Here is a 57,671-nt window from a genome sequence, read left to right on the forward strand (position 1 = left end):
GCAATTAACTTAATGAACCGCCAAGTACCGAACGGTATGCTTGGTGGTGTGAGAGGACGGTAGATAAAATAATTATCTACCTCCTACTCGATAAATATAACAGTAACTCTTTAGTAGGAAAAGATACAGGTGTGTCGAAATAAGTTTTAAGTAGCAAATCTAAATACATATATAGATGAGGATGAAGTAAATGAAAAAGTTAAATAGAAATCTTAGCTTATTATTAGTCTTAATGTCATTTATGGTTTTTGCAGGATGTGGTGCAGTGGAAGAGGAAAAAACGAAAGAAAACGGGTTGAATGATGGTGAGCAAGTGGAACAAGTGGAGGTTATTGAAGAGGAGGAGGCTATAGAAAAAAGCCTCACAGAAGAAGAGATGCAAGAACTAGGTGTCAATGAGTTGGGGCAGGTTATGGTTTTAATGTACCATGTTATTGGTGATGAAGAGGGTACTTGGGCTCGAACAAGAGACAATTTTCGCAATGATTTACAACGGCTTTACGACTCCGGGTATAGAACCGTATCTATGACGGATTTTCTCACTGGTAATATCTCGGTTCCAGCTGGAACTACGCCTATAATTTTTACTTTTGACGATGGAACGCCCGGTCACTTTACTTTTATTGAGGAGGATGGAGAGCTGATTGTTGATCCGGATTCTGCTGTGGGCATTATGTTAGATTTTTCTGCAGAAAATCCTGACTTTGGCCACAACGCTACCTTCTATCTTAATTTCAATCCGCCTCCGTTTGGCCAGAGAGAGCACTGGGAGGAGAAATTGCGCTTTCTTGATGAAAAGGGCATGGAGATAGGAAACCATAGCTATAGTCACGAGTACCTCAATAGAGTGGATGATGAAGAAGTTCAGCGTCAGTTGGGGAAAGTGGTGAAAATAGTAACAGAAGTATTGCCGGGTTATGAAATAAATAGCCTTGCGTTACCTTTTGGGCTCAGTGCAGAAAATAGTGAGTTAGAAATGCAGGGAAGCTATAAGGGAATTGAGTATAATCACTTAGGGGTATTGAGGGTTGGTGCTAATCCTAGTAACCCTTTGGGACATGAAAATTTTAATCCAGCTAGAATTCCTAGAGTTAGAGCTTGTGAAGATGAGTTAAACAAATGGTTGAATCACTTCGAACAAAACCCTCATTTGCGATATGTAAGTGATGGAGACAGTAATACTATAGCTATTCCAGTTCATATGAAGGAACACATTGACGAAGAAAATTTGGACCATGGAGAACTAGTAGTTTACGAGGGAAATTAGTTTAGAAAGCCGAAAGGCTTTCTTTTTTTTACATTATAGAAGGAATACTAATTACTATTAGCGAATATATGTGCAACGACCAATGTTGTGCGAGGGGGAAAATTCATGGTAGAGGAAAAGAAAATTAGTTGGTGGAACAAACAAGGGCTTACTTTTAAGTTTATTGGTTCTTTTGTAGTAATACTAGCTTTCTGTATCGGTATCGGGTTAACGCTATTGGTAGATAGACAGAGTGAACAGCCCTACAATCAAGAGATAAGCAGGATGAGAACGATAACACAGAAGATGGATATTACTAGAGATTATTTCAATGACATGCAAGATGCTTTTTCTAGCTTGGGAGAGAGCAGATATGATACTGTAACAACTGTACCCATGGTGGCTGCAGTAATAACAGGGCAGGAGTATGGACAACGTGCCCATGATGGCATGGTTGTAAGAACTCCTACAGATCAGCCAAGAAACCCCAACAATCAAGCTGATCAGTGGGAACTAAAAATGCTAAAGTACTTTAGGGAGAATCCAGAAGAAACTGAGATTACAGAGCGCTATGTAATGGAAGGAGAAAATGTTCTCCGCTTTGCTGCGCCGGTAAAGGTAACGCAAGACTGTATGGAATGTCACGGTTTTCCCGTGGGGGAAAGTGACCCTTATGGTTATGCGAAAGAGGGCTATACGGAAGGAGATATTCGGGCGCTATACAGCCTATATCTACCCACAGCATCCTTGGAAGCTCAAAACAGAGAAAACGCAATGCTGTTATATTCCTTAGGGATAATAATGGGCTTATTAATTTTAGTAGCTACATATGCCTTAATCAAGCGGTTAGTGGCAAAGCCAGTAGATGAGATGACATCCAGCTTAAGTGAGATGAATAAAGGGTCTGGTGACTTAACTAAGAGGATTGACGTTAGTTCTCAGGATGAGGTAGGTCAACTGGGCAATCAATTTAACACTTTTGTGGAGCAGTTAGCTGGAATGATACGCCAAGTTGATAAGACATCAAAAAATGTGGCTGAGGTTAGCAGTCAGGTTGCAGAAGCATCATATCAGACGGGGCAAGCTACTGAGCAAGTGGCTATAAATATTGAGCAATTGGCAGATAACTCAGCTCAGCAAGCACAGGGAATTAGTGCGAGTAGTGAAGAGGTTCAAGGGCTTGCTCAAGCATCAGAACAGGTATCTGACAATGCAGTTACAGCAGCACAACTGTCGAAAGATACAGCTAAAGAGGCGGGAAGAGGCCAAGACTACTTGCAAAACGCAGTTGGACGAATGAGGAGTCTAAATGATACCGTGGATAATGCGGCTGACTTGGTAAATACCTTAGGTCAGCGGGGTCAGGAAATAGGGCAAATTGTGGAGATGATTCAAAATATAGCAGATCAGACTAACTTATTGGCGTTAAATGCTGCCATCGAAGCTGCTAGAGCTGGAGAGCAGGGCAAAGGCTTTGCTGTAGTGGCCGATGAGGTTAGGAAGCTTGCCGAGGAGTCTAGCAAAGCAACTGGTCAAATTACAGAGATGATTATCCAAATTCAAGAAGAGACAACCTCAGCAGTTAAAGCAATGAATGCAGGAACAGAAGAAGTAGATCAAGGGGTAGAAATTATTGGAGAAGCTAACCAAGCTCTAGAAGGGATTGTCAAAGCTGCGCAACAAACTGATGCAGAAATTCAATCCATCAGCGCTGCGGCAAAACAATTGGCAGAGGGAAGTGACAGGGTAGCGCGAACTATGGAGGAGATTAGTGTATCTGCTCAAGAGGTAAGCTCTAGGTCTGAGGGAGTTAGTGCTGCTGCAGAGGAGCAGACAGCTGCTGTTGAAGAAATAAGTGCAAGTGCTCAGAGTTTAGCAAGCTCTGCTGACGAGTTAAAGGAACTAGTAAATAGGTTTAAAATATAAAACTATGAAGCCCAGCATATTGTATTTGCTGGGCTTAGCTTTTAAAAAGCTAATGGAGGTAACTAAAGTGAGGATAAAGAGAGTTGAAAGGATAGCAATACTAAGTTTTCTGTTGATTTGCATAGTTGTTTTTACAATGGGCTGCGGTAGCTCTTATGAGGAGATAATATTGGATGAAAAGAATAGCGATGTTATCCATGATGATGAACAGCTGCAAGAAGAAATAGAAGAGGAAAACTATAAGCGGATACTAATTGCCGCAGTGGGAGATATTATGGGACATATGCCCCAGGTATATGCTAGTAAAGATTGGGAAACGGGTGAATATGACTTTAAGGATAATTATAAGGAAGTTAAACCAATTTTTGAACAGGCAGATTTGACAATAGGCAACTTGGAGACCACACTGGCTGGGTCAGATAGAGGTTATACCGGTTTCCCTATGTTTAATACTCCTAGTGTATTGGCCAGAGATCTAGCCTGGGCGGGATTTGATATATTGTCCACTGCTAATAATCACTCCTTAGACCGAGGTGCCAGTGGGTTAGAGCGTACACTGAATAAACTGGATAAGTACGAACTGATTGGTGTAGGAACTCACAGGAGTCAAAAAGAAAGGGAGCAAATAACAGTGGTTGATGTCCAAGGAATAGATATTGCTCTGTTGGCCTACACTTATGGAACTAATGGAATTCCAATTCCTACAGGAAGAGAATATCTAGTGAATCTGATTGACGAAGAGGTAATAAAAAGAGATATTGAAAAAGCTAAAGAAAGATCTGATGTTGTAGTTGTATGTATGCACTGGGGTGATGAGTACCAGAGATTGCCCAATGCCAATCAAAAATACTTGGCTGAGAAGCTTGTTAAGTGGGGTGCTGATGTTATTTTAGGCAGTCATCCTCACGTAATCCAACCCTATGAGTATATAAGGATCGAAAACCAGGAAGAAGTGCGAGAAGGTGTTGTAATATACTCAATGGGTAACTTTATATCCAATCAAAGGCGAGAATACAGGGATACAGGTATAATATTTCAAGTAGAACTAATAAAAGATCTGAACAATGGAAATGTGAGCATTGGCAAGGTTGACTGGGTAACAACCTGGGTGCGTAAGTTTTATGAAAATAATAAATGGAATTACCGCATTCTACCTGTAGAAGAATATGTATTAAAAATAAAAGAGGGAAAAGAACTTCCCTTTACAGAAGAAGAAAGAAATAAAATAATTAAAGCGTGGAAAGATACTAATAAGCATTTGTTAAATTAAGCGTAAGGAGTGAGCTGAGTGGACAAACCTCATATAATGAAAAAGGCAGATTTTATTGGAGAATGGCCTGTGGTTAAGGAAGGTGCCAATGGAATTGTAGTGACAAAAGCAGGAACAAATTATGACGTAGGTATTGAGGTGGATGAAGATACTGTAGTAAAAGTGGACTCCGCCGATGAAAGGGAAATAGACCAAACTATAGAAGAATTAATACCTAAGGTAGAGGCCTACAAGGAAAGATTTAAAGATTGCTTTATGGACTAAAATAGAGGGAGCTAAGATGCTTCCTCATTTTCTTAAGATTAATTTGGAGGATAATGCAGGAAAACAAGTAAAATTACCGAAATAAGATTGGGTTAAGCAAGTTAAATTTTGATAAAAATACTATATAAGGAGTTGTGTTAGCAATGGATACAAAAAATTTGAATCAGTATATTGACCATACACTTTTAAAGCCCAATGTAAAAAAGGAGCAGATTATACAACTGTGTAACGAGGCAAAAGAACATGGTTTTGCAGCAGTATGTGTAAACCCCATGTACATAAGCTTGGTTAAAGAACAACTTGAGGGTACTCAAGTTAAGGTTTGCACAGTAGTTGGGTTTCCTTTTGGAATGAGCACTAATAATACTAAAGCATTAGAGACAAGAAATGCTGTTATGCTGGGTGCAGAAGAGATAGATATGGTTATCAATATTAGTGCCCTTAAAGATGGCGAAGACGAATACGTAGCAAAGGAAATAAAAGAGGTTGTAGATGCCGCCGAAGGAAATACAGTTAAGGTTATTATTGAAACATGCTACCTTACAGATGAAGAGAAAAGGTTTGCATGTCGACTTGCTGCAGACGCAGGTGCACACTTTGTAAAGACTTCAACGGGCTTTGGGCCTAGCGGTGCCACAGTAGAAGATGTGAAGCTAATGAAAGAAGAAGTGGGAGATAAGTTAGGTGTAAAAGCCTCAGGTGGTATTAGAGATAGAGAGACAGCAATTAAAATGATAGAAGCAGGTGCCACAAGAATTGGGACTAGCAATGGCGTGGAGATTGTATGACAATAACAACTTATAGAGAGTTACTAGAGAGGGCTATAGAAGCAAAGAAAAATGCTTATGCTCCTTATTCTAAATTTCCTGTAGGTGCAGCACTTTTAACAACGGATAACTCAATCTTTACTGGGTGCAATGTGGAAAATGCCTCTTATGGGCTGACAAATTGTGCTGAGCGCACTGCGGTGTATACAGCAGTGGCTGCAGGATACAGTAACTTTAAAGCAATTGCTATTGTCACTAATCTAGAGGAGCTAGCTACTCCCTGTGGAGCGTGTAGACAAGTGCTAATTGAGTTTGGTTCTGAGATAGATATTATAGTGGGGAATGAAAAAGGCGAATACCAGGTTTACACTAGTGGAGAGTTGTTACCATCTTGCTTTAGTGGAGAACAGTTGGGTAACCTTTAAGAATAAAGGAGAGTGCTTATGGAGCGCTTAGCAGCAGTTATTATAGAAGAAATTAAAGAACAGGGTCCTATTACCTTTAAACAATTTATGGAAAGGGCTCTTTACTATCCCCAGTTGGGCTACTATAATACTGCAGCAGCGAAAATAGGTAAGGATGGAGACTTTTATACCAGTTCTGATGTAAGTAGCCTGTTTGGTGAAATGTTGGCAGATCAGTTTGCGGAAATGTGGCACAAGCTAGATAAACCGAATGACTTTTATCTAATTGAATGTGGTGCGGGAAAGGGTGTTCTAGCAAGAGATATACTGAAAAGGTTGAAAGTATATGAGGAGTTAGCGGAAAAACTGACCTATATAATAGTAGAAATAAGCCCTGAGATGCAGGAGCATCAAAGAAAAAACTTAAAGAGTCTAATGGATTCAGGGATTAGTGTAAGCTGGTCTAAATCAGTTGCCCATATTCCTGATCTCATAGGAGGGAAGAAAGTAACAGGGTGCGTATTTTCTAATGAACTATTAGACGCCTTTCCAGTTCACATTGTAAAGCAGGGAGAAACTCTAAAGGAAGTTGGGATTTCCACAAATGAACTGGGAGAATTTGTGGAAATTTTGATGGAGCCAACTACCCCTGCACTAGAGCAACATCTGATCAAGTCAGAGATAAAGCTAGAGCATGAGCAAATAATAGAAATTAATTTACAGGCACTTGAGTGGTTAAGTGATGTGGCTAATATCATGGAGTATGGTTATATTGTTACAATTGACTATGGATATTTGGCAAAAGAACTGGCAGCTCCTCATCGCCATCAGGGAACTCTCATTTGTTATGAGAACCATCAAGCCATTGATAACCCATATGAAAATGTGGGAAATAGGGATATTACAGCTCATGTGAATTTTTCTGCTCTGATTAGTTGGGGAGAGGAATTGGAACTAAAAACTTTAGGCTATACTAATCAAGGGAAATTCTTGTTGGCCATGGGCATTATGGAGCAGTTAGGCCAAAAAAGCCTTTTTGAGTGTAGCCCTTCAGAGATAAAACGAGTTCAGAATGCTAAAAAGCTGGTTATGCCTGGTGGCATGGGTGAAATGTTTAAGGTGTTGATTCAGGGAAAAGGTATTAATGGTGATGCATTAAGATTAAGGGGATTGAGCCCCTTTTAAGGAAAAAATAAAGAAAACAGGGAAAGTGTTCTCCGGTGGTGAATATATATTTTTAATGATAATATATTTGCCGCAAAGGGGGGGCACTTTTTTTGCAAGTTTTAAAAAGGTTTGTTTACTACTTAAAGCCCTATTGGTTCTTAATTGCAATAATATCCCTATTGATGGTTATTGCGGCCCTGGTAAATGCGCTAGTGCCACAGCTTGTTCGAATTGTAATAGATGATATTGTGTATGATGGAAGTTATGAGCAGTTGAACAGGGTGCTATTTTTTGCTGCCTGTATTTTAATAATAAAAGCTGGCTTTCACTGGGTACGTGTAAAGTTAAACTATAAAGTTGCTCAATTTATTCTTTTTGACTTGGGTAGGGATTTGACGTCGCACCTTTATCGATTGTCATTGCGCTATTATGAGAGGAATATAACAGGAAGAATAATGGCTCGTGTAATAAGTGATGTAAACAGCTTACAACAAATGATAGTGATGGGGTCTTCACAGTTAGTAGAGCAGTTGTTGACAATTATTGCAGTTGTAATTTTCATTTTTTTGATGAACTGGCAACTAAGTCTCATTACATTAGTGTTATTTCCCATTCTTTTAGTAGTTGTCATTTACGTTAGTAGCCGAATGCGGGGAACGAGCAAGGAAATTCAAAAGAAGATTGGTGAAATGGCAGGAGTTTTACAGGAGGCAATGGGCGGGATTAAGGTTGTGAAATCCTTTAATAGACACCAACGGGAACTTGAAAAATTTACGGATATAGCTCAAGAGCGAAAGAAGCTTGGAGTGAAAAGGGGATCCCTAATTGCTCATTTAGAGACCTCTGTGGACTTTACTACAAATATAACTACAGTTCTAATTCTCTGGTACGGTGGCATTCAGGTTATGTCAGAGCAATTAACTGTTGGGGAGCTAGCCTCCTTTGTTACTTATGTTCAGCTTTTGTTTAGGCCGATTGTGCGTATGTCTATGTTGAATAACATCTTGCAAAGTGGAATTGCCAGTCTTGAAAGGATTTATGAAGTGTTCGATGAGGTCCCAGAAGTAAGGGAAATTGAAAATCCCATAGACATTAAAAATGTAAAAGGAGAAGTAAAGTTTGAAAATGTATGCTTTAGTCACGGAACTAAAGAGGTCCTAAAGAATATTAACTTAACTGTAAAGCCTGGAGAAATGGTAGCATTAGTTGGACCTAGCGGCGCTGGAAAGTCTAGTCTAGTAAATTTAATACCTAGATTTTATGATATTAATGAAGGTTCCATAACAGTGGATGGAATTGATATTAGGGAGTTGACTATAGATTGCCTTAGAAGAAATACGGGAATGGTGCTACAGGAGCCATTGCTGTTTAGCGGAACTATCAAAGAAAATTTGCTCTATGCAAAAGAAGATGCTAAGGATGAGGAGATAATGGAAGCTGCTAAAGCTGCCCATGCCCATGATTTTATAGTTAAGCTGAACCAGGGATATGATACTGAAATAGGAGAAAAGGGTGTAAGATTGTCAGTGGGACAAAAGCAAAGGATAGCTTTGGCTATGGCAATTCTTAAGAATCCTAAAATACTAATACTTGATGAAGCCACATCGTCATTAGACTCAGAATCTGAAAACCTAATCCAAAAAGCACTTGATCAGCTTTATCGAGATAGAACTACTTTTGTTATAGCCCATAGGCTCTCAACTATTGTGAATGCCCACAGAATAGTTGTTATAGATAAAGGGGAAGTAGTTGCAATAGGTAGTCATAAAGAGTTGCTACAGCAGGATGGTCTATACGCTAAGCTGTATAAAGCTCAGTTTAGTAGTTGTTCAGGATAGTTTTGGAGTAATTACTCTTTGGAGTACCAGTAGACTTAACAAAAGTCTGCAGTCCTTGGGGGCCTCGATTATAGGCAGTAAGGGCCTTGTGATAATCATTATCGTAGAGTTCTATTAAGTACATCAAGTAATGTGTGCCGATTTGGATGTTATCTTCAATATGATATAGGGAATAATCGTTAATGCCTAACTGGGTAGCTACTGCTTTGCCCGTGTTAGGCATTATTTGCATTAGTCCTATTGCTCCCATGTGACTTACAGCATCTGGATTGAAGGTGCTCTCGTGTTCGATGACACTTACAACCAAACCAGGATCCAAGTTGTATTTATTGGCATTATCCATAATAGCTCTAGCAATAATTAAGCTATCTTCTCCATCTAATTGTGGGTTTGTATCTTGAGAGTAGTTGAATATATCCCAGAATAGCTCTAATTCTACTAATTCTTCTGGCTCGCGCTCTATTGTTAAAATGGGCTTATTGTTAAAGTTACTTACCAATTGATCCATGTTCACAGCTAAGTAAACTCCTAGGAAAGCACTTAGAATTGTAAAGTAAATAATTCGACTAATGGGCATAGACATCATCCCTCCTTTTTTGAGGTTTCATACATTTTATAACAAAACCAGCGAGTTGTCTAGTTGTATAGATTTCGTGACTTAAGACCTAGAGAATTAGGAGTGCAGACCAATGCTATAAGTGGAATGATATGGTATTAGTAAGCAGGCCTCAGTTTGCCAACGTAAGAGGGTATCAGAAGCTGGCAAAAAATCTTTATGAGGACTAAATAAAGCCTTCCCTTTAAGACATCTGCACTTTGGTGTGGGTGTCTTTTTAATTTTGCAAATTAAAATTTAAAAGTCCTAGTCGCTATTTAATAGGCTATGATATAATTTTAGTAAAAGTTGGACTAATTATTAGTTTAGTGGAAGAAAAGCAAAATATCCTATAAAATCAAGCATTTAAAAGCTTGAGTAACAAGAGTTAATTAGAGGAGCAAATTTAGAGTTTAAAGTAATTATAAAGATTACGATAAAAGTATAGGGAGATTGTATTTAGACGAAACGGAGGAGCTAGCTATGGAGAAATGGATGACTGCTTTTATAGGCGTAATTTTAGCTATGTGTTTAGGGCTTGCTACAGTTGGAGCTGCTGAGGATGCCCAGCCGGAGCTCATAAGTGCTACTATTATAGAAATGAAAGATGATGGCACTACTCAATCACATAACCTTAAAGAAAAAATTAAAGGAGTCCCTTTTCAAATAAAGTCAATAGAGTTCCAATTTACAGGTGAACATGATTTTAAGGAAAATCTTAATGATATTAAAGTTATGACAAGTGGTATTGATGAAAGCTATAAGTTTCACTTTAGCACTCAATATAATGAAATTAAAGACCGTACTAGTATTGTTGCCAGCGTTAAATTAGATAACGTAGATGACGAAGATGATCTTATATATCAGCTTAGAAAACATCATCTTTATACAGTTGTTTTTTCAGATGAGTACTCCTACTCCTTTGTTACTAAAGGTGAAGATAAGGATGATATTTTCGTAAAAGCTGAGCCCTTTGCAGATGAGCAAGCAACAGAATGGGATCGGATTAAGGGAAGTGACTACGATAGAATTGTAATAGGGTTTGTAGATCAAATTGATCTTTTATTCGACCAAAAGGAGCTCTTTGAAAACGGAAAAATTACATTGAAAACAGAGGATTTACTGAAGGAGGGTAATAGACCCGAGAAAAATCCATACGGATTAGGAACAAAAATTAAAGATTTAGGTGAATATAAGCTAAGCGAACATTATGATATAGATGTAAGCGGAAACAAATTAATTCTAAAAAAGAAAGATGGGAAACAGCTTTTGGAGCTAGTGAAATACAAGCTTAAAATCTCTGAAGAAACTGTAAAACTCAAGGATGCCCAGGGTGAAGATATTACAAATGATAAAATAGAGATTAGCTTTGAAACAGGAAGGGTGCTGGAAAAGACAAAACCTCAAGAGGGTGAGACAGGCGTAAGGGTCAAGCCTGAATTTGTAATCCAGTTTAACCAGCCAGTAAGTCTTGGAGATAGTGGTGAGCCAATTAGGCTAAGACAGCTAGGAGGTAGTGGGACTGAGCCCTTTAGCATGGAGCCGAGTGAGAGCCACATTGATGGGAAAAGGGTCGAGCTCAGCTTTACTGACTTTGCTCAAGATGGGACATTGCTAGAGAGAAACACTAATTATATTTTAGAAATACCTGCAGAGCTCTTTAGGTTTAACACTATGGAAGATAACAGGCTAAACAAAGCGATAACTGTTCAATTTACAACTGCCCAAACAGGAAGCAGCCCAGAAGCAGCAGGGTTTGCCTCTGATTCAGAGGGCAGTGACGATATAAGGAGTTTTTCCAGCACTAATTTGGCCCATGATGGAAGTATATACATAATACTTAACAGAGACATTCAGTGGAGCGATTTGCCTGCTAATCAGCGCTTAGAGAATGTTCAGCTCTATCAAGTGCCTGGGAGCGAAGAAACAGAATTTGATCCCAGTGGGCACAGGTACGATAAAATATATAAATATGAAGTAAATGACAGTGGAGATAGCATCAGCTATAGGCCTATTACTGAAAAAAAAGAGGTTGCGATTGCAGAAGTTAAGCTATTAGAGGACGAGAAAAACATTTTAAAGGTAGTTCCCGAGATGCTGCTTCCCACCAATCAATATCAATTGATAGTTGAAAAAGAGCTGCTAGAGGACAGCATTGGCTATGGCATGAATATCCAGATAGACACCAATATATGGACTGCAGCGGCAGATGATGGTGAAAGCCCTCAGTGGCTAGGACTGATACTTGAGGGGACGGATACACCCAACTCAGATGGTGAGATTAGTGGAACTGAGCAGTATGGAGTGTATGATGGGGAGGATGATAAGCCCATAGTCCTTGAAGTGGAGGGAGAGGTTATCCCGAGGCCTGGCACTGAAAGTTCTTTTTCAGGCATCAGACTGCAGGAATACCATGACAGTGATACTGGCATATATTTTGCCGGAATTGAGTTTGAATATTTTTATAGAGACCAAGTAAAGCATACTCGGCTCCACTTATACCCAGACCCCAGCATTGGCGTTGTGGATTATGTTGAGGAGCCAGTGAGCACTAGGCTGGACCCAGGGAAAAAATATAGGCTAAGTATTGCCAACAATGCATTGCAAACTAGAGCTGGAGCTAACCTTCCAGAGCTGGGCATAAGCTTTACTGTAGAAGCTGACGGTACCGACGAGGTTGGTATCTACAGAGTTTATCCAAACAAATTTAGCTTAATGGACTTGGTTAGGGGAGAACAGCTAATTAGGGTTTATGGCTATAATTTCAGCTCGGATATAGAGGAAATTAGATTGCAGGATGAAGGTGGAGCTTATAATTATATTGGAATAAGCCCTGAGGATATATTCTATCAGGACAGCACTTTAATAGAGTTTATCATTCGCGGAGGAAGTAGAAATCAAATTATTAACAGCAGTATGGAAGGAAGTTTTATGGTTTTTATCGACTTTGGGGACAAGGATACGGTACAAATATCCTCAGCCATAGAAATTGAACCAATAGGCAGACCTGAGGTTAAGCAGATGTTTCCTAGAGGTGATGCTGGTGAGTGGTACGATGAAAATAGACTTATTAGAAAGGAAGTTGACGGAGAGGAGCAGTCCTTTATAAGTGTCACCTTCTATGACGATGATGAAGGTATAGAAAGAGCAGGGGATTTATTGGCGAGGCTTAGAACAGCTAGTAGAATTTACCCTGATGGAGGCGGCACAGCTTCTGTAATTGACTGGAACTTTATTAGTCGAATTGAGGAAATGAGAGATAATGACGAAGATGAATATCAGAGGTACATAAACGATTACATTTTTGTCAAGAGCAGTAGTGCAAAAGAAGCCACTTTATACATTCCAGTGATAGAATTGAGACCTCAGACTACTTACATAGTTGAACTCAGTGATGGCTTAGTCAGAAGAGGAGACTATGGAAACGATTCCATTAGATGGAACTTTACAACTATGGCTACTCCTTACCAGAGCGAGATAACCACTGGTAGCGTACCAGAAAACTACGATCCAGACAAGCCAATAATAATCTGGGGAGACTTGTTTCACAGGGATTATATCCAGGTGTACTTCAATAATATTAGGGCACAAAGTGTCAGAGTGAGAGAGACAGATGACGGAAAAAAATACTTGGAAGTGTTTTTGCCAAGCAGAAATAGATTAGAGCCAGGTATTTACGACATTATTATAGAAAATACGGATAATCACACTAGAACTATCTATGGAGCCCTCAGTGTGGTACCTAGAGGTGGAGCAGTGCCAGAGGATGATAAGAGACTAATTAATGACAGTCGAGATGGTCAGGTTTATGAGAATATTAAAACCAGTGAAAACACACTAATATTATCCGATAGGTTGGGAAGTAGGAGAACAATTGAACTTGATTTAGATGAATTAATGGGCGAAGGAGTACGGGAGAGAAGAATAGTTTTAGAGGGGCGTAGGTGGAATAGCATTGGGACACTAGATACCCGCTCTAATTTAGTTAATATAGCCTTCCACGGCCTTCAGCTGCGAACGGAAAACTCGCGGGAAGATGCAGAAATTAGAATAGGAAGGGTTAGTCCAGTTCAAGCACAAAGCTTTACGCGCAATCTGAGAGATCACAATCCAGTATCCCAGTTGATAGAAATAAATGTAGACAACTGTAGGTTTAGAGGACTATCAATAGCTATCCCCTACAACAATGGCAGTGAAAACATGAGAGTTTTGCGTTATGACCAGATGACCAGAGGATGGCAGGAAGAGCCTAGAGTTCAGTTTAACCCAGTGGACCAAATTACATATGTTTCAACAAATAGACCCGGAATCTTTGTAATAGTAGAAGAACAGTGAGAAGGGGAGGGGAAAAGGTGAAGAGGATTAAGAGAACTATAGCGTTATTACTAACAATACTATTTATACCAGGTATGCTACCATTAGATCTTTTAAAAGAGGCGGAGGCAGGTGAAAATACAAAAGTAACTATTAGGAGTACTTTTGAAGACTTTAACCCAGAGCCTGTAAATAGAAGAATCACAATAGATGACTCGGAAATGATTGGGATGAATAATAGGAGCTTGACGCTAGAGACTACTCAGGGCGGGCTTGAGAATGCCACTAACTTGGAGAGTTTCTATCAAGCCGTTCAGGCAGATATTCATAAAAGAGCCACTTTCAGATTAGCAGAGCTAACAGGTAGTGTGCTTGAGGATGGATTACAGCAAACCAAAAGGATAAGATATGGTAACCTTAACGATGTTACTATACCCTCAATCAACGAAGTAGAGACACCAATTGTAGGGATGGACGCGGAAGAGCAGATAATTATAAATGGTTCTAGTGATTTGGGTATTTTAGAAGGTGGGGATTATCAAATATTAGTGGGGAACATTGAGGCTAAAGCAAGCAAGGTAAATGAATCTAGTACTCGAGTTTCATTAGTTCCTAAAGATGAATTAGAACAGTTTGAGCCAGGCATAAATGATATTACTATTAGTAGAACTAAGGATGATGCTACAAAAATAGCGACAGATGATACTACGAAAAAATATACTCTAGAAAATATTTATATCTATAAAGATGCAGTCCAGATTGTGGGCTACATAGATCTAGAGGGCATATCAATGTTTCCCACAATGGGCAATCCAGGAAGTGATGTGGAGTTTAGGAGAAGTACTCTGCGCAATTATGATGTCTACTTCATCAGAGATATGAATGACCCGGAATTATTTAATCAACAAAATTTAGCCACAAACTTTCGTTTAGTTAACAATTCGGGCGGGGATGATGTCGTTACAGTAGAAGTACCCGATGTTTCCCCAGGACCTTACAATATTGTTTTTACAAATCCTAATTCTCTCCAGCAAGGGATTGACAGGATGTATGTACTGGACACAGAGTACACGGTTATTAGACTTGTAAGAACCCCTAGCATTGAAAGTATCAATCCTAACACTGCTCCGGCTAGAACTCCTACTAACCTGGAGATTAACGGAAGCTTCTTTTCCAGTTTAAATATAGAGGGACTAAATATGCTTAAAGAAGTGAGTGGGGATGATATTACACTTGATGATAAAAATCTAATTTTAGACTATGGGCAAGGAACTCTTTCTCTAGGTGAAAATAATTATGAAGTTAATGTAACTAGAGAATTTCAAGTCTATATTGGTCGTGATTTAGAAATAACAGATTTTCAATTTGATGGTGAAGATCATAATGCTACAAATGTATTTACTGTTATGACAGACACATTTACACTAGATCAACTACAGCAGGAAAATGTAATTATTAGAATGATTACAGAAATTGACGGTGGTGAAGAATTTACTAATACAATAGTAACTGAGGCAATTCTTGAAGATGGATTTACCTACTTACCTGCCACGGAAAGGCCTAATATTAGTGAGGTGAGGCCGGAGACAGTTCCCATTGAAGAATTTGAAAGTGGGTTTCACATCAAATCATCTATTGACAGTTTACTACTAGCTATATCTGGAGAAAACTTTTTAGTTACCAGGTATACTGATAAGGATGGGGAGGAAGTAGTAGTTTATCCAATTATTGAATTAGGGGGAGTTGTGATAAACCCTAATAAAGAACATGTAGATTTGGATAATGGAGAAATAAATGAAAACGAACACACCCCTAAAAGCTTCCAAGTAATTAACGATGGAATGATTGTTGACGGCACAGAAGGAAATGAAATAGGCAATAAAATTCTTGTAGAACTTAAAGGTGGCGCAGAGGGCATGACTATTAAAAATAGGTCTAGTCGTACTGTCAGTATTAGAAACCCTTTAAGAGATAGTGGGATTCATTCAGCTAGATATAGCTTTCAAGGAATGATTAATTTTCAGATAATTGACAAAAACGATTTCCCTATAATAGAAAGCGTAAGACCTAATTTGGTTGCAGTAGAGGGCGGGGAAGAAATTGTAATTAACGGTTTAAACCTCAGGCCAGGAGCTCAAGTGCTAATTGACGGTGAACCAGTACCTAATCCGCAATACTCTGGTGACAATGAAACTATTACCTTTGTAGCACCACCTGGAAGACCCGGAACTACAAAGCTACAGGTGGTCAATCCTGAGCCCAACCCTGGAGTTGCAACATATGATTTTACCTATTTGATAACATATACTGAACCTGTTATAAACAGTATAAATCCTACTGCTGGGACCAAAGAGACATTAGTGACTATGAGAGGAGAGCACTTTTTACGGTCAGATCCAACTGCAACAGTTGCAGATTTGGACAATATAGGTGAATACACCTTATACCGTTTGATGGGAAGTAGAGTTCTCTTAGGTGGACATGATATAAATCAATATAATATAGACAATGAAGGCAATATGAGCCTTACTAAATTCGTTCAAGGAGCTAAATCTCCGAAAGACCAGATATTTAAATTTGATGAAAATTATGGGCAAATAAGGCTAGGAGATAGTTATGAGAGTACGATACTCCACACGCAATTAGCAGATGGGGAAAACAAATTCTATATTATAACAAGAAATCCACAAGGACAATATTTTATAGAAGATCGCTTGGGAGAGCGCTATTTGATTGATTATGATGTTAGCAGTGGAAAATTTTATGCAACTCAAGGTAGCAATAAATATCCAATCACATTTAAAGACAGTGAAGATGAAACGAGGAAAGGAATAATCAAGTTTAAGGACATGATCCTTAAAGCCTACACTCCCTACTTAATTGATGAAGTGGAGGAAGGTGAGGAGACTTATGATAAAATCACTGGAAATAGAGTGCGGTATGTGGATAGTCAAACACTGGAGTTTAGAGTGCCGGATTTAGAAAAAAGCCCTTGGACGGGAGATGGCTATTACGAAGTTGCTGTAATTAATCCTGATACAAAAACAGATAGGTTACCTCAGGCATTTAGATTCTATTCAACACCTTTGGTTATTCCTAAAGTAGATAACATTCAGCCACATCGGGGACCAGATGTAGGGGGGAATATGATTACCATAACTAGTCCAGACGATGGCAATCAGCGCACAGGATTTGAAGACAGTGGAGATGGAAAAACCCAGGTATTTATCGGAGGGCAGCGGGTGCCCAGTGAGAACATAACCATCTCTCCTAATCGCAGAGAATTACAACTGACTGTACCCCCATATTTTGAAGATATCAGAGATAAAGGAACCAATCAGCTTACAGTCCCGGTTGTACTGCTTAATCCCAGTGGGGGAAGCTATGATGTTTCATATTCAAACCCACTTGAAGTTGATGGAGAATTGATTTGGGGGTATACATATATTGTTCCAACTAGCAACCCATATATTGAAGACATTTCTCCCAGTGAAGGATCTGCCAATGGAGGATATATAGTTGAGATATTTGGAAGAGACTTCAGAAATTTCATCCGTTATATGGAGGGTGATGAGGAGAAAGAAGACTATGCGTCAACTGAAAGGGAAGAATCGTCACTTAATCCTGAATATGAAGTATTAACTGACAAGCTTTATCCAGAAATCTACTTTGGAAATAAGAGAGCTGAACTCTTAGAGTTTGGCTATTCATACCTACAAGTATTAGTTCCTGATGGATCAGATACAGTGGACTTATATGTAATTAATAATGATGCAGGGATTTCTAATAAAGTGCCGTTTGTGTATTTGCAGTCTGAACCAGAAATTACTAGCGTTATTCCAGGGGAAGTTGATAGATACGGAGGAGACCGAGTAGAAATACTGGGTAAAGACTTTGAGCAAGGTAAAATTAAATTGCTAAAGCCAGAAATGGAAACTATTGCAGAAAATGTTGAAATATCCATTAGAGAAGAAAAAGATATGACAATGGTTAAAGTAGGGGATAGAACTAATGAAAACCTGCCGAGAGAACATGAAAACTCTGGAGTGATTAGGTCATCTAGGGCCACAGTTAACTTAAGTGGAGGATTGCGAATTCACTACAATGCAGAAAACAGAGGCAGTCTTGAAGCCACTATAAATTATAATGGAGAGAATTACACCCATACATATAAAGGGCTATATAACAATCCACTGTTTTTTAACACTTCAGATTTGACTAACTCAGCTGGTAAGCAATATCCCTATGAAGAACTTATAAAATTTGAGGTTTATGATAATCGATTGATTGTAGATGGAGGATATGCTCCTGCAGTTCAGACGACCAGCTCAGAGCAGTTAATTGTAACAACTCCTGCTTACTATACAGTGGGCAATGTAAACTTGTATGTGATAAATCCCGATGGCGGCAGAGCTCAAAGTAGTATTGAGTACATGCGTCCAGACAGTAAGCCCCAAATATTCAATATGACCAAGGAAGGAAGAAATCCTGAATACGAAAGTCATCCTGACTATGATGAGGATATTAGAGTACTACGTCTAAACTACCAAGGTGGAAACATTGTTAGCATTATTGGGGATGACTTTAGAGAGAATGCTCGAATCCACATATCAAATCTAGACACTATTGAGCCAGGTGATATAGATTATATGCTGCCCAGTAGAATGACCTTTGAAATGCCAGAGGTTCCTCGAGAAGCGGTGGGAAGACTTCATCGAGTTGTTGTAGTCAATGAGGATGGAGGTTCAGCATCGTCCGATGAGGCTACTCCAACTCCCATATACGTTATGTTCACAGTAGGAGAGACCAATCCAGAAGTTGAGGGTGTCACTCCTAACCGAGGACCAGCTAGAGGTGGAACCGAGGTAACGATAACAGGTAGAGACTTTAGACAGGATGGGCTATTTGTTCACTTTGGAGAGCAGACAATTCCCCAAGAGAGCATAACCTATGTTGACCATAGAACATTAAAGGTTATCACTCCTTCTAATCAGCCAGGAAATGTACCTGTGCGGGTGGAAAACAGAGATGGAGTCGTATCTGATCCTCATGGAGAATACACTTACATCAGTAACCCCACAATTTCAGCTGTTGTGGAGCCAGATAACGAAAACATCAGAATAGAGGTTATCTCAGTTGAAGGGCAGGACCGGATTAAACTTAAAGGTGGGGGATACATGGATGGCGCTCGAGTGGTGTTCAACCCTGAAATTGAGCCAGCTGATGACGCTGAAGGTCAGGATGTCATTTACATTGGCGAGGATACCTATAGGCTTGTAGAAGGCAATGACGGAACAGACCCATCCTATATTGATAGGGAGACCTTCACTGTGACAACCCCAGTTGGGAGAATGGATACAGGGAGCCTAATGATTATTAACCCAGACGGTGGCGCTAGTGAAATTTATGAAGATATAAAGTATGGACTGCCTGAGCTACAGGCACCTATTGATGTGGTAGCAGAGTTAATTTATGACAGATATATAAAAATAAACTGGCAACACGGTGGTGCTGAGTATTACGAAATTTATGTAGTTGTTGATGACAATAAGAGAGAATACATTGGTAGCACTGAATTGACTAGTTTTACCTATCAGAATCCAGAGCCAAACACCAGATATAGATTTATTGTGACAGCAGTAGGAGATTATGGTTCCTCACCACCATCGGGTGAGAGTAACGTGGTCAGAACTGGTCGGGATGTGGGTCCGCCCGATGATGATGGAGACATCGGCGAATATACAGATAGCTCCCGAGTAGGTAATACAGCACAGGTGAGTATTGGTTGGAGAGACTTTGGTCGGGATGGAATGACCATAGATTTGACCAGAGGCGATTTGGCGGGAAGTGACAAGTTAATAGTAACTATGCCAGCTAGAATAATTGACGATTCTAGGTCTGGTAATGTGGAGGTTATAGGAAAAGACTTCAATATTTCCTTCAATCCTCAAGCATTTAATGTAAGAGAAATGCGAGATAACAGCAGGCGCAATGATGCTGGTGTAAGGTTGACTATCTCACCATATAATGGAAGTGAAAATGGAAGATCTGGCATGACGCCTCTATCTACAGTTTACTCTATTGAAGCTGATGCCTTTGTTGGTAGAGAGAGCAGATCCATTAGCCAGACAGCTGGAAATATGAGAATTGTAATGGATTATGATGGTCAGTTAGCTGATATGCGTAGGCTGACTAATGTGAGATTATTTAGATATGATGAGGCTAGTGCTCAGTGGACAGCGCTAGGGCAGCAAAGCAGTGGCCAATTCAGTAGTTCAGTAATAGGAGTTACAAATCGCTTGGGCAAGTATGGAATAATGGGAAGCAGGAGGTAACCGACAATGAAAAAGAGTATTATATTAATTGCAGCGATAATTGTATTAATGGTAGCCGTTACTGCTACAACAGCAGAGGAACCATGGCGCCAGGGGTATATTGAGGGTTACCTTGTAGGAGTAGAAGAAGCCTATGACGGCCACTTAATGCATGTAGAATCCTATGCGGGCAGAGTGCATACCATTTCCTTGGGCCCAGATGCCAGTGTAACTATAGACAATAGACCTGTACGGTTTGAAGACTTGAAGCCGGGGATGGAGGTTTATGGTGAAGTAGAGTCATTTCAGGCTATTAGCCTGGAGGGCTACTCCACTGGCAACCTAGGTTACATTCCGCCAGGAAGCAAGGTGCGCAGTGGAGTTGTACGAGCTATTGACAGGGATCAATTAGAAATTCAATTGCCCACAGGAGTCACGAAAACTTATTACACTAGCCCTATAACTATAGCCTTGCGGCAGGGACAGAGAACTTCTTTAGATAGCCTATACGTAGGAGATAGGGTCAAGCTTTACTTTGACGAGTATGATAGCAAGATAGTATCCCGTATGAACATAGAAGGGGAATCAATTTTAGTTCAGGATATTTATAGAGGGACTTTAAATGTGGCAAACGGCTTTAGCCAGGGGATGGTTTTAGAGGATGTAGAGGTTCTTAGAGATGGAAAGTGGACCTATAAGCAAGGAACTGTCAGTCTACCCTACTCGGTGGACAATCCAGTCTACCTGGGCGGACAACAGGTTGACTTTAGAAATTTAAGGTATTACCGTGGCAGTACAGCCTATATGGCCGTAAACAACTTCTTTGGCAGAGAGCGGATTGAGAAAATGGTATTGCAGGGTCAATATGAAAGTACTTATTCTAGTAAGATTGAAGAGATAAATTGGTATGCTGAGGAATTTGAGCTGGCGAACAATATGAACTTTAACTTTCACGATGGAACTATTATAGTTAAGAGCGGGCGGTTAGTTGATAAATACTCTTTGAACCCAAAATCTGATGCTTTTATTGTGTCCGATGGCCGAGGTAGTCAGCGTTCAGCAGCGTTAATTCAAATTTACAACGAGGATATCAACAACTCTAATATTGGCAACCACTATGTCTATGCTGGTAAGTTGGATATGATTGTGGAAGATACAGTTAGAATGAAGGATTTCTACATTCTAAATCAAAACAGCTGGGAATCCTTTAGCGAGACGAAAGAGTTATTCTTCGATAATGATACAGTGATTTACGATTTAGAAAATGACCGAGAATTGACCCATGAAGAATTTATCTCAGGAGATTATGCAGTAGATAAGGACAGTAGATATGCAAGAGACAGGAACTTAAGAGGCTGGTATGCCTACGCATATACTGAAGGGGATAGGATAGCGACTATTCAGGTGCAAAAAAGCATGGATTCGTTACTGAGACAGCGAATTACTAATGGAACTATAACTAGTGTGGTAGAAGACGAGCTAGTAGGATGGCGCATTGAGTTACGAGATGCCAGAGACTGGAGTGAAAGGCTAGAGCAGTGGATGGCCAAGTCTGTGCCAATTAAAGTGAATGTGGATAGTACCATGATTATTAAGGATGGGACGAGGATTTCGCCTCAGGAATTAAGTGATAGGGATAGAATTTATTTAGTTAGAGATGACTTTATTGGTAAGGTACTGATTGTCAAATAGCAGAAAAGACAGGCTGGAGGTAGAAATATGAAGAGGCTGACAATAATATTATTGACTATTTCAGGGCTATTGGTCTTTGCGCCAGCCAGTTGGGCTATTCCCGGATTTTCCGGGGGGGTTAAAGATCAATACCAATACGAAGAAGTAGTCTTTGTGACAGGAGAACCCATAAGGTTTAGTGGTAGCGTGGATGTAACTGAACGGGAGCGGCAAGGGGAGGTAACGGTAACCTACAACTTTAGGTTAGAACCTCAAGATAGGTCAATCGACGGAAGATTGACAAGAAGAGTAACCTACAATATTGATAGTAACAAAAGAGATGATAAAGGTCAGACAATTACCCAGACAGGTCTTAATGACAACTATCGGGAGACTATTGATATAGAGGGAGATAGATATACTCTTGAAAGCTATAGCTTCTCAAAGTCAGATGTTATTGACAATCGAGCCACATCTGATTTTTCGTCGGGTAATATTAGTGGCAGAAAAGTCTATCACCTTAACGGCAATGAGGGAAAAGTAGAGATTAACTTTTCTGGTGGAAGTGTAGGTTATGAAAACTTTTGGGGTAAGACAGAAACCATGTTAATAGACTTCTATTATGAAGGTGAAACCGTTGGTGTGGGTGATGAAGGGAATGGTTACTCCTGGCAAGGGAATGTTAGATCCCAAGTTTCCGATAGCACTACAAAAACTTTGCGCTATTGGGATAATGAAGCCTCTTACTCCAGTTTTACTGGTGGTCATATGCGAATAACTAATAGTGAGATGGTCTCTCAGTATCAGTATACCTTACCTAACTTTGATGAGGATGGTTTGACTAGTGGAAGAAGCAGGGGGACAATACAATTGTATAAGGAAATGCCCCAGGAAATAGAGCGACTAATTGTACCTAAGTTTAGAGACGTAAATGGACACTGGGCTGAAGATCATATCAAAAAGCTATACTCTTTAGACGTATTTGATGAGAGCTCCGATTTTTTTGTTCCCAATGCACCCATGAGTAGAGTGGACTTTACAAAAGGATTAATGCGAGCTTGTAATATTAGAGTGACTGAGGAAGAGGACCCTAGGGCTAGGGTTAGAAGAAATGAACCACCAGAAGAATTGCTTTTTGAAGATATTTCTGTAGAAGACGAAAACTACAAATACATTAAAATGGGAGTGGAACAAGGGATAATTAGCGGGATTTCAAAAAATGAATTTGGTCCCAATAATCCACTCACTCGGGCACAAGCCATTACCTTACTCATTAGAAGTCTGGGCTTTGAGCACAATGCCCCTAACCCAGGATACTACACTTCTTTTGCAGATGATCACGCAATACCCAACTGGGCTAAAGACAGTATCTATATGGCGCAAGAAATAGGCTTAGTGCAGGGAGATAGTCAAAATAGGGTTAACCCCCATGATGAGATGACTCGAGCAGAGGCATCTGCACTTTTAGTAAGATTTTTAGAATTCTTAGAGAGAGATTTGCAGCGCGATTACAGAGAGAATATTCTCCTCTTTAATTAAACTATAATTAAATACTAATTCTAAGAAAACCTGCAGAGAAAAATGCAGGTTTTTTTATGAGTAGATAATGATTGAATGTGGAAGAATAATCTCAGCTAACATAAAAAAGAGGTGATATTTTATGCGTGAAATTGATATTCAAACGGGAATTAACAAAATTATGGGCCCCATTACACTGGTTGGAGCAAAGTACAATAACAAGCATAATGTGATGACTGCTTCATGGGTAACTCAGGTTTCCTTTGAACCTCCGTTAATTGCCGTTTCTGTTGGGCCAGACAAGTACACCCACGACTTAATAGCTAATGCTAAAGAATTTGTGGTGAGTATTTTGGATGAAAGTCAACGAGAAATTGCAGATTATTGTGGAGGTAGAGGTGGAGACCAGGCTGATCAAATATGTGCTGAGAAGGTAAACACTGCACCAGCCAGTAAGATAGAGACTCCGCTGTTAACCGGATGCATAGCAAACCTAGAATGCCAATTGGAGCAGAGTATGAGTGCAGGAGATCACACTCTCTTTGTGGGTAGGGTCATTAAGGCCCATGGGGAAAGTGAAGACAAGCCTATGGCATACTACGATGGGAAAATATTTGCTTCAAATCTTAAGTCCATATAGAAAAAACCCCCGAATTTCGGGGGTTAACCTTATTATTGGTAATCCATATATGATCTATCGTAATAGCCTTTGCGTCTAACTAAGCGGTTAACTCGCCTTCGTCTTTTTCTAGCTATATGTAATCGAAAGGGAATATAAATTGTCATAATGATTAACCCATAGAACCACCAATGGGTATATAATTTTCTATCAATGTCTGCTGCCGCTATTAGGGGAAGGGATTGGACTAGTTCATTGTTTACCCACACTTCAACCGTTCCTGCTAGGATACCCTTTTCTATAGGAGCAGTCAAAGTATTCAATACTGGCCTGAATTCAACATTAAGATCTTCGTTAATATATTTTGTATAAAAAAGCTCACCAGAATTGAGTAAGGGAACTCGGCCTCCAAATTTAACTTGTGCTTGAACTAAAGTCTGGTTATTACTTAAAATTGTTTCTCTTCTAAAGTTTTCAAACCCATAATCAAAAAGTGCTATGGCGTCTTCAAATGTGTGACTTGAGTTTAGTGAGACTGCAATAAGTCGCATACCATCTTTAGTAGCAGAAGCCACTAAAGTTCTACCAGATCTGCTAGTGTAGCCAGTTTTAATACCATCAGCTCCGCTATACCTATTAAGCAGTCTGTTGCCGTTGTCTAATTGGCGATCCCATTCTTCGCTAGGCCAAGGGATAAACTTTGTAGGAGTACCCACTACTTCCCGAAACACTTCATTTTGCATGCTGTAGGCAGAGATTAGAGCTAAATCTCTTGCTGTTGTATAGTGATCGTCATGATGGAGTCCGTGTGGATTTACAAAATTTGTGTTATGAGCTCCCAATTTAGCTGCTTTTTCATTCATAAGGACTGTAAAATCTTCCACAGTTCCAGCTACATACTCTGCGGCAACAGTTGCTGCATCATTACCGGACCTAAGCATTACTCCATAGAGTAAATCTTCAATAAGTATGTCTTCTCCCTCATCTAAATAAAGTGAACTGCCAATTTGATAGCGAGCATTTTTACTGGTTGTGGTTATATCACTTAAAGTACCTTTTTCAATCAATAGTATTGCAGTTAAAATCTTTGTAGTACTAGCAGGGTACATTTGTTTATCAGGCTCTTTTTCCCATAGTACCTGCCCTGTGTCTGCATCAATCAAAATTCCGGTTTCACCTTTAAAATCTATCACAGATGAAGCTTCTGCCGAAGATTGCTTACTAAATATTAACATGAAAACCATAACAATAAAAAGTATCCTAAAGTGGTTAATAGTACTCATTTCTTTACCTCCCGTTTTGCAACCATTTTTATTTTCGTCGTTATATGTAAGGATTCCTGCAATTTTATACAATCTTCTGCTACAAAACCACTTGTAAAATTTTCATGGAACTTAAACGCTATTATATGTTATAATTGTTTTATGTTTATGTTAGAACTGAGGTGATAATATGGATCCAATTACACATGCACTAGTGGGGGCAGGTGTGGCTGGACTATCCGGTGGGGAAGTGAGTGTGAGCAATCCAATCTATATTGGAGCTGTACTGGGCGCAATGGCTCCTGATTTGGATATAGTGTACCAACTAAGAGGAGATGTACACTATTTGAAGCACCATCGAGGATTCTCCCACTCAATTCCAGGGCTAGCACTAATTAGTGCTGCTATAGCTGGTGGATTGAGTATGTTTTTTCCTGAATACGGATTAATGCAGCTATTTTTTTGGACCATGCTGGGAGCTATGTCCCATACACTAATGGATATATTGAATTCCTACGGGGCTCAAATCTTAGGTCCTTTTAGCAAAAAGCGATATAGTTTAAATTTAGTAACAATACCAGATCCTATCATGTTTGCTATTTTCACATTAATATTATTAGTTCCTGGTCCTATGCAAATTAAGTCAGCAGCTGGATTTGGTGCTTTAGCATTATATTTAGGTTGGAGATTGATGTTGCGTTATAGGGTTAAGCGACTTTTAGAAAAACGATTTGCTAATTCTAATATTAGCAGAATAGCTGTTATGCCTTCTATGCTTAGCTTTATGACCTGGGATTTTCTTTTGGAGACTGATAAAAAGTGCTTTGTGGGGCAGGCCAGTAGCTTAGGGTTAAAGCTTAAGGTAAGAAGAAAACTTATTAAACCCAAGCAAGATCTAATATTAGAGCACGCTCTAAAATCAAAGTTAGGGAAGTTTTTCGATGAGTTCACGCCTTACTACTATGTTGATGTGAAATTAAATGGGGATAAATATATAATTAACTTCTTTGATTTGCGGTATTACCTTAAAAAGGACTTCTTACACACAGCTACCATGGCTTTTGATAAAAAATATGAACAGATAGAAGCCATTTTTGCCCCCTATAACGGTGCGCGAAAGATTAATATTACCGGATAAAAAAAAGAAAGGCGACTAACTCAAAATGTCGCCTTTCTTTTTTGCATTTAAACCTTAACCATATCTTCGTTACAGCACTTCTGAGATTCTCTTGCTGCTTTTCCACAATTTTTACAGGCAAAGTTACCTTTAGCTGCCATGGAGTTGCCACAACAGAAGTCTGGTAGACCTGATTCTTTGCCGCATTTTGCGCATCCATATTTCGACAAGCTTTCCACCTCCTATTAAGCAAAAAACTTCGCTACATGTCTAGTGTTACCCTTAATAGAAGATTCTATAATTTAATAACATTTTTCTATGTTATTTTCTTTGCTAGGAGTTGCAAATCATTGGCAGTTTGCTGTATATCATAGGCAACTATGGAAATCTCCATAAGAGATAAAATATTTTTTTCTCCTGGATGGTTTAAATTCCATTGGTTTAAGCGTTGAAAGAGTTCAGTCTTTAATCTACTAATTTTTTCAAACTCAGTATTAATTTGAGTTGCTTCATGGGAATTTCCTGTCTTTAAGAATTGAAAAATGCTAATTTGCATTTCAGTAGTTATTTCTACCATAGATGTTAACATTTTAAGAAGCTTACCGTATTCAACATTTATTTGTTCCATATACTTTTTTCTCACTATGCGCTCATCAGTGGTATGAGCTATATTTAAAATACGATCTAAGATAAGATCTAGAGTTTTGATAGCCCTTTCAAAGAGAACAACTTCCTTTACGATGGAGTGTTCTAAATTTGCTAAGTATCTGCGGTAGCCCAATTCATCTGTATAAAATGAAAGAAGCTGTTTTATGTTTTCCAATTCTTCCCTCAGATTGTCTACTTCTTCTATAGTATAGCTTAACTGTGATTTATTGCACTGGATAAATTCTGAAACAGTTGCTCTATAAAATTCTACTATTTTGTTGTTTAGCACTTCAAGTTCATCAATTAATCGCGGCCTATGTTTAGGTGGGGCAAAAGTCAAGTTTACAGCAGTAGCTATTGCGATTCCAATCAAGGTAGATAGGAGACGGTAACTACCTGCAGCAAATATATTACTAGTGGGAACTGCCATTACTGCAACTACGGAGATGGCACTAAAAGCACTATCAAAGTTAAATTTATTTGAAATTAATATGGCTATTATAACTCCTATACCTATTAATACAGGAACGATCCATTCGGTACCTATAACGTGAAATCCCAAGTAACCTAAAAATATACCTATAAACGCACCAAGTAAAGTAGCCTTGACTCTTTTCCAGCCCTGCTTAACTGATTCAGCCACTGAAGGCTGAAGACTAATAATTACAGCAATAGAACATATAAGGGGATCTATGTTAGTAAATATAAAGCTGATCATAATTGCAATTACAGTTGCAAGACCTGTTTTAAAAATACGCAACCCTATTTTCAAAGCAATATTCCTCCTTTAATAAGTATTATATCTCCAGCGAATGAATAAGACAAATATTTTTGTTTTGGGGCAGGTAAACAGCCTCAAAAAGCCGAATGTTTAAAAGTGAAAAGGGTAAAGAAGGAGGGTTATAATTGCGGTTAGCACCAAGAGAAGAAGTTTATGGTCGCGTTAGTAAACTACAAGCGCTTTTGAGGAATAAAGGAATAGTAGGAATATTTGTAAATCAGTTGACAAATATATTTTACTATAGTGGAACGCTGCAGGGGACTCTATTATTTATACCTGATGCAGGGGAGCCAGTACTATTTACCTGTAAAAACCTTTCCCGAGTGAGAAATGAATGCCCTCTAGAAAATGTACTACAAATAGAAAAACTGAGTGAGATACCTAAATTGCTCTATGATGAAGGATATGAAGAACCTGACATTCTGGGTTTAGAATTGGATTTCCTACCAGTTAAATACTACAATAGCTATAAAAAACTATATCCCCATGCAAAGTTTGAAAATATTTCAAAAGACACAAGAATTCCCCGAATGATAAAGTCTCCATATGAGATTAAAATTATGACTGAAGCGGGACACTTAATTACTAAAGTGTATGAAAAAATCCCAAATATGATTCAAAAAGGCATGACTGAGATGCAATTGGCAGCTAAAATCGAATATGAAATGAGAAAAGCAGGACACCAAGGGATATTGAGGGTGAGAGCTTACAATCAAGAGGCTTTCTATGGGCACGTATTGTTTGGTGAAAATGCCCTTATAGGAAGTTACTTAGATAGCCCCACAGGGGGAAGAGGATTATCTGCGGCTTATCCCCAAGGAGCAGGAATGACTACTTTAGATAAGGGAAAAACAATTTTTATTGACTATGCTTTTGTGCTAGACGGCTATATAGTTGATGTAACTAGAATTTACTCTCTGGGAAAGCTAGAAGAGGAATTGCTTGAGGCCCATCAGGTTGCATTAAATATTGAGAAGCAGTTAACTGAGGCTGCGAGACCTGGTGTAGATTGTGCCCAACTATATAAGCTTGCAATGGAAAAGGTTAAAGAAGCTGAATTAGAAGCAAACTTCATGGGTGTAGGAGAAAATAAAGTAAAATTCATTGGACACGGGGTGGGCTTGGAATTAGACGAGTTGCCCATTGTGGGAATTAAGTCAAAAGAGAAACTACAGGAAGGCATGATAATAGCCCTTGAACCTAAGTTCTTTTTCCCGAGGAAAGGAGCAGTGGGAACGGAAAATAGCTATATTGTTCGAGCTAATGGCCTAGAAAAGCTATGTAGTTTAACCGATGAAATTACTTGTGTTTGTTAATGTTTAAAAATTATTAATTATACACACACTATCTCTAGCTTTAGAGAAAAGGGATGGTGTGCGATGAACAACTTACCTATAGGATTAATTATATTGACAGTTGTTGCAGCCTTAGTCTATCTTGGAATAGCTCAAAGGGTTTTGGATAAGATGCGTTTGAGCGATAGGGCTGCTTTTGTCATTCTAGCACTTATAATTTTGGGTAGCTACTTAGAGCCATTTTCTTTTGGTGCAATTGGTTTACAAATTAATTTAGGTGGAGCTCTTGTGCCAATAGGGGTTGCCTTATATTTGATTACCACTGCAGATGAGAGAAGGGAAAAGGTTCGGGCAACCATAGCCAGTTTGGGAGCAGCGGCAGGGATATTATTTTTTGATAAGGTCTTACCAATAGAGCCTGGAGCCTTGGCGTTTGACATAGATTCGCTTTTTTTGCCAGCAATTATAGCAGCGGGAATAGCCTATGCTCTGGGGCGGTCGCGGAGAGCCTCTTTTGCAGCGGGTGTTTTAGGTATAGTATTAGTAGACATAGCAGCAGCTATGGAAAATGCATACAGAGGATTACAGGGTGTCCCTATTACTATTGGAGGAGCAGGCCTATTTGATGCAGTTTTGTTAACGGGTGTGTTAGCAGTGGTAATAGCTGAAGTTGTAGGTGAGATTTACGAACGGATAACTAAGTACACTGGAGTTAAATGGGTAAAGCCCATAGCGTTAATATCCTTAGCTGTAATGGTGTTAAGTGGAGCACTTCTAGGTGGGGCATCAATTGTGAATATGAATACTGCTCTAATTGGAAATGAATTAAGCGATGGCTCCTACTTTCGGTTAATTGATAACCAAAATAATGTTCTTTTAAAGACAGCTAGAAATATCCGTGTAGGGGACAAGTATATAGGAGCAGATAATATACCCTACAGAGTTGTCAGTATACAAGGACTAGATGCTATTATGGAGGAGATTGAAGAGATTGAGTTTATTGAAGTAAGGGAGACACAGTTGGAGGGGCTATGGCGCTTTTTCACTGGCGATGAAATAGAAGATGTACCACAGCAGGAAGACGGTCCATCAGACAGGGATGATAGAGCAGAACAGCTAGAACCAGTAGGACCAGTCATATTTTATCACACCCACAATGCAGAATCCTTTGTTAGTAGTGATGGAACCCACAGTATCTATGGAAAAGGTGGTATACACGAAGTTGGGAGTGAATTTAAAAAAAGCTTAGAAGAGCTGAGGGTTACAGCAGTTCATGCAGAAGACTTACATTTACCCCACGACAGAGGGGCTTACAGGAGGAGCAGGCGTACAGTTTCTCGCCTGTTAGAAAAGGACCCAGAATTGTTATTCGATATACACAGAGATGCAGCACCTCAGCAAGTTTATGCAGAAAAGGTTGATGGAACATGGGTTACGCAGGTTTTATTTGTAGTTGGCCGTCAAAACCAGAATAAGAATGTAAATTTAGATTTTGCCAGAGAGCTTAAGGCAGTGGCTGATGAGGTGCACCCTGACTTAGTAAAAGGTATTCTTGTAGCTAGCGGTAATTATAATCAAGATATGTTTCCAAGAAGTTTGTTATTAGAAGTGGGGTCCCATACAAATGCCCGGGAATCCGCAGAGAGGGGCATTGCTTTATTCTCAGAAGTAGTGAGGGAGTATTTAGATAGATAATAAAATAACTAATTCCGTCAGTGGATGCTGGCGGAATTTTTTTGTGTCAACATTTTGAAGATAAATCCATAGTATGTAATGAACCTAATCATTTAAGGAGGAATGTAAGAATGTCAAGTTCAGGAGATGTATTTATAGCTAGTGTAGTTAATCAAAAGTGTGTCAACCAAACTGCTCAGCAAGTTCTAGTTCTACTGCACAACAAGTACTAGTGCTAATAGCTGCTCAAGTGCAAGATGTAATCGAATCACAGTGTGGCTATGCAATAAATGAAGACAATGATCAAATTTGTAGTTAAAAGTTGAAAACAAATTAAATTGTAAAGGGCCTTTTGTAAAAAAGGCCCTTTAAAGCAATTAGCATAAAAAAATTATACAGGGAATATACATAGAAAAAGAAACTGTACTGCAAGGGGGTAATATGGTGGCTAACGGGGATATACAGGTTTCCGGTATTAACTTATCAAATCAAGCAAACCTTACTCGAGCTAAAAAACTCCAATTATATCAATTTAACTTTGTAGCTTTATTGGGGCTAAATTACCTGAGCAATTACTCTGTAGAAGAGGACAGTATTCCCATATCAATTAAGGTGAAAAAAACTGGAGAGGTAGAGCTTTCTGGAATAGATGAGGAGACTTTAAATAATCAAGATAATGTCCGAGTGTATGCAGATAAAAAAGTAACTGATAGCGAAGCCAATGAGGAAGGAGATGAAGAGATTGAGTCCTAATAGCGATAATAAAGCCGAAAAACAGTTTAATTTTCTAATTAACGCTTCTAATCAAGCGAACCTAAGCGGAGCTAAAAATGGAACACAGGTGCAGATAAATTCTCTTTTTCTAATGATATCTCCTTTTGAATTGGAAAATTGTGAATTTGAAGATCTAAATATAGATATAAAAGCAGACGAACAAGGAAATTTTTGGGTAAATGATAGAAAATTCAAATTAATTGAAATAAGTCCAGGAGTAAATATTTTGGGTATAGTAACACGATAGGTAGGGGGGATTAAATGAAGTGCAACACCTGTAATGAAACTGAAGTAATAAAAATATACAAACCAGAACAGGTAGAATTCTATTGTAAACAGGGTCATAAATGGCCAGAAAAATATATAGATCAAGGTGGTCCTCATCAAAGACCTGAAAATTATAACATTAAAATAGAAGATTTTTTATTCCTGAAGGAAAAGGCTATCTATGAAGCATTATTAAAAGAAATAGATAAAGACAGGGAATATTATTATACTGCCGATCCAGTGGAGAAGACAAAGTCTTTAATGAAAAATATAAACGCAGATGAAAAAGAGGTTTATAATGTGTTGAAAAAAATAGAGCAATTTAAAAGGGAGGTTCTTTAATATGTCAGATGAAACACTGAAAAAATTAAAGGACGTGAACAATACAAATAGTAATGTGCATATGGAAGCACAAATTATAGATCAACTAAATACCAATAGTCAGTCTAATATGACCCTCTCTGCATATTCCGTAGCTACCCAAGGTGCTACTACTGTAAAAATTTCTAGCACAGCTGATTTAGAGGGGTGATTCTATGGTGGTTAATGACAGTAAAGAAAGCAAAAATTGGATTACTATAAAAAATATCAGAAATAAAGGAATGCCAACGGAAATTAGAATTAATAAAAATGGAGATATATTTGTAGATGGAGAGCAGTACGACGAAACCAATACTAAATATAAAAATATGAGTGTTGATGTTGAAAAGCATAATAAGATAAACTTTGGTGAAGATACTCAAAAAATGATTGCTAGCAGCAAAGAGGCTGAAAAGGGAGAGACAAAAGTAATAGAAGACATAAAAGATAAAAACAAAAGGGAGACTACCACAGTGAAGTTTTAAAATAAGGTACTTGAGGAGGGGCCGGCTATGGCTGATGAAAAAGGCCGATCTTCTAAATTTACAATTAGAGGATTTGAAATAGATATTGATCATGATTATTTATCATCCTCTGATTCAATGGATATATTGAAAGAGCTTTATAAAATTAAGCATGATACAAGTCTTTCTGACCAGGAAAAAGCAAGTAAAGTGCAGCAAGTAATGAATAAATATGTGAAGTGAAAGACTTGTTATAAGGGGGAATAGATTATGACTTCAAGCGGGTTCAAAAGTAAGAAATACTATAAACCTAATTTGGATGTTCAGCAGGAAGAGATTCAAGAAAGTGTAAGCAATGAAGAGGAGGATAATCAAATAGAAGAAACACAAAGCCAGGGTTATGAAGAGCTAGATGAAAAAGAAGAGGAAAAGGAAGTAGATGGTTCATTTGAAATGCTAGGTAAACTTTATCAAGTTTATAAAAATAAAAATAGCAAGTAAAAAGAGGCTACTGGGACTCCAGTGGCCTCTTTTTACTTCTTTTTACAAATTTCTGTGCATAGAATCTCTACGAGATAATAGTTTAAGGGGGTAAAAATGTGACATTTGCACAGAAGCTAAAGGAGTACCGACAGCGTGAAAAGGCTATTAACTGGGATGGTAAGTTTATTGATTACATAGAGATAGTAAAACAAAATCCAGCTATTACGCAACTGGCACACAGGCGAATATATAATATGATTATCTCCAAAGGTGTGGAAGAAAGGGATGGAGTAAAGTCCTACAAGTTCTTTAATAGAGAAATATTTGGCCTTGATGATACAATCCAAAAGCTTGTGGAAGAGTATTTTCATTCAGCGGCTAGAAGGCTAGATGTGAGAAAGAGAATTTTACTTTTGATGGGTCCAGTTAGTGGTGGTAAGTCCACTATTGCGGCCATGCTAAAGCGGGGCCTAGAAGAGTATACCAAAACAGAAGAAGGCGCAGTTTACGCTATTAAGGGTTGCCCTATGCAGGAGGAACCTTTACACTTGATACCTCAAGAGCTAAGAGAGGAGTTCCAGCAGGAGTACGGAGTCTATATTGAAGGCAGTCTCTGCCCATCCTGTAGGATGATGCTGAAAACCAAATACAACGGAAAATTTGAAGATGTAATGGTAGAAAGAGTAGTTTTCTCCGAAGAAAGGCGAGTAGGAGTTGGCACCTTTAGTCCCTCCGATCCTAAATCTCAGGATATTTCTGAGCTTACAGGAAGCATAGACTTTTCAACTATTTCCCAATACGGATCGGAATCTGACCCCCGAGCTTACCGATTTGACGGCGAGTTAAATAAGGCAAATCGCGGCTTGGTGGAATTTCAGGAGTTGCTTAAATGCGATGAAAAGTTCCTATATAATCTACTAAGCTTGTCCCAAGAGGGAAATTTTAAGGCAGGCAGATACTCCTTAATCTATGCAGATGAAATGATAATTGCTCATACCAATGAAGCGGAATATAAGGCGTTTATAAGTAATAAAAAGAATGAGGCTCTCCAATCTCGAATAATAGTGCTCCCAATCCCCTATAACCTAAAAGTATCAGAGGAAGTAAAAATCTATAAAAAAATCATTGACCAAAGCGATACTGGGAATGTTCACATAGCCCCTTATGCCTTAGAAGCAGCAGCTATGTTTTCAATTTTGTCAAGGTTAAAAGATTCAAAGAAGCAGGGAATGGATTTAATAAAGAAAATGAAGTTATATGATGGAGAACAGCTTGACGACTTTAAGGAAAAAGACTTAGCTGAGTTAAAGCGGGAAGGAAGGGCTCTAGGTGAAGGGATGAACGGCGTAGATCCCAGATACGTAATCAATCGAGTGTCTAGCGCCCTAATTAATAGCGATACAGTTTGCATCAATGCTTTAGATGTGTTGAAAGCTCTAAAAGAGGGTTTAGACCAACACACATCTATTAAAGAAGAGGAGCGGGAGGAATTACTAGATTATATTTCTTTAGTCCGCAGGGAACTTGATCAAGAGGCAAAAAAAGATGTACAGCGAGCATTTGTCTATTCCTATGAGGAAGCTACTATGAGTTTACTAAACAATTACTTAGACAATGTAGAAGCCTACTGCAACGGCTCAACAACCAAAGATCCCATAACTGAAGAAGAAATAGAGCCAGATGAAAAATTAATGCGGTCAATAGAAGAGCAGATAGGAATATCTGAAAATGCAATGAAGAGCTTTAGGGAAGAAATATTGATTAGAATGTCGGCATACGCAAGGCGAAATAAGAGTTTTGATTATAACTCACACCAACGGCTAAAGGAAGCTATCGAAAAAAAATTATTTGCTGATTTAAAAGACCTAGTTAAGATAACTACAACTAGTAACAGTCCAGATGTGAAGCAACTAAAGAAAATGAATCAAGTTGTGGATAGCTTAGTGGAAAACAACGGATATTGCCCTGTTTGCGCCAATGATTTGTTAAAATATGTGGGCAGCTTGCTCAGTCGCTAGGAGTGATAACAAACATGAAATACGTTCCATTTCTCGTAAGTGATGAAGATTGGAGTCTTCACAGGAAAGGATACATGGATCAACAGCGACATCGGGAAAAGGTAAAAGAGGCCATAAGAAAAAACTTATCAGACGTGGTCAGTGAAGAGGGAATAATAATGTCTAATGGCAAGAAGACACTGAAACTTCCCGTTAGAGCATTAAAGCTATATAAATTTCGGTTTAACCATGAGAAACAAACGCTAGTAGGCCAGGGTGAGGGAAACACTCAAAAGGGGGATGCGTTGGGCAGGGACAACGGCAAGGATACATTTACTAAAGGTGAGGGCGCGGGAGAAGAGCCAGGAGAAGACTACTATGAGACAGATGTGACCATTGATGAAATGGAGGAGATTGTATTTAGTCAGCTTGAACTGCCAAACCTAAAAAATAAGAAAGCACCTGACTTGGAAAGTAAATCTATCCATTTTAACGATGTAAGAAAAAGCGGTAGTATGGGCAATATTCATAAAAAGAAAACAATATTAGCAAACCTAAAGCGAAACTCACTAAAGGAGAAACCGCATATAGGGAATTTTTCACCAGAAGATATGTGCTTTAAAAGTTGGGACGAAGTGGTGAAATACGAAAGCAATGCGGTAATTATAGCTATGATGGACGTATCAGGTAGTATGGGAGAATATGAAAAGTACATAGCCAGGAGTTTTTACTTTTGGATGAGTAGGTTTTTAAAAAGTAACTATGAAAGCATAAAAATAATTTTTGTAGCTCACCACACAGAAGCAAAAGAAGTAACTGAAGAAGAATTTTTCACAAAAGGGGAGAGTGGTGGGACCAAGTGCTCCTCAGCCTACAGGTTAGCTTTAGACCTAATTGAACAAAAGTATAATCCCCAAGATTACAACATCTACTTATTTCACTTTTCCGATGGAGATAACTTGCCCAGTGACAATGACCAATGTATAAAATTAATAAATCAACTTTTAGATAATTGTAATATGTTTGGCTATGGAGAGATAGGCAACCCCTATTATAGTAGCTCCTTAGTCTCAGTATACAAAAAGATAAAAAATCCAAAATTCTCTTGCTTAAGTTTAAAGGATAAAACTCAAGTACACTCAGCGCTTAAAGCTTTTTTTCATCAGGATAGTGGGGGTGGTGCTGATTAAGGAGAAAGAAGTAAAGGAACTTGAAGGGGTGATAGCTGAAGCCTGTAGTGTGGCCAGGGCTTTTGGGTTAGATTTCTATCCCATGCGATTTGAGGTTGTACCAGCAGATATTATTTACACTTTTGGTGCTTACGGGATGCCAAGTAGATATAATCATTGGAGCTTTGGTAAATCTTTTTTTAAGCTGAAAACCCTATACGACTATAATTTATCTAGAATCTACGAGCTTGTTATAAACACAAATCCTTGTTATGCCTTCTTGCTCAGTGGCAACTCCTTAATTCAAAATAAATTGGTAATAGCCCATGCTTTGGCGCACAGTGACTTTTTTAAAAACAACGCCTACTTTACCCATACCTCAACAACAATGATAGATACTATGACAAATGCTGCAGAGCGAATTAGAAACTATGAGTTTAAATATGGGAAAGAAATAGTAGAAGACTTTCTTGATGCGTGCATCTCAATTCAGGAAAATATTGACCCTATTAAAGCTAGAAATCCGGCCTGGAAGACAGAGCCAATAGATGAAGAAAAGGATTTACTGCTCTACTTGGCAAAAAGCTGTCCGCACCTAGAGGAATGGCAACTGGACATTATAACCACTGTACGCAATGAAATGATCTATTTCTGGCCGCAATTGGAGACTAAAATTGTAAATGAAGGGTGGGCCACCTTTTGGCATTTGAGAATAATGCGGGAGATAAACTTAATTGACAGTGAGATTATAGAGTTTGCAAAAATGCATGCTAATGTAATCAGAGCTGATAAAAAGCAACTAAACCCCTATTCTTTAGGGCTAAAATTATGGGAGGACATATTTAAAAAGCAAGGGTATAGTGGAATGTTTGAAGTTAGGGAAATGGAGAGTGACCTTTCCTTTATTCGCAATTACCTGACTCAAGAAATAATTGAAGATTTGGACTTATACTTATTTAGAAAGGAAGATAGAAAGTGGAAAGTTACTGAAACTCAATGGGAAGCTGTCAGAGAAGGTATTGTGGGCAATTTGATAAATTGTGGCTTCCCTAATATAGTGGTGGCAGATGGTAATTACAATCTGCAGGGTGAGCTTTTCATGCGACACATTTACGAAGGAGTTGAACTTGATATCAAGCACTTGGAAAAAACACTACCTTATGTATACCATATTTGGCAAAAGCCTGTGCACCTAGAGACAGTTCTCAACAATAAGGGAGTTATCTTTTACCACGATGGAACAAAGACATTGAGAAAGTTCAATTAAAAAAACCGCCAAAAGAGGCGGTTTCCTTTAATCAATATTGATTTTTCTTCCCTTACGCTTTGCGGCTTCTGATTTGGGGACAGTAATAGAAAGAATTCCATCTCTGTACTCGGCTCGAGCTTCTTCTGATTTCACTTCCACAGGCAAGGGAATAGTTCGACTAAAGGTGCCAAAATAGCGCTCAGTTTTGTAGATGTGCTCATCGTTAATCTCACTGCTCTTTCTTGTCTCGCCAGATAGCTTAATAAATTCGTCGTCTACAAACACATCTAAATCGTCTTTAGCTACCCCGGGAAGCTCAGCCTTAAGGATAACATCATCTTCTGTTTGATAGATATCAACTCTAGGCGTTCCTTGACCATAAAACATACTAAAGGGTGATTTTTCTAATAAGCTATTCACATCTTTACTAAAATTATTTATTTCCTTTAAAGGGTTCCACTCACTCACAGCATAACAACCACCTTTCTATATCTTTTAGCTATAGCATTTCCATGTTGGAGTGGTTTTTATAAGGAGACAGGATAACTTATCTTAAAAAATGGTATACAAAAAAATAAAGGAAAATTCCACTTCATGTAGAATAACTTTAGTTAGAATTTTAGCAAATAGGAGGATAAACGTGAAGTTAATAGTTTCAATGTTACTGATGTGTTTCCTTGCTATTCCAGGAATAGCTGGGGCAGAGGAGACAAACGTAGATTATTTTAAGGTAGTAGTCAATGATAGGCCGTTGGATGAACCTGTGGTGGTGCAAAATGGAGTCAGTCTTATTCCAGTAAGGGCAATTATGGAGGAGTTTGACGCAAAGGTAAAGTGGGATGGAGATTCTAGATCTACATTGGTAGAATACAATGGGACAGCAATAGAGATACCAGTGGACAGGGATTTTATAATAGTAAACGATGTGATTGTAACTGATGGAATTAATAAAAGCTTTATAGAAGGAAGCTTGAATGTTTCATTGAGAAGAATTACTGAAATGATGGGATTTAATGTTTATTGGTGTGTGGAAAATGAGATAATCTACATATCTATTCAAGAAGATCAGCTTGGTTCACTTGACTTACCCCAAAAGAGGTTAGATTTAAATAATGTTTCTCATGAAGACTTGGTTCAAGTAGACCTTATATGTGAAAACACAGCATCAAATATTATTAATTTCCGAAGGGAAAGGGGTCAATTCTCTAATGTAGGACAATTGCAGCATGTATCGGGAATAGGAGGAGAGCTAGCAGCACAGCTACAAGACCTGTTTCGAGTACCCTATAGAGAAGAAGGGATAGCTTCCTGGTATGGGGCTAAGTTTCACGGAAGACGTACAGCTAGCGGAGAGGCATATAATAGACATGCGTTGACAGCTGCTCATCCTAGTTTGCCTTTCGGGACTTATGCGGAAGTGACTTTTGAACGAACAGGTAAGAGTATCATTGTGCGTATTAATGATAGGGGCCCCTTCACGGGTGGAAGAGTGATAGACTTATCTGAAAGGGCAGCAGAAGAAATCGGACTGCGACCCCACGGTGTTGGTCAAGTTCAAATAAAGGTTTTAGAAACTGAATAAATGCTTTAAATTTCAGTGCAAAAACACTTTAGCTTCGGCTAGAGTGTTTTCTCATAGTAGGAGGAGGTAAAAAATGAAAATTTTGCATACATCTGACTGGCATTTAGGCCGTATGTTCCACGGCAAGCATATGACAGAGGACCAGGCTTGGGTCCTGGAAGAGTTTATTAAGTTAGTCCAAGATGTAAAACCTCATGCAGTAGTAATAGCGGGAGATATCTATGATAGATCTGTGCCCCCAATTGAGGCAGTGGAACTCTTAGATCATGTGATGTCTAAAATTTTAATAGAACATAAAACCCCTGTAGTGGCAATTGCAGGCAACCATGACAGTCCAGAGCGGTTGAGTTTTGGTCATAAGCTGCTAGCTTATCGGGGGTTACATGTGATAGGCAGCTATCGAGCTGATATAGAGCCTGTTGTGTTAGAGGACGAGTACGGTGATGTGTGCTTTTCCCCAGTGCCTTATGCTGAGCCGGCCATAGTAGGAGCGGGGCTACAGTTAGAACAGATTCCAGACGTGGATGGAGCGATGCAAGCAGCCATTAACAGGTGCATGGAGCAAGTGCCTCAAGGCGTGCGCAAGGTGGCAGTTGGTCATGCCTTTCTTGCAGGAGGACAGGAAAGTGAATCTGAGAGACCCTTGAGTGTAGGTGGCAGTGGAGCAGTAAACTGGAATCACTTTACTCCCTTCAATTATGTGGCCCTTGGCCACTTGCATCGCCCCCAATCCATTGGAAGGGATAGTATTCGATATTCAGGATCCCTTTTGAAATACTCATTCTCAGAGGTTGCGCACAATAAATCAATTTCCTTAGTGGAGCTAGATTCTAAGGGTAACGTTGAAGTTGAACAGGTATATCTGAGGCCAAAACGGGATTTGCGTAGAGTTGAGGGGTTACTTGAGGAGATATTGACCAATGGGCATGAGGATAAGCAAAAGGAAGATTATCTAGTGGTTAGTCTCCAAGACAAGGGAGCTATATTAGATGCTATTGGCAAACTGAGAAAGGTTTATCCAAATGTGCTACACATCGAACGCCCCACAATGGGACAAGAACAAGAAGATATGTGTAAACCCCAAGGTGACTACAAAAGCGTTCAAGACAAAGACCTGTTTTCTGCCTTTTTCCAACAGGTTACCAATGAGCCCATGTCTGAAGAGTATAATAGTGCTTTAGCAGCTGGGCTTGAAGAATTCTACAAGTCACAGCGGGAGGTGAAATAAATGAGGCCCTTAAAAGTTTCAGTGGCCGCATTTGGTCCCTATGTGCAAAAGCAAGAATTAGACTTTAGGGACCTAGGAGAGCGAAATATATTTTTAATTCATGGCCCCACAGGTTCTGGAAAGACAACCCTTGTTGATGCTATGTGCTTTGCTCTTTACGGTGATACCAGTGGAGCTGAGCGAGATGGGAGACAGATGCGCAGTCAATATGCTGATGCTAGTGTGACTACGGAAGTGGAGTTTGAATTTCAGTTAGGTGAACACATATTTTGTGTAAAGCGGCTACCTGAACAGGAGCGTACAAAGAAAAGGGGTTCGGGAGTTACTGTTCAGAATGCAGAAGCAACTCTGTGGAAACTGGAAGAGGACCAGTGGAAAATTGAGGCCAGTGGCTGGAAGGCTGTAACCGATACTGTAGAAATGAGATTGGGCTTTACCAGCGAGCAATTTAGACAGGTAGTTGTTTTGCCTCAAGGCCAGTTTCGCAAGTTGCTAATGGCAGATTCTAAGGAGCGCCAGCAAATCCTTGAAAAACTATTTCGTACTGAACATTACAGGTACATTGAAGCTCATTTAAAGGAAAGTGCTAAAGAGATTGAAGTAAAAATTAAGGACATGGAGCGGGAACAGGAAATTCTACTTCAGCAGGTGGGCTGTGTAGATCAAAGGAGCTTACAGGAATTAAATGAAAATAACCAACAAGAGCTTAAAGAGCTTTTAACTAAGCTTAATGATGAGATCCAGAAAAAAAAGAGCGCTGAAGAAAAATTGCATCAAGGGAGAGAAATTCAAGCTAAATTTCAAGAGTTAAAAGTGGCAGAAAGGGAGCTAAAGGCTTTAAAGGATAGTCTACAAGCCATACAGGACAAAAAACAAAAGCACCAGAGTGCCCAAAAGGCTGCTCAACTAGTTGATGGCGAGAGGAATTTAAAGGCTAGGGTAGAAGAGCTAGAGGAAGTAAAAGAGTTGTTTGACAACAAAAAAGTCAGCTTAGAAAAAGCTCAAAAGCAAGAGCAAGAGGCAAGCAAGAAACTTAGAGAAGCCGAAGCCCGGGAGCCAGAAAGAGAAGAGCTCAAGCAGAAGCTAACAGAGTTGGGTAGCTTTGTGGAAGCAGTAGCAGAACTGGGCGCAAACAGATTAGAGCTAACAAAGCAAGAAACAACAGAGAAAGCCATGAAAACAGATATACAAGCGAAGACCGGGGAATTAAATGAAGTGGAAGACAAGCTTAAGCAACTTGAGTCAGAGCTAGAGCAGAAAAAAACCCTAGCTACCAGTGAACAGTTGCTACAAGTGCAAGTGGAAGCTCATGAAAAGTTGCTGCAGAAAAGACAGAGTTTAATAGATTTGGAAGCCCAGCTAAAAGTAAGGAGACAAGAGTTAGGTGAAGATCGCAAAAAACTGGATCAACTAAAGTTAGCATACGATCAAGCCAAAAGTGATGTGGAGCAAACTCAAGCTAAAATCCACAGTGGACAAGCGGCTATACTGTCCCGTGGGCTTGAGGAAGAAAAACCATGTCCCGTCTGTGGCTCATTAGAACACCCTAACCCTGCTAGATATGAAGGGGATTTGCCCTCAGAAGAAGAACTGCAACATAAGCAAGAAGAGTTGGAGCGGGCAGAAGAAAAGTTGGGGAAAGCCAAGGAGCAACTTGACAAGTTAGAGCTAGACCAAGCCAAGCTGGAAGGAAAAGTAATAGATCTAAAGGAAGAATTAGGAGAAGACTTAAAGTCCTCCATAGCGGAGCTTAAAGAGCAATTGGTGCAAAAGAAGGAGCTATGGTCTAAGGCCCGCAATGCTAAGCAGCGGGAAGTAGACTTAACCAAGGAATACAGTGAGTTAAAAGCTAAAGGGGAAGAAACTAAAAAAGATTTAGAAAGTCTAAAAGAAAAGCAGGGGGAACTCAATAGCTCCCTAAGTGCACTGAAGGCTGTAATAAATCTGCAGCAAAGTAAAGTACCTGAAGAGTTGCAGGATGATCAGGTGTTAAAAGATACACGAAAAAAAGTAGAAATAGACTTGAATAGAATTGAGCAGCTTTTGGAAAGCAGTCGCTTCGAAAAAGACAAGGCTCTAGAGAACTTAGTTAGAATAAAAACAGAGTTTCAAGGAACAGAAGAGCGGTTAAAGCGCTGTGAACAGCATTGGAAAGATGAGCAGGAACAGTTTGAACGCAGGTTAACTGAAGTGGGCTTTGCAGATTATAGTGAGTTTCAGCAGGCAAAGCTGACCCAGGAGCAGCTAAAGTTATTGGAACAAGAGATACAGGACTTTGAACACAAGTACAGTGCCGCTCAGGATAGGCAAGAGCGGGCAGTGGTAGCCACTGCAAACTTGGAGGAGCCCGATTTAGAAAAGCTGTTAGCAACAGTGGAGCTAATTAGTACTACAGTAGAGCAGCTAACTGAGAGAAGAATGCAACTGGGTGAACAGGTTAAGCGTCAAGACAAGTGTTTGATGCAGTTGGAGACATTGTCAGGAAAAGTGGAAAAACTGGAGCGTGAGTATGGTATTTTAGGGCACTTAGCTGATGTGGCCAATGGGAAAAATCCGGTTGGAGTGACTTTTCAGCGCTTTGTGCTGGGAGCTCTATTGGATGATGTAACTGTGGCGGCTACAGAGCGCCTTAAGCTAATGAGCAAGGGAAGATATCATTTGCAGCGCACCATGGATAGGGCCCACAAACGGGCAGCAGCGGGGTTAAATCTTGAAGTGTTTGACAATTATACGGGGCAAGCCCGGAGTATTGCAACTCTATCTGGAGGCGAATCCTTTCTCGCCTCCTTGGCCCTAGCACTGGGATTGGCTGACGTGGTTCAAAACCATTCAGGTGGGGTTTACTTGGATGCTATTTTTATTGATGAAGGCTTTGGCACGCTGGATCCAGAGACCTTGGATTTTGCCATGAAGGCATTAATTGACCTACAACAAGGGGGGCGCCTAGTGGGGATTATATCTCACGTACCCGAGTTGAGGGAGCGGATCGATGCGCGACTAGAAGTAGTATCTGAGAGTAGAGGAAGCAGAGCAGGATTTAGGTTAGGTAGATGAATAAATAGGGGGATTTGTTATGTCACTGCGCTTTATATTAGGAAGGGCTGGTACTGGAAAGACCAGCAGCTGCCTGGAAGAGATGAGTAAGGAAATAGAGGCTAAGCCCGATGGGAAGCCGTTAATATATCTAGTACCAGAGCAGATGAGCTTTCAGTCCGAATACAACCTCAGTACAGCTAGAAGTCTTCAGGGTAATATCAGAGCTCAGGTGCTTAGCTTTTCAAGATTGGCCTATCGGATACTAGGAGAAACAGGGGGCATGACCCGAACCCACTTGGACAACAGGGGCATGAATATGCTTTTGTGCAGAATTGTGGAAAGGCAAAAAGATAAGCTAAAGGTTTTTGATAAAGTATGGGAAAAACCAGGGTTTTCCCAGCAGCTAGAGGAAATGGTAGCCGAATTAAAGCGCTACTGCATTACCCCAGAATTATTACAGGACAGCAGAGAGCGCCTACAGGGGGAGCAGGCCCTTGACCATAAACTACAAGACTTAGCTGTAATCTATGCAGAATTAGAGCAGGAGATGGCACAACATTATCTTTACAACGAAGACTACCTGCCCTTGCTAGCAACTAAGATAGACAATTCCAGCTATCTTAAAGGAGCTCGAGTATGGGTTGACGGCTTTCATTATCTAGATCCCCAAGAACTATTAGTACTGAAACAGTTAATCATTCACTGTGATCAAGTAAATATAACTCTAACTTTGGACAGACCTTATGACCATCAACTGCCAGGAGAAATGGAGTTATTCTATCAGCCAGCTCAGACCTATCAAAAAATCAAAGAACTAGCAGAGGAAAGCTTGGTTGATATAGAGGGAGTATTGGACTTAAACTTGTGTCCAGAGACTAAGGTTAAGGGAACACCTCTGCGCTTTAAAGAACGACAGGCCTTAGGTCATTTGGAAGAGTATTTTAATGTGAGACCACCCGTTCCAGCTACCAGCGAAGAGGGGGTAACGCTGGCGGCTGCTGTAAACAGGCGAGTGGAAATAGAGCAAGTGGCTAGAGAGATCATTGCTTTAGTGCGGGATGGAGACTATCGCTATAAAGATGTAGCTATTATAGTTAGAGACCTAGAGCCCTATCACGATTTAATCAGAACAGTGTTTTCCTACTATCATATTCCCTTTTTCATTGATCAGAAACGCCCAATGTTTCACCATCCTCTAATTGAATTGATTAGGTCTAGCTTAGAGGTAGTAACCCACAACTGGACCTATGATGCAGTCTTTCGCTGTATTAAGACAGAGCTATTATATCCCGTAGAAAGCATAGATGAGCTAGGGTCGATTAGATCAGAGCTAGATGTGTTCGAAAACTACGTGCTAGAGTTTGGGATTAAGGGGAGCAAATGGCAGCAAGAATGGCAACGGGGTAAGAAAAAATATGATTTAGTACGGATTAACCAACTGCGAGAATTGGTGTCGACTCAATTGTTACAATTTCAGAAAAAGTTAAAAAAGGCTGAAACCGGCAGAGATATGTGTACCGCTCTATATTACTTATTAGAAGAACTGGATATCCCAGAAAAGCTAAAGCAGATACAGCAAAAAGCAGAAGCTGAGGGAGATTTACTCCGCGCTAGAGAGCATTCCCAAGTGTGGAAGGCGGTATTGGAGCTTCTAGATCAGTTAGTGGAGATTATGGGGGCAGAAGAAATGAGCCCTCAGCAGTTTGTTCGGTTCATAGAAGCGGGTATAGACAGTATGTGTTTTGCTCTGGTGCCACCTGCCATAGATCAGGTTATGGTTGCCAGTATGGATAGATCTAGGTTGTCTAATGTGAGTTGCGCATTTATATTGGGTGTAAATGATGGGATTGTTCCCGCTCGAGTGAAGGAAAAGGGAATTTTATCTGAAGAAGAGCGGGACCTAATGGCAATTCAAGGGGGGATACTCCTAGGACCAGATACCAGGAGAAAGCTTTTGGACGAGCAGTTTATTATCTACAATGCCTTAACCAGTGCATCAGATAAATTATGGCTCAGTTATCCTCTGGCAGATGAGGAAGGAAAGGCTTTACTCCCATCAAATTTGCTAAACCTGATAAAAAAACTGTTTCCCCAGCTTAAGGAACAGATGATATATCCTGAGCCAGGGGAGGAAATGGGTGGGGACGATCTCAACTATGTCACTTTGCCCAGACAGACCCTATCCCATCTTGTGGCCAGTTTGCGCCAGTGGCGGCGGGGCTATCCTGTGGATGAACTCTGGTGGGAAGTTTATAACTGGTATGTAAAAGATAGTGAGTTGAAACAACAAGCTGCTATTATGTTGGGAAGCCTATTTTATACTAACCAGGAGCAAAAGTTAAACAGAAGAACGGGAGAAGTTCTCTTTGGCAATAAGCTTCAGGTAAGTGTTTCTCGCATTGAGAAATACAAACAATGTCCCTTTGCCCATTTTGCTCACCACGGGTTAAAGCTTAGGGAGAGAAAAATCTTTCGCTTGGAAACCCCTGATTTGGGGCAGCTATTCCATCAGGCATTAACTTTGTTTACCCAAAGAGTTATAAGCGAAAAGCGGGATTGGGCAACCATAAGTCAAGAAGAGAGCATGGAGCTTGCTGCTCAAGCGGTGGATGAGTTGGCGCCCCAAATTCAGAGTGAAATCCTCATGAGTTCAAATAGATATATGTATTTGACCAAAAAGCTCAAGGCAGTAGTTGGAAAGTCAGCTGCAGCTATGTGTAAACATGTTAGTAAAAGTAAGTTTGCACCTAGAGGGTTGGAGCTGGAGTTTGGACCTAAGGGACAGTTACCTCCCTTGGAGTTGAAGTTAGACGATAATAGCACTATAGAGTTGGTGGGTAGTATAGATCGAGTAGATGTGGCCAAAGAGCAGTCAGAGCTATACTTGCGAATTGTGGACTACAAGTCCAGTGGAACTGACTTAGATTTGAGTCAAGTCTATCATGGTTTATCTCTGCAGATGCTTACCTATTTGGATGTGGCACTTACTCACTCTGAAGAATGGCTGGGGACTCAAGCCTTGCCTGCAGGGCTGTTGTATTTCCATGTGCACAACCCTATGTATTCTACTGCCAAGGAGCTGAAGCGAGAGGAATTGGAGCAAGAGCTGTTCAAAGCATTTAAGATGAAGGGCTTGGTTGTAGCTGACTCCCAAATTGCAAAAATGATGGATGTAGATTTGGAGCAAGGTTCTGACATTGTGCCTGTGCGCTTAAAGAAAGATGGTCAATTTGACAGCAGAGCTTCAGTGATAGGAGAAGAAGAGATAGGAGTGTTGAGAAAGCACACTAGAGATGTGTTCATCCAATCAGGCAGAGAAATACTGGCTGGCAATATAGAAATAAATCCCTATAAGCTTAAGGATAAAAAAGCGTGCACCTACTGTAGCTTTAAACCATTTTGCGCCTTCGATGAAAGCATAGAAGGAAATGATTATAGACAGCTACAAGTAGAGAATAAACAAAAAATAGTACAGAAACTGAAGCAGAAGGAGGCGTTAAATGGTGAAGTGGACTAAAGAACAGCAGCAGGCTATTGAGGCAAGGGGTACTGATACCTTAGTAGCTGCTGCAGCTGGTTCTGGAAAGACGGCTGTTTTGGTAGAGCGCCTGATCAGGCGCATAACCGACCCTAAAGATCCGCTAGATGTGGATAATCTTCTTGTTGTTACATTTACAGATGCGGCAGCTGCTGAAATGAGAAAGCGGATAGGCGAGGCGTTAGAGCAGGAACTGGCCAATAGACCTGGAGATGAAAGCCTAAAGCGGCAGCTGGCGCTGATAAACAAGGCACATATATCTACATTCCACTCCTTCTGCCTATCAGTGCTGCGTCGATACTACTACTTAACCGATTTAGACCCGGGCTTCAGGGTTGGGGATACTGCTGAAATAGAATTAATCAAGGAAGAAGTGCTGGAGGAACTATTGGAGGAAGAGTACGGACAAGAAGACGAAGAATTTTACCGTTTGGTAGACTGCTATACAGCTGATCGCAATGATGCCAAACTTCAACAGTTAGTTCTAGATATGTACCATTTTTCCCGAAGTAATCCGTGGCCAGGGGAGTGGCTTCAAGAGATAAGTAGGTCCTATAAAGTAGATCCAGAAAGCTCTATGGATCAGCTACTCTGGACCCAGCAACTGTTAGAGAGTGTAAAAACAAAACTTACTGGAGCCAAGGAAAAGTTGATAAGAGGCATAGAATTGTGCGAAAAGCCAGGGGGGCCCAACTACAAGACGACCTTGCAGCAGGAATTAATTCAAGTAGAGGAGCTAATTGTAGCTACAGCTAGTTTTGAAGCTTTGCATAAGAAGTACAAGGGTTTGCATTTTGAGCGGCTAAAACCCTGCAAAGGGGACGAATACGACGATATCCTTAAAGAAGCGGTTAAGGAACTACGGGATGAGGCAAAGGGGCAAGTAAGAAAGATCAAGGACGAGTACTTTGATCGGTCGCCTGCTCAATACCTAGCGGACCTGCAGAAGATGGCACCAGTAGTGGGCAAATTAACACAGTTAGTTGAAGCTTTTGCTACCAGGTTTCAAGAGGCTAAGCAGGAAAGGAGTCTAGTAGACTACTCTGACTTAGAGCACTACTGTCTTCAGATTATGAGTGAGGCCAGTAATGATTACAGCAAGAAGTTTTCTGAGATATTGGTGGATGAGTATCAGGACACAAATATGGTTCAGGAAACCATATTGCAGTTGGTTGCAGGGGGAGAGGCTAGCGGGAAGCTGTTTATGGTGGGGGATGTAAAGCAGAGTATTTATCGCTTTCGTCTAGCAGAGCCCCAGCTTTTCTTAAATAAATATTTAGACTATGGCAATCAAGGCCAAGATAGTAAAGGTCTATTAATAGATTTGGCAAAAAACTTCCGTAGCCGTACAGAGGTTTTGGCTGGAACCAACTTTTTATTTAAACAATTAATGAGTCAAAGGGTAGGGGAAATTGCATATGATGTTAAAGCCCAATTAATTTACGGTGCTAATTATCCCCAAAAAGAAGAGAACCCTATAGAGCTGATGGTTGTAGATAAGAGCGATTTGCAGGAAAGTGAAGCTGGTGAAGAACAGGTGAGCAAGATGGAACTGGAAACAGCTCAACTGGAAGCCCGTCTGATGGCGGAGAAGGTGAAAGAGTTAATTGGGAAAAAAGATAGCACTCCTTTTCAGGTTTACGATAAAAAAGCCCAAGTGGAGCGGAATATTAAGTACAGGGATATAGTGATTTTACTGAGAGCCTCAAAGAACTGGGCTCCAACAATCTTAGAAGAATTTAAGCGTCAAGGGATTCCAGCTTATGCTGATTTGACCACAGGTTATTTTGAAGCAACTGAAGTAAATGTGCTCATGTCGCTGTTAAAAGTAATAGATAATCCCCGGCAGGATATCCCCCTAGCTGCAGTTTTGCGTTCTCCTTTAGTGGGACTCACCGGAGAAGAGTTGGCTCAGATACGAGTTTGCAGTAATGCTGACTTTTACAGTTCCTGTATAGCTTTTTTAGAAAGGGAGCAGCAAGAGAATGGGTTAGAAATTTACAGTCGGCTAGATCGTTTCCTTGGACAATTAGGTCAATGGAGAGAGGAGGCCAGACGGGGCTCCCTAGCAGACTTGATTTGGAAAATATACACTGAAACTGGATACTATGATTTAGTGGGTGGAATGCCAGGGGGTAACCAGAGACAAGCCAATTTAAGAGCCCTCTACGATAGAGCGCGCCAATACGAGGCCACATCGTTTAGAGGCCTATTTCGCTTTCTGCGCTTTGTGGAAAGGTTGCGAGATCGAGGCGGGGACTTTGGCGCCGCTAGAGCCTTGGGAGAACAGGAAGATGTTGTGCGGGTAATGACTATCCACAAAAGCAAGGGGCTAGAATTCCCTGTGGTCTTTGTGGCAGGCATGAATAAGCAGTTTAATATGCAGGACCTGCGAAAGCCCTTTATGTTCCACAAACAGCTGGGTTTTGGCACTAGAATAATTGATCCAATAGCTCGACTTAGTACCCCATCTTTGTCCCAGATGGCCATCAAGGAAAAAATGCACCTAGAGCTATTAGCAGAAGAAATGCGACTTCTTTATGTGGCCATGACTAGAGCAGAAGAGAAGCTGTTTATGGTGGGTACAGTAAAGGACTTTGAAAAGCAGTGCAAAAAATGGCGAAAGCACATGGCCTGCCAAGAGTGGCTCTTGCCTGACTATGAACGGGCAAACTGCAATACCTATTTAGATTGGGTGGGTATGTCCTTGATTAGACACTCCCATGCCCAGAAGCTGTGGCGTCCTGATGATGAAAAGCCCAATGTGAAAGAGGTATGTGAGGATCCTTCCCAATGGCACATTGAACATGTTTCTTCTGATGAGTTGGCTATGGTCGAAGAAGATCAGAAGAAAACAGTTGGAGAAATTACAGAAAAGATTATGGCCTACAGCCCAATAGATGTAAAAACTAGGCTAAGTGAGCAGATAGATAGCCGCTTAACTTGGAACTATCTACATATGGAATCTACAACCTATATGTCTAAGCAGACTGTTTCCGATATTAAACGGGCCTGGGAAAGTGCTGCTGCTGAAATGGAGTCAGAAAATTCTGCTGAGGAAGAATCCAAAATCATCTATGACCGACCTGGATTTTTACAGCAGCAGAAAATGAACCAAGCTGAAGTGGGTGTTGTAACTCACAAGGTAATGCAGCACTTGGACTTTAGCAATATTGCTTCTGAGGATGCCATCAGGGGGCAAATCGAAGCCATGGTAACAAGAGAGCAGCTGACAGCGGAACAAGCGGAAGCAGTTGAAGCATCAAGCGTAGTTAACTTTTTTCAAAGCTCTGTGGGACAGCGCATGTTGGCTTCTAGTCGAATTGAAAGGGAAATACCCTTTAGTTTGGCGCTTCCCTCTAGGGAGATATACAGAGATTGGCAGGGCGGTGAAGAGCACGTACTACTACAGGGGGTTATCGATAGCCTCTTCTTTGAGGATCAGGGAATTGTATTAATAGATTACAAAACCGATAGAATTAAAGGGAAGTTTAGCGGAGGCTTTGCCCAGGCGGAGCCAATACTGCGTCAGCGCTATCAGTTGCAGTTACAGCTTTACGCAAAGGCAGTGGAGAGAATATGGCACATACCAGTTAAGGAGAAGTACCTGTTCTTTTTTGACCATGGGGGCCACTTACTAGAAGTGTGAAGGAAACCGTGTTGTATTCGATTCTGAAAGGGGGCTTATTGTGGTCTTTCTAGATTTTAATGCATTAGGGATTCCCTTTTGCTAGGTTTTCTTCCAACGGAAAAATAAAGGAGTGCAATAAGCACTCCTTTATTTTATGGAAGGCCTAAGGAAAGTTGCCGAAATAGGTAGGGATAAATTAAGCTGAGCATCTCTTTGGAAGCTTGACGCGAAAAATTGCACCCTGGCTTTCGCACCAATCCACTTCAATCTCGCCGTCTAGCTTTTTAACCGCCTGCTGTACTATGTGTAAACCCAAGCCAGAGCCCTCAGTGCCTTTTGTTGTATATCCCCTTGAGAAAATAGCTTTTACTGTGCTCTTATCCAAAGGCTCTCCGGAATTGCCAATACTAAATATATAGCTGCGGTCGGATTCGGCGATTTCTATTGTCATTTTACTTTGTTGCTTATGCAATCTCTTTTCCAGCTCATAGATGGCGTTATCGATTAGATTGCCCAAAATATTTACCAGCAGCTTTCCATTGTAGAGGGATTCATCTAAAGTACTCCTGATAAGGATCTGGGAGTCAATTCCCTTATGACTTAGCTCGTTAATAGTCTTGATTAAATAGGCTGCCACTATAGGATCCTTTAGGTTCATTAGCTTCTTAAAGGTATCAGTATCATTTTCCAGGCTGTTTATATACTCCTCTACCTTATCGTGGTTGTTTAACTGAATTAAACCCTTTATTACAGTTAAATGATTATTAAAGTCGTGTCGCATCTCTCTCATTAACTCTACCAGTTCTTTGTCGTTTTTGTACTGGAGCAATTCCTTTTCCCTAGTTGTCTCTAGCTTCATCATCATAAGAACATTTTTTATTAAAATTATGCAAATTATTCCGCTAGCTATGGATACAATAACTAAAATGGGCATGGTCAGCTTAAATTCACTTATGGTGATACCAAAAGCCTCATAAGTTGCAATAAAAAGTACTAAAAATACCTGAATTAATATTAAATTTATCATAATAATAACCTTATTCATATTACACGTTCCTTTACGCAGTCAACTTATCAATATTAATCGTAAGCTTTGTGATTCTTTGAATGACTATCGCGAATATTAAAACAGTAGATTCAGAGAGACCTATTGCAATATGTAACCATACATTGTTTAATATTTCATTATGTGCGAGCTCAAATAGATTAATAAAAAAAAGTGGGATAAAGAAGCCCAATAATATAAGGCTTACGACAGAAATGCCAGATATTGCAGCCTTTCCCCAATTTAAAGCAACCACCCTCAAAATAAGTATAAATATTATTAATAATAGTAGTGTATGTGAGCCAAAGGAGAGCTCTTGGAGAATATAAATTCCCCGCACTAGGTGTACAGCTGTAGCATATAGCAATGAAATTAGCAATACCTTTTTTATAGTAGGCTTTTTGCCCACTAGACTCAGGCCCATGTATGCCATAAGAATAGCCTGTACTAAGTATAAGAAAAGAAAAACTCTGATGTCATCCATATAAGTATTTCCCCCAGTTGATAGTAATTAGTGGAACCCATGGGTGTTCAAAAAGCTACTTTAATTCTTCTGGAACCTCGGGCTCGTATGCGTATGGGCCTGTTGCTGCAGCCACATTGGCAAAGGCAAAAAATGTAACAACTAAGCTTATTAAAGTTATCAACTTCTTCTTCACTTGCTAACACCTCCTTGGAATAAAAGTCCTTCTAAAGCTAAAAACAATTTAGAGCCAGCCGGTGTCAGCGTCACCAGCTGCCAGGTTAGGCCCACTGCTGATGCTGTTACAATCAAGTGGGCCATCTCATTCTCAGTGCCACTTAACCAGATTGCAATTGCCAGCCAAACAGCTAGATACAGGAAGCTTAATATCCTTAGCTTTAGTATTTTCTTTTCAGTGTAAGTGCGACCCGAATACTTGTGTGGTGCGTATAAGTAAACTATAATGCATCCAATTAAAAAGACTATTAGAAAGTAGTGTATAGAAAGTGACAGGCCGGGCTCTAAAAATAAGAGCCTTGTGACAAAACCTAGCACAATAAATATAATTGTGCCTAAAACAATACATCTAAGAGAAGTACTTGCATGGGCTCCACCAGATATAATTCTCAAGCTGGAGTATGTAATGGCCAAAATTAGAATATAGGGCATGTTAAGCGCTAGTGATATAATAACTAAAAGAGTGTACGACCCAAGGGTATTAACCAATACCTTTAGACCGTAAAGCATCACATTTGGGCTTTTGCCAGTTTCCATGCTGATTGTCTTAGCCCACTTTTCTAAGATCTTGTCCACAATTTCACCACATTTCTGGGCGAATTAAATTGCACTTAAAAGTGCAATTTAATTTTTCTATATTATAACATTTCCATACAGAATGTTCTATATCATTTTTGATTTTATTAATACCATATAATAATGCAATAGGGTTAAAAAAAGAGCACAAGTGTGCCCTCTTTTTGTTCGCTCTGTTAGCGTAGAGTAGTAGCTCTTATTCTCAGTTCTTCAAGGATTTTTATGCCGGAGCTTGTTCCAATTCTAGTAGCTCCTGCTTGAAGCATTTGAATAGTAGTACTCAAATCGTCAATGTCACCAGCGGCCTTTACCTGAAAGCTGCCAGCTGCAGTTTTAGCCAAGAGCCGTACATCAGCTAGTGAAGCTCCAGTGGGGCCAAAACCTGAAGAAGTACTAACAAAATCCACATTGGCATATTTAGCCAGTTCACAACCTAGAAGAATATCTTCATCGTCAAAATAGCCCGTCTCTAGAACCACTTTTATCTTCTTACCTCTGCCAGCTCCTACTATAGCAGACATGTCTGCTTTAACAGTTGTTTCTTCTTCATCCTTTAAGGCACCGATATTAATAACTACTTCTAGTTCATCTGCCCCTGAAGACATTGCGTTTCTTGCTTCAAAAACTTTAATAGCAGTGTTGTTTGCACCTAGAGGATATCCTATCACTGCACAAATTTTTGTGTCTTGACCTTTGATATTCATTCGCGCTGTGCGCACGTGATAAGGGTGGATGCAAACTGAAGCGAAACCATGTTGTTCAGCCTCATTACACAGTTTAATAATGTCTTCTTTACTCGCCCTAGGATCTAATAGTGTGTGGTCGATATAACCTGCTAATTGTTTTAAATTCAAACTTCTCACTCCTTATGTTATCTTTACCTAAATAGCCACAAAAATGTCCAACTCTATATATTATTCTCACTAACTGAAAAAAAACCTGCATTATTTGCAAACCTATTTAAAAAACTCTATAATATGGTTATAATTAGGAAGATAACGGAATTGTGAGAGGGTGTTTTAAATGGATTGGAATAAAACGCAAAAGATATTTTCCACAAGAGAAAAAGCAGAAAAATCTGCTCAGATTATAGCCGTTACTGAGTCTAGACTGCTGAGTGTTCCCAAAGGTCCTCAGTATACTATTGAGACGAAAGTTGAAGAAGTAGAGGGTGGCTGGCAAGTGTTGTGGCGCAAAATCTTTGTGGGATATGATTCAGGTTGTGGTAAGAGGTGTGGATCTTGTGATACTTCAAGTTCTTCTCCTCAAAAAAGCATGGGCAAAGTAATACCTTTTAAAAAACCGTAAAAGCACAGAGGTACTAATTATGTGGGAAAGAAGGTGTTTTTTTGTTTAGTGATGACAAAAAGCCCATGTACACCATCGGCGTCGCTGCGGAGTTAGTAGGAGTGCATCAGGAAACTCTGAGAATCTGGGAGCGCAATGAAATAATAAAGCCTGCTAGAAGGAATAAACAGAGATTGTACTCCAACAATGATATCAAGCGCTTAAGATTTATAAAACCTTTGTTAGATGACAAAGGTCTAAATATTGCAGGAGTAAAGCAAATGATAAATTTTTATCCCTGTTGGTGGAAAGAAAATTGTAAGGGCGGAAGAGCAGAAGGAACAGATAAGTATATAAATAGGGCAAAGCCCTGCTGGAAGGAAGAGAATACATATTGTTTTACAACCATGGATAAAACAGATTACTGCCAGGATTGCCCTCAGTGCGCCAGGTGTCCTGAGGATTGCAAAGGGAGTTAAATAAAAACACATAGGATACTTGCAAAAGGTATTTGTAGGTTGTATAATTAAAGTATAAAATTTTTGAGAGAAGGTGGTTGTTTTGTCAAAAATAAAAGTGGCGGTGCCTTCAGAGGCTCCTGGTGGATTAGAGGCACTTAGAGCACAGCATTTTGGCAAGTGTCAAGTCTTCACACTGGTAGAATTAGAAAATGATCAGGTAGTTAGCGTGACTCCCTTTGCTAATACGGGGCACACAGCTGGTGGCTGTTTGGAGCCTGTAAAAATGTTAGCTGATCAAGGTGTACAAGCAATTATAGTAACAGGTATGGGTAAAAAACCGCTAATGGGCTTTAGAGCAGTTAACATTGATGTTTATCTGGGTCAAGGAGTTAGAGTAGAAGATGCTGTTAATGGGTATATCAAGAAAGAGTTAGAGGTTATGTCGGAAAAATATGTTTGCGGAAGCCATGCTTCTTGTGACAATTAAATAGTGAATGTGTTAAAATTAGTTAAAAGAAAAACCTCACCATTAACGGTGAGGTTTTTTTAACAAGTGAAGGGGGGGGAGGATTTTGCTAAAGCGACTTTTTAAGAGAACTAAGAAACAAAAAAGAGTTTTAGACGCAATGCAAGTAGAAGTGGCATCTGTATGCAATATGAAATGTACCTTTTGCCCTACTACTCACATTACACAAAATAACTCTAATGACTTGATGCCCTTGAATTTGTACAAAAAGCTAACCCCATATTTTTCTTGGACTAGTTGGGTTTACTTACAGGGGTGGGGGGAGCCCATGCTAAATCCTAATCTGTGGGATATGGCTAAAATTGCTAAGGAAGCTGGGGCAACAGTGGGAATGACGACTAATGCCACCTTGTTTTCTGATGATAACATAAAAAATATTATTGATTCTGGTGTGGATATGGTATCAGTTTCTGTAGCTGGGGTGGAGAATCATAATTCCCTGCGAGTAGGGTCTGACTTGTCTAAACTACAGGCAGGTATTGCTGAACTAATAAAGGCTCGAGACAAAAATAAATCATCTAACCCTCAAGTTAAACTATCTTATATGATGACAAAAGATAGCATCCAACAATTACCTGAAGCTGTTGCAATGGCTGCAAAGCTAAAGGTTGATGAGGTGTACGCCATTAATCAAGATTATGTTTACAGTTGGGAGGCAAATGAGAGTAAAATATTTAGCTGGACCAGTGAGCCTAACATGGAATATCAACAAATAGTTGAAACAGCTAAAAAGAAAGCGAAGAAAGTCAATCTACAGCTACGAACGTATCCTCTGAGCATCGATGAAATAGAGCCAGTCTGTCAGATCAATCCTAATAAGTTCGTGTTTATTACAGCAACAGGTGATGTAACTCCATGTACCTGCTTGGGGAGAGAAGAAAATCCAAGGGTTTTTAAAGATAACTTCTACAAAATACCTAGAAAAAGTTTTGGGAATATTAAAGATACGAGTTTCGAAGAAATCTGGGAAGATGCCTCTTACATTTCCTTTAGAGAAAAATTTGCCAAGAGGGAAGAGAGCTTTAAAAAGTTGTTAAGAAGCTATACTGATGGGGACCCAAGTCTAATCAAAATGAAACAGGCCGATGAAACCCACCAGAAGGAACTAGAACAGACTCCTTTACCTAAAGAATGTGTTACTTGTACAAAAGCTTTTGGATTCTAGAAATCTAATTTAAACAGAGGGATTAAAGCTCTTTGTGTAGAAATAATTTAGGATAAAATTATTGAGGAGGGTGTATAAATGAAGAAAATTTTACTTGCAATAGATGGTTCAGAAACGTCTCTTAAGGCGCTTGAGAAAGCAATTGAAATTGCCAAAGTTTTTGATAGCAAAGTGGTAATAATGTCAGTGGTTTACGAGCAACCAATCTATCCCATGCCTGGGGCAATAATCCCCCCAGATTTAGCAGAGACTAGAAAAGAAACGTTGAATATTTTATTAGATTCCACACGCAAGATGACAAAGCATCTGAAGGAGAAGTTTACACAAAATAAAGTGGAAACTAGAGAAGTAGTGGGAAGGCCTTCCGATGAGATACTAAAAGAAGTAAACTCTGGAGATTACGACTTGGTGATATTGGGTAGTAGGGGCTTAACAGGTGTTAAAAGAGTTTTACTAGGTACAGTAAGTGGCAAGGTAGCTAATAATTCTGAGGTTTCGGTTTTAATAGTAAAATAGTTGCAGGAGAACAGCCCCTGTTGTAGAATAGATTATAATTTAACCGATTAATATCATACAATTTTTTTAATTTATATATAAAGAAAAGGGGGCAAAAAAAGATGTATTGGAACGAGAGATATGAGTGCATGTCTCAAGATGAATTGCGACAGTTACAATGGGAGCGTCTGCAGCAAACAATAGAGAGGGTTTATCACAATGTACCCTATTACAGACAGAGAATGCAAGAGAAAGGGTTAGAGCCAGGGGACATTAAGAGTCTAGATGATTTGCAAAAACTGCCCTTTACAAATAAGCAGGACTTAAGGGATAACTATCCTTATGGAATGTTTGCAACTCCAATGAGTGAAATAGTTAGAATTCATTCGTCGTCAGGTACTACTGGGAAACCTACGGTGGTAGGATACACTCGCAAAGATATAAGTACCTGGTCAGAGTTAATGGCAAGATGTATTAGCTTTGGTGGTGGAACCAAAGAAGATATTATTCAAGTGGCTTATGGATACGGTTTATTTACAGGTGGGTTAGGATTTCACTACGGGGTAGAAAAATTGGGTGCATCTGTAATCCCCATATCTGGAGGGAACACAAAGCGGCAAATGATGATTATGCAGGATTACGGAACTACTATGCTGGCGTGTACCCCTTCATATGCCCTTTACCTAGCGGAAGTGATGGAGGAAATGGAGCTAACTAAAGACGACCTAAAGCTGAAGTGCGGAATTTTTGGGGCAGAGCCTTGGTCAAATAGTATGCGTAAGGAAATAGAGAATAAGTTTGGCATACTAGCTCTTGACATTTATGGCTTAAGTGAGATTATGGGTCCAGGCGTAGCCTGCGAGTGTGCTGAAAAAGATGGACTCCATATTTTTGAGGATCACTTTATTCCGGAAATTATCAACCCTGAAACCGGAGAGGTAATGCCCA

Annotated in this window: 47 protein-coding genes (1 of these 47 running past the window's edge); 37 read left to right on the forward strand and 10 right to left on the reverse strand. The window is 39.8% G+C overall.

Translation table 11 applies throughout. The annotated features are described in order from the left end of the window. The first annotated feature begins 190 nt into the window (after positions 1 to 190). From GGQ84_RS07420 to GGQ84_RS07455, 8 genes are all read left to right on the forward strand, one after another. A complete protein-coding gene (locus GGQ84_RS07420) occupies positions 191 to 1,267 on the forward strand; it encodes a polysaccharide deacetylase family protein (RefSeq protein ID WP_429161240.1) in 1,077 nt (358 codons plus the stop codon). Between the two features lie 105 nt (positions 1,268 to 1,372). Further along, positions 1,373 to 3,172, forward strand: a complete 1,800-nt coding sequence (locus GGQ84_RS07425) for a methyl-accepting chemotaxis protein (RefSeq protein WP_429161243.1) — start codon at positions 1,373 to 1,375, stop codon at positions 3,170 to 3,172. 67 nt (positions 3,173 to 3,239) lie between these two features. After that, entirely contained in the window at positions 3,240 to 4,442 is a 1,203-nt protein-coding gene (locus tag GGQ84_RS07430; RefSeq protein WP_429161246.1) for a CapA family protein, read from the forward strand. An 18-nt stretch (positions 4,443 to 4,460) separates the two neighbouring features. After that, positions 4,461 to 4,706 (forward strand): hypothetical protein, encoded by a 246-nt coding sequence (locus GGQ84_RS07435; RefSeq protein ID WP_429161249.1) that lies wholly within the window; start codon positions 4,461 to 4,463, stop codon positions 4,704 to 4,706. A 143-nt stretch (positions 4,707 to 4,849) separates the two neighbouring features. Further along, on the forward strand, positions 4,850 to 5,494 hold the full coding sequence (gene deoC / locus GGQ84_RS07440; RefSeq protein ID WP_429161251.1) for a deoxyribose-phosphate aldolase: 645 nt from the start codon (positions 4,850 to 4,852) through the stop codon (positions 5,492 to 5,494). Continuing rightward, positions 5,491 to 5,898 carry a cytidine deaminase gene (locus tag GGQ84_RS07445; protein WP_429161253.1) on the forward strand — a complete coding sequence of 136 codons (408 nt, stop codon included), beginning with the start codon at positions 5,491 to 5,493 and terminating at the stop codon, positions 5,896 to 5,898. Before deoC (GGQ84_RS07440) ends, GGQ84_RS07445 begins: the two co-directional genes overlap by 4 nt. A gap of 18 nt (positions 5,899 to 5,916) precedes the next feature. Continuing rightward, entirely contained in the window at positions 5,917 to 7,062 is a 1,146-nt protein-coding gene (locus GGQ84_RS07450) for a class I SAM-dependent methyltransferase (protein WP_429161256.1), read from the forward strand. A 92-nt stretch (positions 7,063 to 7,154) separates the two neighbouring features. Then, complete coding sequence (locus tag GGQ84_RS07455; RefSeq protein WP_429161258.1) at positions 7,155 to 8,882, forward strand: ABC transporter ATP-binding protein; 1,728 nt, start codon at positions 7,155 to 7,157, stop codon at positions 8,880 to 8,882. Here GGQ84_RS07455 and GGQ84_RS07460 read toward each other — a convergent pair. After that, the gene (locus GGQ84_RS07460) at positions 8,863 to 9,459 is read right to left on the reverse strand and encodes a lytic transglycosylase domain-containing protein (protein WP_429161260.1); all 597 of its coding nucleotides are present in this window, start codon (positions 9,457 to 9,459) and stop codon (positions 8,863 to 8,865) included. The two genes, GGQ84_RS07455 and GGQ84_RS07460, sit on opposite strands and share 20 nt — an antisense overlap. Positions 9,460 to 9,960: 501 nt before the next feature. On the opposite strand from GGQ84_RS07460, the gene GGQ84_RS07465 reads away from it, so the two are divergent. From GGQ84_RS07465 to GGQ84_RS07485, 5 genes are all read left to right on the forward strand, one after another. After that, complete coding sequence (locus GGQ84_RS07465) at positions 9,961 to 13,812, forward strand: Ig-like domain-containing domain (RefSeq protein WP_429161262.1); 3,852 nt, start codon at positions 9,961 to 9,963, stop codon at positions 13,810 to 13,812. Positions 13,813 to 13,829: 17 nt separating this feature from the next. Beyond that, positions 13,830 to 20,126 carry an IPT/TIG domain-containing protein gene (locus tag GGQ84_RS07470; protein WP_429161264.1) on the forward strand — a complete coding sequence of 2,099 codons (6,297 nt, stop codon included), beginning with the start codon at positions 13,830 to 13,832 and terminating at the stop codon, positions 20,124 to 20,126. A gap of 6 nt (positions 20,127 to 20,132) precedes the next feature. Continuing rightward, positions 20,133 to 21,797: a hypothetical protein gene (locus GGQ84_RS07475; RefSeq protein WP_429161267.1), complete on the forward strand. Its 1,665-nt coding sequence runs from the start codon at positions 20,133 to 20,135 to the stop codon at positions 21,795 to 21,797. Between the two features lie 27 nt (positions 21,798 to 21,824). Then, positions 21,825 to 23,315, forward strand: coding sequence for an S-layer homology domain-containing protein (locus tag GGQ84_RS07480; RefSeq protein ID WP_429161270.1), 1,491 nt, complete (start codon positions 21,825 to 21,827; stop codon positions 23,313 to 23,315). Positions 23,316 to 23,436: 121 nt separating this feature from the next. Continuing rightward, positions 23,437 to 23,934: a flavin reductase family protein gene (locus tag GGQ84_RS07485; protein ID WP_429161273.1), complete on the forward strand. Its 498-nt coding sequence runs from the start codon at positions 23,437 to 23,439 to the stop codon at positions 23,932 to 23,934. 32 nt (positions 23,935 to 23,966) lie between these two features. On the opposite strand, the gene GGQ84_RS07490 is transcribed toward GGQ84_RS07485, so the two are convergent. Then, complete coding sequence (locus GGQ84_RS07490; RefSeq protein WP_429161275.1) at positions 23,967 to 25,196, reverse strand: D-alanyl-D-alanine carboxypeptidase family protein; 1,230 nt, start codon at positions 25,194 to 25,196, stop codon at positions 23,967 to 23,969. A gap of 169 nt (positions 25,197 to 25,365) precedes the next feature. Here GGQ84_RS07490 and GGQ84_RS07495 point away from each other — a divergent pair, with 169 nt between their 5' ends. After that, positions 25,366 to 26,313: a metal-dependent hydrolase gene (locus tag GGQ84_RS07495; RefSeq protein ID WP_429161278.1), complete on the forward strand. Its 948-nt coding sequence runs from the start codon at positions 25,366 to 25,368 to the stop codon at positions 26,311 to 26,313. 47 nt (positions 26,314 to 26,360) lie between these two features. On the opposite strand, the gene GGQ84_RS07500 is transcribed toward GGQ84_RS07495, so the two are convergent. Further along, the gene (locus GGQ84_RS07500) at positions 26,361 to 26,522 is read right to left on the reverse strand and encodes a hypothetical protein (RefSeq protein WP_429161281.1); all 162 of its coding nucleotides are present in this window, start codon (positions 26,520 to 26,522) and stop codon (positions 26,361 to 26,363) included. A gap of 86 nt (positions 26,523 to 26,608) precedes the next feature. After that, entirely contained in the window at positions 26,609 to 27,712 is a 1,104-nt protein-coding gene (locus GGQ84_RS07505; protein ID WP_429161284.1) for an FUSC family protein, read from the reverse strand. A 134-nt stretch (positions 27,713 to 27,846) separates the two neighbouring features. On the opposite strand from GGQ84_RS07505, the gene GGQ84_RS07510 reads away from it, so the two are divergent. From GGQ84_RS07510 to GGQ84_RS07565, 12 genes are all read left to right on the forward strand, one after another. Further along, positions 27,847 to 29,037, forward strand: coding sequence for a M24 family metallopeptidase (locus tag GGQ84_RS07510; RefSeq protein WP_429161286.1), 1,191 nt, complete (start codon positions 27,847 to 27,849; stop codon positions 29,035 to 29,037). A 63-nt stretch (positions 29,038 to 29,100) separates the two neighbouring features. Then, complete coding sequence (spoIIP, locus tag GGQ84_RS07515; RefSeq protein ID WP_429161288.1) at positions 29,101 to 30,711, forward strand: stage II sporulation protein P; 1,611 nt, start codon at positions 29,101 to 29,103, stop codon at positions 30,709 to 30,711. 420 nt (positions 30,712 to 31,131) lie between these two features. Continuing rightward, positions 31,132 to 31,443 carry a hypothetical protein gene (locus GGQ84_RS07520; protein ID WP_429161291.1) on the forward strand — a complete coding sequence of 104 codons (312 nt, stop codon included), beginning with the start codon at positions 31,132 to 31,134 and terminating at the stop codon, positions 31,441 to 31,443. After that, entirely contained in the window at positions 31,424 to 31,711 is a 288-nt protein-coding gene (locus tag GGQ84_RS07525) for a hypothetical protein (RefSeq protein ID WP_429161293.1), read from the forward strand. The genes GGQ84_RS07520 and GGQ84_RS07525 overlap by 20 nt, the downstream gene beginning before the upstream one ends. 14 nt (positions 31,712 to 31,725) lie before the next feature. Next, on the forward strand, positions 31,726 to 32,073 hold the full coding sequence (locus tag GGQ84_RS07530) for a hypothetical protein (protein ID WP_429161296.1): 348 nt from the start codon (positions 31,726 to 31,728) through the stop codon (positions 32,071 to 32,073). Position 32,074: 1 nt separating this feature from the next. Continuing rightward, positions 32,075 to 32,263 carry a hypothetical protein gene (locus GGQ84_RS07535; RefSeq protein WP_429161298.1) on the forward strand — a complete coding sequence of 63 codons (189 nt, stop codon included), beginning with the start codon at positions 32,075 to 32,077 and terminating at the stop codon, positions 32,261 to 32,263. A 4-nt stretch (positions 32,264 to 32,267) separates the two neighbouring features. Further along, entirely contained in the window at positions 32,268 to 32,576 is a 309-nt protein-coding gene (locus tag GGQ84_RS07540; protein WP_429161301.1) for a hypothetical protein, read from the forward strand. Positions 32,577 to 32,603: 27 nt separating this feature from the next. Then, a complete protein-coding gene (locus GGQ84_RS07545; RefSeq protein WP_429161302.1) occupies positions 32,604 to 32,798 on the forward strand; it encodes a hypothetical protein in 195 nt (64 codons plus the stop codon). Between the two features lie 27 nt (positions 32,799 to 32,825). Next, a complete protein-coding gene (locus tag GGQ84_RS07550) occupies positions 32,826 to 33,056 on the forward strand; it encodes a hypothetical protein (RefSeq protein ID WP_429161304.1) in 231 nt (76 codons plus the stop codon). Positions 33,057 to 33,154: 98 nt separating this feature from the next. Beyond that, entirely contained in the window at positions 33,155 to 35,056 is a 1,902-nt protein-coding gene (locus GGQ84_RS07555; protein ID WP_429161307.1) for a PrkA family serine protein kinase, read from the forward strand. A 14-nt stretch (positions 35,057 to 35,070) separates the two neighbouring features. After that, a complete protein-coding gene (gene yhbH, locus GGQ84_RS07560; RefSeq protein ID WP_429161309.1) occupies positions 35,071 to 36,225 on the forward strand; it encodes a sporulation protein YhbH in 1,155 nt (384 codons plus the stop codon). After that, on the forward strand, positions 36,221 to 37,471 hold the full coding sequence (locus GGQ84_RS07565; RefSeq protein WP_429161364.1) for a SpoVR family protein: 1,251 nt from the start codon (positions 36,221 to 36,223) through the stop codon (positions 37,469 to 37,471). The genes yhbH and GGQ84_RS07565 overlap by 5 nt, the downstream gene beginning before the upstream one ends. A 27-nt stretch (positions 37,472 to 37,498) precedes the next feature. On the opposite strand, the gene GGQ84_RS07570 is transcribed toward GGQ84_RS07565, so the two are convergent. After that, complete coding sequence (locus GGQ84_RS07570; RefSeq protein ID WP_429161312.1) at positions 37,499 to 37,921, reverse strand: Hsp20/alpha crystallin family protein; 423 nt, start codon at positions 37,919 to 37,921, stop codon at positions 37,499 to 37,501. 172 nt (positions 37,922 to 38,093) lie between these two features. Here GGQ84_RS07570 and GGQ84_RS07575 point away from each other — a divergent pair, with 172 nt between their 5' ends. The 5 genes from GGQ84_RS07575 to addA all read left to right on the forward strand — a co-directional run bounded on the left by GGQ84_RS07575 (position 38,094) and on the right by addA (position 50,486). After that, positions 38,094 to 39,035 (forward strand): septal ring lytic transglycosylase RlpA family protein, encoded by a 942-nt coding sequence (locus GGQ84_RS07575; RefSeq protein WP_429161315.1) that lies wholly within the window; start codon positions 38,094 to 38,096, stop codon positions 39,033 to 39,035. Between the two features lie 73 nt (positions 39,036 to 39,108). Next, on the forward strand, positions 39,109 to 40,263 hold the full coding sequence (locus GGQ84_RS07580) for an exonuclease SbcCD subunit D (RefSeq protein ID WP_429161318.1): 1,155 nt from the start codon (positions 39,109 to 39,111) through the stop codon (positions 40,261 to 40,263). Further along, positions 40,264 to 43,317: an AAA family ATPase gene (locus GGQ84_RS07585; protein ID WP_429161321.1), complete on the forward strand. Its 3,054-nt coding sequence runs from the start codon at positions 40,264 to 40,266 to the stop codon at positions 43,315 to 43,317. Positions 43,318 to 43,336: 19 nt separating this feature from the next. Further along, a complete protein-coding gene (addB, locus tag GGQ84_RS07590) occupies positions 43,337 to 46,816 on the forward strand; it encodes a helicase-exonuclease AddAB subunit AddB (protein ID WP_429161324.1) in 3,480 nt (1,159 codons plus the stop codon). Next, entirely contained in the window at positions 46,800 to 50,486 is a 3,687-nt protein-coding gene (gene addA / locus GGQ84_RS07595) for a helicase-exonuclease AddAB subunit AddA (protein ID WP_429161326.1), read from the forward strand. Before addB ends, addA begins: the two co-directional genes overlap by 17 nt. A gap of 178 nt (positions 50,487 to 50,664) precedes the next feature. Here the strand turns inward: addA and GGQ84_RS07600 are convergent, their stop codons facing one another. The 5 genes from GGQ84_RS07600 to deoC (GGQ84_RS07620) all read right to left on the reverse strand — a co-directional run bounded on the left by GGQ84_RS07600 (position 50,665) and on the right by deoC (GGQ84_RS07620) (position 53,643). Then, entirely contained in the window at positions 50,665 to 51,495 is an 831-nt protein-coding gene (locus GGQ84_RS07600) for a sensor histidine kinase (RefSeq protein WP_429161328.1), read from the reverse strand. Between the two features lie 31 nt (positions 51,496 to 51,526). Next, the gene (locus GGQ84_RS07605) at positions 51,527 to 51,946 is read right to left on the reverse strand and encodes a hypothetical protein (protein WP_429161331.1); all 420 of its coding nucleotides are present in this window, start codon (positions 51,944 to 51,946) and stop codon (positions 51,527 to 51,529) included. A gap of 106 nt (positions 51,947 to 52,052) precedes the next feature. Then, a complete protein-coding gene (locus GGQ84_RS07610) occupies positions 52,053 to 52,172 on the reverse strand; it encodes an AgrD family cyclic lactone autoinducer peptide (protein ID WP_429161334.1) in 120 nt (39 codons plus the stop codon). Next, complete coding sequence (locus GGQ84_RS07615; RefSeq protein ID WP_429161335.1) at positions 52,169 to 52,789, reverse strand: accessory gene regulator ArgB-like protein; 621 nt, start codon at positions 52,787 to 52,789, stop codon at positions 52,169 to 52,171. The genes GGQ84_RS07610 and GGQ84_RS07615 overlap by 4 nt, the downstream gene beginning before the upstream one ends. 176 nt (positions 52,790 to 52,965) lie before the next feature. Continuing rightward, positions 52,966 to 53,643, reverse strand: coding sequence for a deoxyribose-phosphate aldolase (deoC, locus tag GGQ84_RS07620; protein WP_429161338.1), 678 nt, complete (start codon positions 53,641 to 53,643; stop codon positions 52,966 to 52,968). A gap of 169 nt (positions 53,644 to 53,812) precedes the next feature. Here deoC (GGQ84_RS07620) and GGQ84_RS07625 point away from each other — a divergent pair, with 169 nt between their 5' ends. From GGQ84_RS07625 to GGQ84_RS07650, 6 genes are all read left to right on the forward strand, one after another. Next, positions 53,813 to 54,097: a hypothetical protein gene (locus GGQ84_RS07625; RefSeq protein ID WP_429161340.1), complete on the forward strand. Its 285-nt coding sequence runs from the start codon at positions 53,813 to 53,815 to the stop codon at positions 54,095 to 54,097. A gap of 41 nt (positions 54,098 to 54,138) precedes the next feature. Beyond that, positions 54,139 to 54,555 (forward strand): MerR family transcriptional regulator, encoded by a 417-nt coding sequence (locus GGQ84_RS07630; protein ID WP_429161343.1) that lies wholly within the window; start codon positions 54,139 to 54,141, stop codon positions 54,553 to 54,555. Between the two features lie 82 nt (positions 54,556 to 54,637). Then, on the forward strand, positions 54,638 to 55,024 hold the full coding sequence (locus tag GGQ84_RS07635) for a NifB/NifX family molybdenum-iron cluster-binding protein (protein WP_429161346.1): 387 nt from the start codon (positions 54,638 to 54,640) through the stop codon (positions 55,022 to 55,024). An 85-nt stretch (positions 55,025 to 55,109) separates the two neighbouring features. Further along, the gene (locus GGQ84_RS07640) at positions 55,110 to 56,228 is read left to right on the forward strand and encodes a radical SAM protein (protein ID WP_429161349.1); all 1,119 of its coding nucleotides are present in this window, start codon (positions 55,110 to 55,112) and stop codon (positions 56,226 to 56,228) included. A 78-nt stretch (positions 56,229 to 56,306) separates the two neighbouring features. Beyond that, positions 56,307 to 56,744 carry a universal stress protein gene (locus GGQ84_RS07645; RefSeq protein WP_429161351.1) on the forward strand — a complete coding sequence of 146 codons (438 nt, stop codon included), beginning with the start codon at positions 56,307 to 56,309 and terminating at the stop codon, positions 56,742 to 56,744. A 101-nt stretch (positions 56,745 to 56,845) separates the two neighbouring features. Beyond that, on the forward strand, positions 56,846 to 57,671 hold the 5' portion of the coding sequence (locus tag GGQ84_RS07650; protein ID WP_429161354.1) for a phenylacetate--CoA ligase family protein. It continues 476 nt past the right edge of the window; 826 of the gene's 1,302 nt are visible here — the first part of the coding sequence; the start codon lies at positions 56,846 to 56,848; the stop codon falls past the right edge of the window.

This window comes from Desulfitispora alkaliphila (assembly GCF_050433185.1).
GTDB lineage: Bacteria > Bacillota > Desulfitisporia > Desulfitisporales > Desulfitisporaceae > Desulfitispora > Desulfitispora alkaliphila.

Excerpts from the sequence above, each read along its gene's own strand:
- GGQ84_RS07420 (WP_429161240.1), top strand. The coding sequence starts at position 191 with ATGAAAAAGTTAAATAGAAATCTTAGCTTATTATTAGTCTTAATGTCA.
- GGQ84_RS07425 (WP_429161243.1), top strand. The coding sequence starts at position 1,373 with ATGGTAGAGGAAAAGAAAATTAGTTGGTGGAACAAACAAGGGCTTACT.
- deoC (WP_429161251.1), top strand. The coding sequence starts at position 4,850 with ATGGATACAAAAAATTTGAATCAGTATATTGACCATACACTTTTAAAG.
- GGQ84_RS07445 (WP_429161253.1), top strand. The coding sequence starts at position 5,491 with ATGACAATAACAACTTATAGAGAGTTACTAGAGAGGGCTATAGAAGCA.
- GGQ84_RS07450 (WP_429161256.1), top strand. The coding sequence starts at position 5,917 with ATGGAGCGCTTAGCAGCAGTTATTATAGAAGAAATTAAAGAACAGGGT.
- GGQ84_RS07460 (WP_429161260.1), bottom strand. The coding sequence starts at position 9,459 with ATGCCCATTAGTCGAATTATTTACTTTACAATTCTAAGTGCTTTCCTA.
- GGQ84_RS07465 (WP_429161262.1), top strand. The coding sequence starts at position 9,961 with ATGGAGAAATGGATGACTGCTTTTATAGGCGTAATTTTAGCTATGTGT.
- GGQ84_RS07475 (WP_429161267.1), top strand. The coding sequence starts at position 20,133 with ATGAAAAAGAGTATTATATTAATTGCAGCGATAATTGTATTAATGGTA.
- GGQ84_RS07480 (WP_429161270.1), top strand. The coding sequence starts at position 21,825 with ATGAAGAGGCTGACAATAATATTATTGACTATTTCAGGGCTATTGGTC.
- GGQ84_RS07485 (WP_429161273.1), top strand. The coding sequence starts at position 23,437 with ATGCGTGAAATTGATATTCAAACGGGAATTAACAAAATTATGGGCCCC.
- GGQ84_RS07490 (WP_429161275.1), bottom strand. The coding sequence starts at position 25,196 with ATGAGTACTATTAACCACTTTAGGATACTTTTTATTGTTATGGTTTTC.
- GGQ84_RS07495 (WP_429161278.1), top strand. The coding sequence starts at position 25,366 with ATGGATCCAATTACACATGCACTAGTGGGGGCAGGTGTGGCTGGACTA.
- spoIIP (WP_429161288.1), top strand. The coding sequence starts at position 29,101 with ATGAACAACTTACCTATAGGATTAATTATATTGACAGTTGTTGCAGCC.
- GGQ84_RS07520 (WP_429161291.1), top strand. The coding sequence starts at position 31,132 with ATGGTGGCTAACGGGGATATACAGGTTTCCGGTATTAACTTATCAAAT.
- GGQ84_RS07525 (WP_429161293.1), top strand. The coding sequence starts at position 31,424 with ATGAAGAGATTGAGTCCTAATAGCGATAATAAAGCCGAAAAACAGTTT.
- GGQ84_RS07530 (WP_429161296.1), top strand. The coding sequence starts at position 31,726 with ATGAAGTGCAACACCTGTAATGAAACTGAAGTAATAAAAATATACAAA.
- GGQ84_RS07535 (WP_429161298.1), top strand. The coding sequence starts at position 32,075 with ATGTCAGATGAAACACTGAAAAAATTAAAGGACGTGAACAATACAAAT.
- GGQ84_RS07540 (WP_429161301.1), top strand. The coding sequence starts at position 32,268 with ATGGTGGTTAATGACAGTAAAGAAAGCAAAAATTGGATTACTATAAAA.
- GGQ84_RS07545 (WP_429161302.1), top strand. The coding sequence starts at position 32,604 with ATGGCTGATGAAAAAGGCCGATCTTCTAAATTTACAATTAGAGGATTT.
- GGQ84_RS07550 (WP_429161304.1), top strand. The coding sequence starts at position 32,826 with ATGACTTCAAGCGGGTTCAAAAGTAAGAAATACTATAAACCTAATTTG.
- yhbH (WP_429161309.1), top strand. The coding sequence starts at position 35,071 with ATGAAATACGTTCCATTTCTCGTAAGTGATGAAGATTGGAGTCTTCAC.
- GGQ84_RS07580 (WP_429161318.1), top strand. The coding sequence starts at position 39,109 with ATGAAAATTTTGCATACATCTGACTGGCATTTAGGCCGTATGTTCCAC.
- GGQ84_RS07585 (WP_429161321.1), top strand. The coding sequence starts at position 40,264 with ATGAGGCCCTTAAAAGTTTCAGTGGCCGCATTTGGTCCCTATGTGCAA.
- addB (WP_429161324.1), top strand. The coding sequence starts at position 43,337 with ATGTCACTGCGCTTTATATTAGGAAGGGCTGGTACTGGAAAGACCAGC.
- addA (WP_429161326.1), top strand. The coding sequence starts at position 46,800 with ATGGTGAAGTGGACTAAAGAACAGCAGCAGGCTATTGAGGCAAGGGGT.
- GGQ84_RS07600 (WP_429161328.1), bottom strand. The coding sequence starts at position 51,495 with ATGATAAATTTAATATTAATTCAGGTATTTTTAGTACTTTTTATTGCA.
- GGQ84_RS07605 (WP_429161331.1), bottom strand. The coding sequence starts at position 51,946 with ATGGCATACATGGGCCTGAGTCTAGTGGGCAAAAAGCCTACTATAAAA.
- GGQ84_RS07625 (WP_429161340.1), top strand. The coding sequence starts at position 53,813 with ATGGATTGGAATAAAACGCAAAAGATATTTTCCACAAGAGAAAAAGCA.
- GGQ84_RS07645 (WP_429161351.1), top strand. The coding sequence starts at position 56,307 with ATGAAGAAAATTTTACTTGCAATAGATGGTTCAGAAACGTCTCTTAAG.